Source organism: Cryobacterium algoricola, from assembly GCF_004402485.1.
In the GTDB taxonomy this organism is placed as follows: Bacteria; Actinomycetota; Actinomycetes; order Actinomycetales; family Microbacteriaceae; genus Cryobacterium; species Cryobacterium algoricola.
On sequence record NZ_SOFG01000012.1, the window covers coordinates 57,672 to 105,941 of the forward strand.

46 protein-coding genes (1 of these 46 cut by a window edge) are annotated in these 48,270 nt (G+C 70.5%); 18 read left to right on the plus strand and 28 right to left on the minus strand.

Features of this window, described 5'->3' with window-relative positions:
- The 7 genes from E3O44_RS11710 to E3O44_RS11740 form a co-directional block, all read left to right on the plus strand.
- Positions 1 to 351, plus strand: partial view of an Lrp/AsnC family transcriptional regulator gene (locus E3O44_RS11710; protein WP_134534957.1) — the 3' portion only. It extends 165 nt beyond the left edge of the window; only the last 351 of its 516 coding nucleotides appear in the window; its start codon lies beyond the left edge, outside the window; it ends in the stop codon at positions 349 to 351.
- Positions 352 to 488: 137 nt separating this feature from the next.
- Positions 489 to 974 carry an NADH-quinone oxidoreductase subunit B family protein gene (locus E3O44_RS11715; RefSeq protein WP_134534958.1) on the plus strand — a complete coding sequence of 162 codons (486 nt, stop codon included), beginning with the start codon at positions 489 to 491 and terminating at the stop codon, positions 972 to 974.
- Positions 971 to 2,989 (plus strand): proton-conducting transporter transmembrane domain-containing protein, encoded by a 2,019-nt coding sequence (locus tag E3O44_RS11720; RefSeq protein WP_134534959.1) that lies wholly within the window; start codon positions 971 to 973, stop codon positions 2,987 to 2,989. Before E3O44_RS11715 ends, E3O44_RS11720 begins: the two co-directional genes overlap by 4 nt.
- On the plus strand, positions 2,989 to 3,972 hold the full coding sequence (locus tag E3O44_RS11725; protein WP_134534960.1) for a respiratory chain complex I subunit 1 family protein: 984 nt from the start codon (positions 2,989 to 2,991) through the stop codon (positions 3,970 to 3,972). Before E3O44_RS11720 ends, E3O44_RS11725 begins: the two co-directional genes overlap by 1 nt.
- An 8-nt stretch (positions 3,973 to 3,980) precedes the next feature.
- Positions 3,981 to 4,637, plus strand: coding sequence for a hypothetical protein (locus E3O44_RS11730; RefSeq protein ID WP_134534961.1), 657 nt, complete (start codon positions 3,981 to 3,983; stop codon positions 4,635 to 4,637).
- A complete protein-coding gene (locus E3O44_RS11735) occupies positions 4,637 to 6,337 on the plus strand; it encodes a proton-conducting transporter transmembrane domain-containing protein (protein ID WP_198415907.1) in 1,701 nt (566 codons plus the stop codon). Before E3O44_RS11730 ends, E3O44_RS11735 begins: the two co-directional genes overlap by 1 nt.
- Positions 6,337 to 7,842 carry a hydrogenase large subunit gene (locus E3O44_RS11740; protein WP_134534962.1) on the plus strand — a complete coding sequence of 502 codons (1,506 nt, stop codon included), beginning with the start codon at positions 6,337 to 6,339 and terminating at the stop codon, positions 7,840 to 7,842. The genes E3O44_RS11735 and E3O44_RS11740 overlap by 1 nt, the downstream gene beginning before the upstream one ends.
- A 67-nt stretch (positions 7,843 to 7,909) precedes the next feature.
- Here the strand turns inward: E3O44_RS11740 and E3O44_RS11745 are convergent, their stop codons facing one another.
- The 4 genes from E3O44_RS11745 to E3O44_RS11760 form a co-directional block, all read right to left on the minus strand.
- A complete protein-coding gene (locus E3O44_RS11745) occupies positions 7,910 to 8,230 on the minus strand; it encodes an ArsR/SmtB family transcription factor (protein ID WP_241976292.1) in 321 nt (106 codons plus the stop codon).
- 251 nt (positions 8,231 to 8,481) lie between these two features.
- The gene (locus E3O44_RS11750; protein ID WP_134534964.1) at positions 8,482 to 10,764 is read right to left on the minus strand and encodes a polyribonucleotide nucleotidyltransferase; all 2,283 of its coding nucleotides are present in this window, start codon (positions 10,762 to 10,764) and stop codon (positions 8,482 to 8,484) included.
- A gap of 142 nt (positions 10,765 to 10,906) precedes the next feature.
- Positions 10,907 to 11,827, minus strand: coding sequence for an iron-sulfur cluster-binding protein (locus tag E3O44_RS11755; protein ID WP_198415908.1), 921 nt, complete (start codon positions 11,825 to 11,827; stop codon positions 10,907 to 10,909).
- Positions 11,824 to 12,798 (minus strand): dihydroorotate dehydrogenase, encoded by a 975-nt coding sequence (locus E3O44_RS11760; protein WP_134534965.1) that lies wholly within the window; start codon positions 12,796 to 12,798, stop codon positions 11,824 to 11,826. The genes E3O44_RS11755 and E3O44_RS11760 overlap by 4 nt, the downstream gene beginning before the upstream one ends.
- Before the next feature lie 174 nt (positions 12,799 to 12,972).
- Between E3O44_RS11760 and E3O44_RS11765 the strand changes: the two genes are divergently transcribed.
- Positions 12,973 to 14,694 (plus strand): glycoside hydrolase family 13 protein, encoded by a 1,722-nt coding sequence (locus E3O44_RS11765; protein ID WP_241976293.1) that lies wholly within the window; start codon positions 12,973 to 12,975, stop codon positions 14,692 to 14,694.
- A gap of 122 nt (positions 14,695 to 14,816) precedes the next feature.
- Here the strand turns inward: E3O44_RS11765 and E3O44_RS11770 are convergent, their stop codons facing one another.
- The 20 genes from E3O44_RS11770 to nirD all read right to left on the minus strand — a co-directional run bounded on the left by E3O44_RS11770 (position 14,817) and on the right by nirD (position 34,335).
- A complete protein-coding gene (locus E3O44_RS11770) occupies positions 14,817 to 16,349 on the minus strand; it encodes an amino acid permease (protein WP_134534966.1) in 1,533 nt (510 codons plus the stop codon).
- 60 nt (positions 16,350 to 16,409) lie between these two features.
- Complete coding sequence (locus E3O44_RS11775) at positions 16,410 to 17,387, minus strand: NAD(P)-dependent alcohol dehydrogenase (protein WP_134534967.1); 978 nt, start codon at positions 17,385 to 17,387, stop codon at positions 16,410 to 16,412.
- Positions 17,384 to 17,644: a helix-turn-helix transcriptional regulator gene (locus E3O44_RS11780; protein ID WP_134535003.1), complete on the minus strand. Its 261-nt coding sequence runs from the start codon at positions 17,642 to 17,644 to the stop codon at positions 17,384 to 17,386. Before E3O44_RS11780 ends, E3O44_RS11775 begins: the two co-directional genes overlap by 4 nt.
- A 59-nt stretch (positions 17,645 to 17,703) precedes the next feature.
- Positions 17,704 to 18,132: a hypothetical protein gene (locus E3O44_RS11785; protein ID WP_134534968.1), complete on the minus strand. Its 429-nt coding sequence runs from the start codon at positions 18,130 to 18,132 to the stop codon at positions 17,704 to 17,706.
- Between the two features lie 123 nt (positions 18,133 to 18,255).
- Positions 18,256 to 19,440, minus strand: coding sequence for a DUF4232 domain-containing protein (locus E3O44_RS11790; protein WP_134534969.1), 1,185 nt, complete (start codon positions 19,438 to 19,440; stop codon positions 18,256 to 18,258).
- Between the two features lie 90 nt (positions 19,441 to 19,530).
- On the minus strand, positions 19,531 to 19,782 hold the full coding sequence (locus E3O44_RS11795) for a ferredoxin (RefSeq protein ID WP_134534970.1): 252 nt from the start codon (positions 19,780 to 19,782) through the stop codon (positions 19,531 to 19,533).
- Entirely contained in the window at positions 19,779 to 21,020 is a 1,242-nt protein-coding gene (locus tag E3O44_RS11800) for an NADH-ubiquinone oxidoreductase-F iron-sulfur binding region domain-containing protein (protein WP_166792637.1), read from the minus strand. Before E3O44_RS11800 ends, E3O44_RS11795 begins: the two co-directional genes overlap by 4 nt.
- The gene (locus E3O44_RS11805; protein ID WP_134534972.1) at positions 21,017 to 21,574 is read right to left on the minus strand and encodes a ferric reductase-like transmembrane domain-containing protein; all 558 of its coding nucleotides are present in this window, start codon (positions 21,572 to 21,574) and stop codon (positions 21,017 to 21,019) included. Before E3O44_RS11805 ends, E3O44_RS11800 begins: the two co-directional genes overlap by 4 nt.
- Positions 21,571 to 22,554, minus strand: coding sequence for an FAD:protein FMN transferase (locus E3O44_RS11810; protein WP_134534973.1), 984 nt, complete (start codon positions 22,552 to 22,554; stop codon positions 21,571 to 21,573). Before E3O44_RS11810 ends, E3O44_RS11805 begins: the two co-directional genes overlap by 4 nt.
- Positions 22,554 to 22,862 carry a hypothetical protein gene (locus E3O44_RS11815; RefSeq protein ID WP_134534974.1) on the minus strand — a complete coding sequence of 103 codons (309 nt, stop codon included), beginning with the start codon at positions 22,860 to 22,862 and terminating at the stop codon, positions 22,554 to 22,556. Before E3O44_RS11815 ends, E3O44_RS11810 begins: the two co-directional genes overlap by 1 nt.
- 214 nt (positions 22,863 to 23,076) lie before the next feature.
- Entirely contained in the window at positions 23,077 to 23,346 is a 270-nt protein-coding gene (rpsO, locus tag E3O44_RS11820; protein ID WP_134449591.1) for a 30S ribosomal protein S15, read from the minus strand.
- 171 nt (positions 23,347 to 23,517) lie between these two features.
- Entirely contained in the window at positions 23,518 to 24,513 is a 996-nt protein-coding gene (gene dhaK, locus E3O44_RS11825) for a dihydroxyacetone kinase subunit DhaK (RefSeq protein ID WP_134534975.1), read from the minus strand.
- Between the two features lie 74 nt (positions 24,514 to 24,587).
- Entirely contained in the window at positions 24,588 to 25,235 is a 648-nt protein-coding gene (gene dhaL, locus E3O44_RS11830) for a dihydroxyacetone kinase subunit DhaL (protein WP_134534976.1), read from the minus strand.
- A complete protein-coding gene (locus E3O44_RS11835) occupies positions 25,232 to 26,065 on the minus strand; it encodes an HAD-IA family hydrolase (RefSeq protein ID WP_134534977.1) in 834 nt (277 codons plus the stop codon). The genes dhaL and E3O44_RS11835 overlap by 4 nt, the downstream gene beginning before the upstream one ends.
- Positions 26,066 to 26,068: 3 nt before the next feature.
- Positions 26,069 to 26,926 (minus strand): class II fructose-bisphosphate aldolase, encoded by an 858-nt coding sequence (locus E3O44_RS11840; RefSeq protein WP_134534978.1) that lies wholly within the window; start codon positions 26,924 to 26,926, stop codon positions 26,069 to 26,071.
- Positions 26,927 to 27,128: 202 nt separating this feature from the next.
- A complete protein-coding gene (locus tag E3O44_RS11845; RefSeq protein WP_241976294.1) occupies positions 27,129 to 28,211 on the minus strand; it encodes an AI-2E family transporter in 1,083 nt (360 codons plus the stop codon).
- Between the two features lie 244 nt (positions 28,212 to 28,455).
- Complete coding sequence (locus E3O44_RS11850) at positions 28,456 to 30,273, minus strand: NAD(P)/FAD-dependent oxidoreductase (RefSeq protein WP_134534980.1); 1,818 nt, start codon at positions 30,271 to 30,273, stop codon at positions 28,456 to 28,458.
- Complete coding sequence (locus E3O44_RS11855) at positions 30,266 to 32,413, minus strand: molybdopterin oxidoreductase family protein (RefSeq protein WP_134535004.1); 2,148 nt, start codon at positions 32,411 to 32,413, stop codon at positions 30,266 to 30,268. The genes E3O44_RS11850 and E3O44_RS11855 overlap by 8 nt, the downstream gene beginning before the upstream one ends.
- Positions 32,414 to 32,528: 115 nt before the next feature.
- A complete protein-coding gene (locus tag E3O44_RS11860) occupies positions 32,529 to 33,926 on the minus strand; it encodes an MFS transporter (RefSeq protein WP_134534981.1) in 1,398 nt (465 codons plus the stop codon).
- 58 nt (positions 33,927 to 33,984) lie between these two features.
- Entirely contained in the window at positions 33,985 to 34,335 is a 351-nt protein-coding gene (gene nirD, locus E3O44_RS11865) for a nitrite reductase small subunit NirD (protein ID WP_134534982.1), read from the minus strand.
- A 225-nt stretch (positions 34,336 to 34,560) separates the two neighbouring features.
- Between nirD and nirB the strand changes: the two genes are divergently transcribed.
- From nirB to E3O44_RS11880, 3 genes are read left to right on the plus strand one after another with little or no spacing between them, the layout of a single operon-like run.
- A complete protein-coding gene (gene nirB / locus E3O44_RS11870) occupies positions 34,561 to 37,251 on the plus strand; it encodes a nitrite reductase large subunit NirB (protein WP_134534983.1) in 2,691 nt (896 codons plus the stop codon).
- 3 nt (positions 37,252 to 37,254) lie between these two features.
- Positions 37,255 to 38,352, plus strand: a complete 1,098-nt coding sequence (gene cobA, locus E3O44_RS11875; protein ID WP_134534984.1) for a uroporphyrinogen-III C-methyltransferase — start codon at positions 37,255 to 37,257, stop codon at positions 38,350 to 38,352.
- Between the two features lie 47 nt (positions 38,353 to 38,399).
- A complete protein-coding gene (locus E3O44_RS11880; protein ID WP_134534985.1) occupies positions 38,400 to 39,578 on the plus strand; it encodes a uroporphyrinogen-III synthase in 1,179 nt (392 codons plus the stop codon).
- 116 nt (positions 39,579 to 39,694) lie between these two features.
- On the opposite strand, the gene E3O44_RS11885 is transcribed toward E3O44_RS11880, so the two are convergent.
- Entirely contained in the window at positions 39,695 to 40,588 is an 894-nt protein-coding gene (locus tag E3O44_RS11885) for an LLM class flavin-dependent oxidoreductase (protein WP_134534986.1), read from the minus strand.
- A gap of 212 nt (positions 40,589 to 40,800) precedes the next feature.
- On the opposite strand from E3O44_RS11885, the gene E3O44_RS11890 reads away from it, so the two are divergent.
- The 5 genes from E3O44_RS11890 (at position 40,801) to E3O44_RS11910 (ending at position 44,672) form a co-directional block, all read left to right on the plus strand.
- Entirely contained in the window at positions 40,801 to 41,805 is a 1,005-nt protein-coding gene (locus E3O44_RS11890; protein WP_134534987.1) for a hypothetical protein, read from the plus strand.
- A 68-nt stretch (positions 41,806 to 41,873) separates the two neighbouring features.
- On the plus strand, positions 41,874 to 42,974 hold the full coding sequence (locus tag E3O44_RS11895; RefSeq protein WP_134534988.1) for a M4 family metallopeptidase: 1,101 nt from the start codon (positions 41,874 to 41,876) through the stop codon (positions 42,972 to 42,974).
- Positions 42,971 to 43,240, plus strand: a complete 270-nt coding sequence (locus tag E3O44_RS11900; RefSeq protein ID WP_134534989.1) for a protealysin inhibitor emfourin — start codon at positions 42,971 to 42,973, stop codon at positions 43,238 to 43,240. The genes E3O44_RS11895 and E3O44_RS11900 overlap by 4 nt, the downstream gene beginning before the upstream one ends.
- 161 nt (positions 43,241 to 43,401) lie before the next feature.
- Entirely contained in the window at positions 43,402 to 43,827 is a 426-nt protein-coding gene (locus E3O44_RS11905; protein WP_134534990.1) for a pyridoxamine 5'-phosphate oxidase family protein, read from the plus strand.
- Positions 43,827 to 44,672 carry an SDR family oxidoreductase gene (locus tag E3O44_RS11910; RefSeq protein ID WP_134534991.1) on the plus strand — a complete coding sequence of 282 codons (846 nt, stop codon included), beginning with the start codon at positions 43,827 to 43,829 and terminating at the stop codon, positions 44,670 to 44,672. The genes E3O44_RS11905 and E3O44_RS11910 overlap by 1 nt, the downstream gene beginning before the upstream one ends.
- Before the next feature lie 22 nt (positions 44,673 to 44,694).
- Here E3O44_RS11910 and E3O44_RS11915 read toward each other — a convergent pair whose 3' ends face one another.
- A complete protein-coding gene (locus E3O44_RS11915; RefSeq protein WP_134534992.1) occupies positions 44,695 to 45,102 on the minus strand; it encodes a hypothetical protein in 408 nt (135 codons plus the stop codon).
- 68 nt (positions 45,103 to 45,170) lie between these two features.
- Here E3O44_RS11915 and E3O44_RS11920 point away from each other — a divergent pair, with 68 nt between their 5' ends.
- Complete coding sequence (locus tag E3O44_RS11920; protein WP_241976295.1) at positions 45,171 to 45,455, plus strand: DUF167 domain-containing protein; 285 nt, start codon at positions 45,171 to 45,173, stop codon at positions 45,453 to 45,455.
- A 35-nt stretch (positions 45,456 to 45,490) separates the two neighbouring features.
- Here E3O44_RS11920 and E3O44_RS11925 read toward each other — a convergent pair whose 3' ends face one another.
- Positions 45,491 to 45,862, minus strand: a complete 372-nt coding sequence (locus E3O44_RS11925; protein WP_134534993.1) for an FKBP-type peptidyl-prolyl cis-trans isomerase — start codon at positions 45,860 to 45,862, stop codon at positions 45,491 to 45,493.
- Positions 45,863 to 46,103: 241 nt separating this feature from the next.
- Positions 46,104 to 47,321, minus strand: coding sequence for a PrsW family intramembrane metalloprotease (locus E3O44_RS11930; protein ID WP_134534994.1), 1,218 nt, complete (start codon positions 47,319 to 47,321; stop codon positions 46,104 to 46,106).
- Between the two features lie 303 nt (positions 47,322 to 47,624).
- On the opposite strand from E3O44_RS11930, the gene E3O44_RS11935 reads away from it, so the two are divergent.
- The coding region (locus tag E3O44_RS11935) for a bifunctional transcriptional activator/DNA repair enzyme AdaA (RefSeq protein ID WP_174775077.1) at positions 47,625 to 48,270 on the plus strand (646 nt) is incomplete at its 3' end.

The window sequence follows — 48,270 nt, forward strand, 5'->3', positions numbered from 1 at the left end:
CGGATCAACCCGATCGCCCTCGGCCACCCGCTGACGGCGTTCATCCAGGTGCACCTCCAGCAGAAGAGACTCAGTCAGATCGTGGCCGAACTCACCCAGATCCCCGAGATCGTGCAGGCGCACGGCATGAGCGGGTCGACTGACCTGCTCGTCCTCGTGGTGTGCACGGATGCCGACGACCTGTTCCGCATCGACGGCACGATCCTCGCCTGCGAGGGCGTCGACCGCACGGAGACCTCGCTCGCCATGGGCGAGCTGATCCCCTACCGGATCACCCCGTTGCTCGACCGGGTCACCCGGGAGCGCGGCCCGTCGAACCGCGCCGCCGGAGAGATCGACGACGAGGCCTGAGCCTCCGGCACCCCGTCACGCCGACCGCGCCGCACCTGCCGCACATTCCGCACATTCCGCACTGTCCACAATCTATTTGATAAATTCATCATATAGGTATATAAAGAAGTAATGATGTTTAGTGGTGTTAACCCCCGGTGAGCGTCACCAGACTGACCTCCCTCATCCGTCGCAGCGGGCGGATCGCCGAGCCGGCCCCGCCGGCCCCCGCCCTCTTCCCCGGCGCCGGAATCTTCGGTGGCAGCATCCAGGTGCGGTTCATCAACGCCGGCGGCTGCAACGACTGCGCCCAGGAAGTGTCGAGCGCCTTCGGCCCCGTCTACGACGTCGAACGCTACGGTGTGCGGCTCGTCGCCTCGCCCCGGCATGCGGACGTGCTGTTGATCTGCGGCTCGGTGACCCGGAACATGATCGAGCCCCTCCGGCGCACCGTCGTCGCGACCCCCACCCCCCGCTTCGTCATCGCCGTCGGCGACTGCGCGATCACCGGCGGCGTCTTCGCGGCCGGCTACGGCGTCGCCGGCCCCGTCTCCGACTTCGTACACGTCGACCTCGCTGTCCCCGGCACTCCGCCGGAACCGGCCGACATCGTCGCGACCCTCCGCCGGATGACCGGCCGATGAACGCCGTCCAGTCCGGCCTCGTCGTCCAGGCCCTGCTCGCGCTCGCCGCCGTCGCGACGGGTCTGCTCCTCCCCATCGCCTGGCGCTCGCGCGTGACCGGTGCGCTCTGCGCCCTGCTCGGTGTCGCGGGCATCGTCACGGGGGCTGCGGCGCTCGGTGGGACGACCGGCGCCCTGACGATCCCGCTCGCCCTCCCGATCGACCCCCTCGTGCTCTCCCCCGACCGGCTCGGCGGCCTCTTCATGATCGTCGTCTCCGCGGTCGGCGCCCTCGTCTCCCTCTTCGGGATCGGCTCGGCGCGCGGCGCAGAGGCCTCCCGCACCTCCTGGGCGGCCATGGCCGTCTTCCTCTGCGGCATGCAGCTCGTCCCTGCCGCGACCGACGTCGTGTCCTTCCTGCTGCTCTGGGAGATCATGACCCTCGGCTCCACCGTGCTCCTCCTCGCCGACCATGCGACCCGGAGCACCGTCTTCTCCGCCGCCATCTGGTACTCGGCGATGTCCCAGCTGAGCTTCTTCTTCGTGCTCGCCGGCTTCGGCGTGCTCGTCGCGGCCACCGGCGGCACCGGCTTCCAGACGCTCGCCACCGTGCCGGCCGATTCCTTGCCGGCGAATCTCGCATTCGTGCTCCTCCTCCTCGGCTTCGGCGGCAAGGCGGAGCTCGTCCCGCTGCACGTCTGGGTGCCCCGGGTGCTGCCGGAGGCGCCGAGCCACGTCGCCGCGGCGATGAGCGGTGCGATGGTCAAGATCGGCGTCTACGGGGCGCTCCTCGTCTGCGTGCGCCTGCTGCCGTCTGGCCCGCCGTGGTGGGGCGTGCTCATCCTCGTGCTCGGCGGCGTCTCCGCCGTGTACGGAATCCTGCAGGCCTCCGTCGCGAGCGACCTCAAGGTGCTGCTGGCCTACTCGACCACCGAGAACATGGGGCTCGTCTTCCTCGGCCTCGGGGCATCCGTGCTGCTGCGCAGCTACCACGCGACGGCCGCCGCCGACGCCGCGCTCGTCGCGGCCCTGCTGCTCATGGTGAGCCACGCCGCGTTTAAGACCACCCTCTTCCTCGGCGCCGGCGCCGTCCACCACGCCACCGGAGAGCTCAACCTCGATCGGCTCGGCGGCCTGGGCAAGCGGATGCCGTGGACGGCCGGCACGTTCGGCCTCGCCAGCCTCGGCGCGGCGTCGCTCCCGATCACGAGCGGCTTCGTCGCCGAGTGGATGCTGCTGCAATCGCTGATCCACGGCGCCCGGCTCGACGGGGAGGTCGTCTCCGTCGCCGCGTCGATCGCGATGCCGCTCGCCGTCGCCGTGCTCGCCCTCACCGCCGGCCTCGCCCTGCTCACCTTCGTCAAGGCATACGGCATCGCGTTCCTCGCGCGGCCGCGCTCCCGGAAGGCGAGCATCGCCCGCGAGGTGCCCTGGGTGATGCGCGTCCCGCTCGTGCTCGGCGCCCTCGCCGTCGTCGGCCTCGGGCTCGTTCCCGGACCGCTCGCCGCGGGAATCGCCGCGGTCGTCGGCCCCGGCATCGTTCCCGACGTGCACACCGTCGGCCTCGCCGGCGTGAGCTTCGCGGGCATCGACGCCGTGCTCGACCCGAGCACCCTCGTCATCCTCGCCGGACTCGTGCTCGTGCCGATCCTCGTGATCGTCGCCCTCGGCGCGCGGCGCCACCCCACCCGGGTCGACCCGCTGCCGTGGGCCGGCGGCGGCTCGAGGCTCCGGCCCCGGATGCAGTACACCGCGACCTCCTACGCCGAACCGCTCGTGCGGGTCTTCGACGACGTGCTGCGCCCGTCGCGGGACGTCGAGGTCACCCACGTCGGCGAGTCCCGGTACCTCGTCGAGAAGGTGCACGTCGAACAGACCGTCTCCGACGTGATCGAGACCCGGCTCTACCGCCCGGTCCTGAACGCCGCCCAGCGCTTCGGCCTCGTGGCCCGCCGCGCCCAGGACGGCAGCATCCATCGCTACCTCGGTTATTCGTTCGCCGCCCTGCTCATCGTGCTGATCGCGGTGTCGCTGTGATGCGCGTGGGCACGGCCGTCGAGCTGACCTGGGCGGGCATCGGCGCCCCCATCCTGATGGCCGTGCTGCAACTCGCGCTCTTCGTCTTCCTGGCCCCGCTGCTCATCGGCGTGATCCGCCAGGTGCGCGCCCGGCTCGAAGGCCGCGCGGGCGCCGGGATCTGGCAGCCCTGGCGGGACGTGCGGAAGCTCCTCGCCAAGGAGCCCGTGCACGCCGCCGACTCGAGCTGGATGCTCACGGTCGGCCCGATCGTGCTCCTCGTCTCGAGCCTGCTGCTCTGCGTGCTGCTCCCCCTCGTCGGCACCCTCGCGCTCCCGCTCATCCCGAGCGACCTCTTCGTCATCGTGTCGGTGATGCTGATCGGCGTCGTGGCGCTCGCCCTCGTCGGCCTCGACGGCGGCACCGCGTTCGGCGGGATGGGCTCGAGCAGGCACATGACGGTCGCGGCCCTCGTCGAGCCGACCCTGCTGCTCTCGATCTACGCGCTCTCGATCCCGGCGGGCAGCTCGACACTGTCCCTGATCGTGCAGACCCGGCTGCAGACCCCCGCCGTGATCATCTCCCCGGTGAGCCTGCTCGCGATGGTCGCCCTCGCGATCGCGATCATGGCCGAGACGAGCCGGCTGCCCATCGACAACCCGTCCACCCACCTCGAGCTCACCATGCTGCACGAGGCCATGGTGCTCGAAAGTTCCGGGCGCGACCTGGCCTGGCTCGAGCTCGGGTCCTGGCTCAAGCTCGCCGCCCTGCTCGGCCTACTCGGCAACCTCATCGTGCCGTGGGGCGTGCTCACCGACTTCACCGTGCCCGGCCTGCTCCTCGGCGCCGTCGCCGTCGCGGCCAAGGTGCTCGCCCTGGGCACCGCGCTGAGCGTCGGCGAGGTCTTCCTCGCCAAGGCGCGCCTGTTCAGCGTGCCCGAGCTGCTCGCGGGGTCGTTCGCCCTCGCCCTGCTCGCCGTCACCGCTTCCTACCTGGTCGCTTAGGAGCATCCGTGTTCGAAACCACCTACCCGCAACTGATCGGCCTCTGCACCGGAACCCTGCTGCTCACGAGCGCGCTGATGGTCTGGCGGCATTCGATGCTCGCCTCGATCCGCCTGCTCGCCGTGCAGGGCTTCGCCCTTGCGGCGCTCGTCGCCGTGATCGGCGTGCAGAAGGGCGAGGTCGAGGTCATCCTCGTCGCCGTGCTCGTCCTGCTCGTCAAGGGCCTCGGGCTGCCGTGGGTGCTCGCCCACGAGTCGAAGGCGACGACCCGAACGGATGAGGCCCCGCGGCTCAACCCGACGGCCTCCCTCCTCACGGTCGCCCTGCTCACGATCCTCGCGTACGTGGTCTCGAGCCGGGTGCTCGCCAGGGACACCAGCATCTCCGCGCACGCCGCCCCGATCGGGCTCGCCATGGTGCTGATCGGCTTCCTCCTGCTCGTCACCCGCCGGCAGGCACGCTCGCAGCTGATCGGCTTCCTCGTGCTCGACAACGGCATCGCGACCGTCGCCTTCCTCACCAGCGGGGGCGTCCCGCTCGTGCTCGAGCTCGGCATCTCCCTCGACGTGCTCCTCGTCGTGATGATCCTGTACGTCTTCGCAGGGCGGATGCACAACAAGTTCGGCAATACGGACATCGACCAGCTGAGAAAGTTGCACGACTGATGTCACAGTCCCTGTCCTTCGCCCTCTGGACCCCGCTCGCCCTCCCGGTGCTGTTCGCGCTCCTGAGCCTCACGGTGCCGTCTCCGCGGGTGCGCAGGCTCGGCCCGATCGCCTCGAGCCTGGCCGTGCTCGGTTCCGGCGTGATCCTCGACGTCGCCGTGCTGAACGACCAGGTGCCGACGTTCGGTGGCCTGCTCCGCGCCGACGCCCTCTCGGCGTACCTGCTCACGGTCGTCGGGGCCATCGGCCTCGTCGCGACCTGGGGCGGACTCGGCGGAAATGGACATTCCCAGACTCCCGCGCGGTGGGCCGGCTCCTACGACGGCCTCATCTCGGTGTTCCTCGCCGCCATGTCGCTCGCCGTCGTCGCGGACAATATCGGCCTGATGTGGGCATCGATCGAGGCGACGACGATCACGACCGCGTTCCTGGTCGGCGCGCACCGCACCGGCAAGTCGCTCGAGGCCTCCTGGAAGTACGTGATCCTCGGCTCCGTCGGCGTCGCGATCGCGCTGCTCGGCATCCTGCTGATCTACGCCGCCTCCCGGGCCACCGGCGAGGCGACGCTGTCCTGGCTCGTACTCAGCCAGCCCGGCCTGCCGCTCGACCCCGCCCTCGTCCGCGCGGGCGGCGCCCTCGCGGTGCTCGGCTTCGCCACCAAGGCCGGCCTCGCACCGATGCACAGCTGGCTGCCGGACGCCCACAGCCAGGCCCCCGCGCCGGTCTCCGGCCTGATGAGCGGCGTGCTGCTCGCGGTGGCCCTCTACGCGATCCTGCGGGTGCAGGCCATCACCGACGCCGTGATCGGCCCGGACTTCCTCCGGGCGATGCTCAGCGTGGCTGGCCTGCTGTCGCTGTTCGTCGCCGCCGCCCTGCTGATCCGCCAGCGCGACTTCAAGCGGATGCTCGCATACTCGAGCATCGAGCACATGGGCCTGATGGCGATCGGCGCGGCGGTCGGCGCCGCCGCCCTGCCGGCCGTGCTGCTCTACATGCTCGGCCACGGCCTCGTGAAGGCGACCCTGTTCGTCGTCTCCGGCCGGATCCTCGAGGTCGAGGGCACGCCGACGATCGCGAACGTGCGGGCGCTGCTCGTGCGCCGCCCGGGCCTCGCGATCCCGTGGCTCGTCGCGATGGCGGCCCTCGTCGGATTCCCCCCGTTCAGCATCTTCTTCTCCGAGGTCGGCATCATCCTCGCCGGGTGGTCCGCCGGCATGGGCGTCGTCGTCGGCATCGCCCTCGTCCTCCTGCTGGTGATCTTCGCGAGCCTCACCCGGCTCACCGTCGCACTCACCATCGGGTCCCCGCACGACGCGCTCGACCACACGCCGCCGACGCTGCCGGAGCACGCGACCGGGGAGGCGACTGCCCGGACCGGGCACCCGACCGCACCGGGCGACGAGTCGGAGGCGGACCGCGCGGCCACGAATCTGTCCCGGCTCGAGGTGGAGGCCGGAATCGACGGCGCCGGCGCACCGGAGCCGTTCCCCATGACCTCCAACATCCGCGTGGCCGCCCCGTTCCCCGACACCGTCGCCGTCCCGGTCGTCGACGTCGTGATCGCGCCGGACCGGTCGACCCACGGCCCGTTGCTCCCCCTCGTGCTCGCCCTCGCCACGTGCGCCGTCGTTCCCTTCATCGCGAACCCGGTCGGCGTGCTGCTCGTGCGTGCCGCCGCCGTACTGGGAGGAGCCCACTGATGACGAACCCGACCCCCGCCACCCCGACCCGCCCCGAGGTCCGCGTGCTCGTCCGCGACCGGCTGCGGCAGGAGGCATCCGCCCTGCTCGACAGCGGCAACCGACTCGCGATGATCGCCTGCCACGACGACGGCGACGCCCTGCGCGTCGTCTACTCGTTCGCGGGCGTCTTCCCCCGCCGGCAGGTCGACCTCGTCGTTCCGGTGCCGTACGACGACGCCTGGGTGCCGAGCATCGCCGACCTGTCCTACCCGGCCGGTAACTTCGAGCGCGGGATGCGCGACCTGTACGGCGTGCGCCCGGCCGACCACCCGCAGCCGTACCGGCTCGTGCGGCACGGGCACTGGCCGCGTGGCTGGTATCCGATGCGCCGCGGCGCCCGGGTCACCCCCCGGTTCGAGCCGGACGTCGAATCCTTCCCCTTCGTCGAGGTCGAGGGACCCGGCGTCTACGAGATCGCCGTCGGACCGATCCACGCCGGGATCATCGACCCCGGGCACTTCCGCTTCTCCGTCGTCGGCGAGACGATCGTGCGCATGGAGGCCCGCCAGTGGTACATGCACCGCGGCGTCGAGCGGCTCTTCGAAGGCCGGAAGCCGGCCGACGGTCTCGAGCTCGCCGAGCAGGTCACCGGGGACACCGTCGTCGGGCACTCGCTCGCATACTGCATGGCCGTCGAGGCCGCTGCGGGCATCGAGGTCCGCGAGACGGACAGGCAGTTGCGCGCGCTCCTGCTCGAACTCGAGCGGATCTACAACCACGTCTCCGACCTCGGCTCGCTCGCGAACGACGTCGGTTTCGGGATCGTGCACTCGCACACCCAGCGGCTGCGTGAGACCCTGCTGCGCCTGAACAAGACCGTCACCGGCCAGCGCTTCCTGCGCGGCGGCGTGCGGATCGGCGGCGCCCGGGTGCTCGGCCTGCCCGACCCCGAGGTGCTCCGCGGCGTGGCCGCCGACATGCAGGAGATCATCGCGATCACCCTCGGTCACGCGATCGTGCGCGACCGGTTCACCGGAACGGCGCCGCTCTCCAGCGGCCAGGCCCGCGCGATCGGCACCCTCGGGTACGTCGCGAGGGCCTCCGGGATCGACGCGGACGCCCGCAGGGACCACCCGTTCGTCGACCTCGGCCCGGCGTTCCACGTCGTCACCGAGACCGGCGGGGACGTACTCGCCCGGTACCGGGTGCGCGCGCGCGAATTTGCGGTCTCGATCGCCGTCGTCCTGGACCTCATTGATCGGCTCGGCGACCACATCGGCAGCGGCACCGCCGTCGACCCGCTCGAGCCGGGGACCGGGCTGGCCTTCGTCGAAGGCTGGCGCGGCACCATCTGCTACCGCGTCGAACTCGGCGCCGGCGGCGTGGTCAGCCGGGTCAAGATCGTCGATCCCTCGTTCTTCAACTGGCCGGCACTGCCCGTCGCGCTCGCGGAGACGATCGTGCCCGACTTCCCGCTCGTCAACAAGAGCTTCAACCAGTCCTACGCGGGCAACGACCTCTGATCCCCGCCCGTGACGCGCGCCCGGACCCGCTGAGGTGAACGGCGTCGCGTGAGGTGGGCGGATGCCGCTAGCGCTCGTCCTGCTCGATCGTGCGGAGGAGCGCGTGGGAGTCTTCGAGTGTCGCGACCAGCATCCGCTTCGCGACGGCGAGCAGTTCGGCGACGCCGTCGTCACGGACCGCATAGAAGATGGTGTTGCCCTCACGGCGGGTGACGACTACCCCGGCCCTGCGGAGCACCCCGAGCTGCTGGGAGAGGTTGGAGAGCTCTGAGCCGAGCACCTCGGCGAGGCCGCCGACCGAGCGTTCGCCGCCGACGAGCTGTTCGAGTACTTGCACGCGCAGCGGATGCCCCAGCGACTTGAACAATTCGGCTTTCAGCTGGGCCATGGGCAATCCGGTCATCGGCACCGTTTGATTATATCGCCGATTGATAATGTTCTCAAATAGGTGCCTCCCCTGTTCCGAATTCAGGAGTTGAGCGGCGCAGCGCCGGTATTTTGGCGACATCGGCCGCTTTTCCGGCGCAACTCCTGAATTCGGAACACGCCGGGCACGGAAAAGGCCCGCCCTGCCGAAGCAGAACGGGCCTTCCGTCTAACCGACGAACCTGGCGAGAGGTTGTCGGCAGAACTCTAAGACTACGCCTCGGTGGACACCGATGCGACCTCGACGACGGATTCGGCGGACGCCGACTCGTCTTCGAGGACCGGGGCGAGCGACAGCTTGCCACGGTCGTCGATCTTGGTGATCTCGACGAGGACCTTCTGGCCGACTCCGAGCACGTCTTCGACGTTCTCGACGCGCTTGCCACCGGCGAGCTTGCGGACCTCGCTGATGTGCAGCAGGCCGTCCTTGCCGGGAAGAAGCGAGACGAAGGCGCCGAACGCGGCGATCTTCACGACGGTGCCGAGGAACTGCTCGCCGACCTCCGGGTTGGTCGGGTTCGCGATCGCGTTGACCTGGGCACGTGCGGCCTCGGCCGAGGGACCATCGACGGCGCCGATGTACACGGTGCCGTCTTCCTCGATCGAGATGTCCGCGCCGGTCTCGTCCTGGATCGCGTTGATCGTCTTGCCCTTCGGGCCGATCAGCTCGCCGATCTTGTCGACGGGGATCTGGACGCTGATCACGCGGGGCGCGGTCGGTGCCATCTCGTCGGGCTTGTCGATGGCGGCGTTCAGCACGGCGAGGATGGTCGTACGAGCATCCTTGGCCTGCGTGAGCGCACCGGCGAGCACCGAGGCGGGGATGCCGTCGAGCTTGGTGTCGAGCTGGATCGCGGTGACGAACTCGCTCGTGCCGGCGACCTTGAAGTCCATGTCGCCGAGGGCGTCTTCGGCACCGAGGATGTCGGTCAGGGCCGCGTAGCGGGTCTTCCCGTCCACGGTGTCGGAGATGAGGCCCATCGCGATGCCCGCGACCGGGGCGCGCAGCGGCACACCGGCGTTGAGCAGGGACAGTGTGGATGCACAGACGGAACCCATCGAGGTCGAGCCGTTGGAGCTGAGCGCCTCGGAGACCTGACGGATGGCGTACGGGAACTCCTCGCGCGACGGCAGCACGGGGACCAGGGCACGCTCAGCGAGCGCTCCGTGGCCGATCTCGCGACGCTTCGGCGTGCCGACCCGGCCGGTTTCACCGGTGGAGTACGGCGGGAAGTTGTAGTTGTGCATGTAGCGCTTCTTGGTGACCGGGCTCAGGGAGTCGATCGTCTGCTCGAGCTTGAGCATGTTCAGCGTGGTGACGCCCAGGATCTGGGTCTCACCGCGCTGGAAGATCGCCGAACCGTGCACGCGGGGAATGATCGCGACCTCGGCGTCGAGCGGGCGGATGTCCGCAAGCCCACGGCCGTCGATGCGGATGCCCTCGTTGAGCACACGGGAGCGCACGACGAGCTTGGTGACCGACTTGTACGCGGCGGAGACCTGGTTGGCGGCGCTCGCGTCGAGCTCGCCGGCTTCGATCTTCGCGGCGATGGCCGTCTTGACGCTCGCCTTGAGGGCGTCGTCGGCGTTCTGACGGTCGACCTTGTCGGCGATCTGGTAGACGTTCTTGAGCTCGTCATAGGCGAGCGCGGCAACGGCGTCGTAGGTGGCCGGCACGTACGGCGGGAACACCGGGTAGTTGCCGGTCGGCTTCGCGGCCGCGGCTGCGACCTTCTGCTGGGCTACGATGAGCTGCTTGATGAAGGGCTTCGAGGCTTCGATGCCCTCGGCGATGACCTCTTCGTTCGGCTTGATGGCGCCGCCCTGGATCAAGGTCCAGGCGTTGTCGGTGGCTTCGGCCTCGATCATCATGATCGCAACGTCTTCGCTGCCATCGGCATCCGTCACCACGCGGCCGGCGACGACCATGCTGAACACGGCCTCTTCAACCTGCGAGTGCTTCGGGAACGCGACCCACTGGCCGGAGCCGTTCTGGTCGGGGATGAGGGCGACGCGGACGCCACCGATCGGGCCGGAGAACGGCAGGCCGGCGATCTGAGTCGACATCGACGCGGCGTTGATCGCCAGCACGTCGTAGTACTCGTCCGGCGCGATGGCGAGGACGGTGACGACGACCTGGATCTCGTTGCGGAGTCCGTCGACGAACGACGGGCGCAGCGGCCGGTCGATCAGGCGGCAGGTGAGGATCGCCTCGGTCGACGGGCGACCTTCGCGACGGAAGAAGCTGCCCGGGATGCGGCCGGCAGCGTACATACGCTCCTCGACATCGATGGTCAGCGGGAAGAAGTCGAAGTTTTCCTTGGGCTGCTTGCTCGCGCTCGTGGCGGACAGCAGCATCGTCTCTTCGTCGATGTATGCGGCGGCAGAACCCTGCGCCTGCTGGGCGAGACGGCCGGTCTCGAAGCGGATCGTGCGAGTGCCGTACTTGCCGTTGTCAATAACGGTTTCGGCGAACGTGATTTCTGGACCCTCCATATGGGGGTTCTCTCCTTTTGTGTTTGCTTCTCGCCATTCCGGCGATGAAGACTTGCGCACCCGTATGGCGCGCAAGGCGTGCGGACAATCCATAGATTGGCCTCGCCAAGTCTAACAGAGCACTCCTCTGCTGGATCTGCGCTTAAACGGCGGCGTCGAAGACCGGGCCGTCGACACAGACGAGGGGGCCCTCGACCGCAGGGTCCGTCCGGACCGGCGCCGCGCATCCGTGGCAGTAGCCGAGCCCGCACGCCATGTGCGCCTCGAGGGACGCCTGCACGGGCACGCCCCACTCAGCGCCGAGTTCGGCGGCGAGCCGGGTGAGCACGCCGGCGCCGCAGACGAAGACGACGTCGGGCGGACCGGCGGCGAACTCGCTGCGCAGCAGGGCCCCGAGCGCGGGAAGGTCGGCGGAACCCTCCTCGTCGGTGACCGGAATGAAGCGCGCACCGAGTTCGGCGCATTCTGCGGCGCCGATGAGGCTCCCCCGGGTGCGTCCGCTCGCGACGAGCGTGGCACGGATGCCGCGGGCCTCCGCGTCCTCGACCGAACCCATCACCGCGCACACGCCGACGCCGCGGCCGATCATCAGGGCTCTGCGGGTTCCGGCGGGGAACTCGAAGCCGCGGCCGAGCGGCCCGGTCACGAGGAGGCGCTGGCCGGGAGTGACCGCGGCGAGCGCGGTGGTGCCCCGGCCGGCGACACCGTAGATGACCTCGATCGTGCCTCGAAGCGGGTTCCGGCGGTGGATCGCCATCGGGCGCGGCAGCAGGATCCGCTCTCCGCCGTGCGGCGGGACCGTGATCATCAGGAACTGCCCGGCGAGCGCGGTCGCCGCGATCGTGCCGCAGGACAGGGTGAGCCGGCGGTAGCGCTCGCGCACGACCTCGTGGCTGACGACGGTCGCCTCGTCCCAGACCGGCTCGGGGCGGGGCCCGGCCTCCGGGGGGCGCACGGACAGCAGACCGTCGAGCGCGGCGGCATCCGCTGCGGCGAAGGCGGCCTGCCTGGCGAGGGCCGCCCGGGTCTCCGCTGCGGTCGGCGGGGTCTTCATCGGGCTCATTGGGCTCTCCAGAGGTCGATGAGATCGCGGATGCCGGCGACCCGGTCGTCCGTGCAGCGCTGCTGCAGGGTGCGCACGATCTCGACCATTGCGAACGGGCGGGCGAAGCTCGCGGTGCCGACCTGCACGGCGGAGGCGCCGACCGAGAAGTAGTCGAGGGCGTCGTCGGCGGTCTCGATGCCGCCGCAGGCGATCACGGGGATGTCGACGGAGCGCGCGGCGAGCCAGACCAGCCTGAGCACGATCGGCCGGATCGAGGGGCCGGACAGGCCGCCGATGACGTTGCCGATCGCGGGGGCGCGGGTGTACGCCTCGAGCGGCAGCGCGGGGATCGAGTTGGCGACGCAGACGGCGTCCGCGCCGGCGGCCTGGGCGGCCTGGGCGCACTCGGCGATCGAGGAGGCGAGCACCGGGAGCTTGACGATGATCGGCTTGTCGGTCTCGAGCCGTACCGCGGCCACGGCGCTCTCGATGGCGTCGGGGTCAGAGCCGATGTCGGTGCCGTCGCGGTCGAGGTTGGGGCAGGAGACGTTGAGTTCGTAGGCGTCGCCGGCCGCGCCGAGGTCGCGCACGACGGGGGCGTACCCGTTCGGGCGGTGCGCGCCGACGCTGATGATCACGGGCGGGCCGAGCGCCCTGTAGTGCGGATGCAGCTCGGCGAGGTAGCCGGCGGCACCGCGGCTCGGGATGCCGACGCTGTTGACCATGCCGGCCCGGATCTCGGTGAGCCGGTGTGCCGGGTTGCCGCCGCGCGGCACGCCGAAGACGGTCTTGGTCACGACGGCCCCGAGCTCGTCGACGGGGATGAGCCGGCCGAGGGCTGGTCCGAAACACCCGGAGGCGGGCATGACCGGGTTCAGGAGGCGCAGGCCGCCGATGCTGACGCCGAGGTCGACGGTGGCGCCTGCGGTCGGGCGGGCGGCGAAGAAGGTGCGGCGGGCATCCGTCGTCGGCCGCGGGGTCTCGCTCAACTGGCCTGCCTTCGGGTCGACGGGAGGGAATATCGTCCCGTTCCGCGGTCCAATTATCGCGCGCGGCCCAACTGATGTTCAAATCACCCGCCGCGGCCACCCCGTCGCCACCGACCCTCCCGGTCTAGGCTCGACCCCAACGCCGGTCACCCGGCACGAGGAGAGGATCCAGTCGTGACGAGTTCCACACCCGTGACCGATTCCGTCCAGGACGCGACGCGAGGGGCCCCGTGGTGGACCTCGGCCGTCGTGTACCAGGTCTATCCGCGCAGCTTCGCGGATGCCGACGGTGACGGAATCGGCGACCTCGCCGGCATCCGCGGCAAGCTCGACTACCTCGCAGAACTCGGGGTGGATGCGCTCTGGCTGTCCCCGGTGTATCCGTCGCCCCAGCATGACAACGGCTACGACATCAAAGACTACGAGGACATCGACCCCGTCTTCGGCGACCTCGCCCAGTTCGACCTGCTCCTTGCCGAGGCCCAGGAGCGGGGGATCAGGATCGTGATGGACCTCGTGGTCAACCACACGAGCGACGAACACCCGTGGTTCCTCGAGTCGAAGAGCAGCCTGACCAACCCGAAGCGGGACTGGTACTGGTGGCGCACGCCGAACGCCTCGAACGGCCCGCTGAACGGGCTGCCGAACGCCTGGGGCAGCTTCTTCAGCGGCCCGGCCTGGACCCTCGACGAGACGACCGGCGAGTACTACCTGCACCTGTTCGCGGTGCAGCAGCCCGACCTCAACTGGGAGAACCCCGAGGTGCGCCAGGCCGTCTACGCCATGATGAACCGGTGGCTCGACCGCGGCGTCGACGGCTTCCGGATGGACGTGATCAACTTCATCGCCAAGCGGGTCGAGCTCGTCGACGGGCCGTCCCCGTCGCTCGACGCCTCCTGCCCGATGGGCCCGCAGATCCACGACTACCTGCAGGAGATGCACGCGGCCGTGTTCGCCGGACGCCCCGGCGAACACCTCACCGTCGGCGAGATGCCCGGGGTGACCACGGCGGATGCCGTGCTGTTCACCGACCCGGCCAGGCACGAGGTCGACATGATCTTCCAGTTCGAACATGTCTCCCTCGACCAGGGCGCGAACAAGTTCGACGCCCTCCCCCTCAACCTGCCCGCGCTCAAGCAGAACCTCGCACACTGGCAGCGGGATCTCGCGGACACCGGCTGGAACAGCCTCTACCTCAACAACCACGACCAGCCCCGCCTGGTCTCCCGCTTCGGCAACGACGCCGAGTACCGCTACGAATCCGCGACGCTCTGGGCGCTCGTGCTGCACCTGCAGCGCGGCACCCCGTACATCTACCAGGGTGAGGAGATCGGGATGACGAACGTACGGTTCGACTCGATCGCCGACTACCGCGACATCGAATCGCTCAACCACTACCGGGAGGCCGTCGAGGAGTTCGACCGCTCACCGGCATCCGTTCTCGCGGGGGTGCACGCCATGGGCCGCGACAACGCCCGCACCCCGATGCAGTGGGACGCCTCGCCGAACGCGGGCTTCAGCACGGGAACGCCGTGGCTCGCGGTCAACCCGAACCACACCGGGATCAACGTCGCCGCCGACCGGGCGGGCGAGCGGAGCGTGTTCCGGTTCTACCAGGAGCTGATCCGGCTGCGGCACGAGAACCCCGTTGTCGCCCTCGGCGACTTCGGCCTGCTCGAGCCCGACCACGAGCAGCTCTACGCCTTCACCCGCTCGCTGGCCGGTGAGACCCTCCTCGTCGTGGCCAACGCGGCGGATGCCCCGCTCGCCGCGCCGCTGCCCGCGGCGGTCGCCGCCGTGCTCACCAACGCCGAGCGAGTCCTCGGCAACCACCCGCCCCAGTCCCCCGTCGCGTCCCTCCGCCCCTGGGAGGCCACCCTCTACCGTCTCCCCTAGGCATCTCCGCCCTGCCCCAGCCCGCGAGAGTACGAATATGGCCCCTTCGGCCGCACGGAGAGGGCCGAATTCGTACTCTCGCGGGAGGGAGTGGCGGAGGAAGGACTCGTCGCTGGAGGGGATCAGTCGCGGAGGGAGCGCTCCTCGCGGGCGGCCTCGGTGCGGACGGTCTCGTCGAAGACGCGCTTGGCCTCGAGGCCGACCACGGAGTGGCGGCGCCCGTAGGCGAAGTACACGGCGAGGCCGATCGCCAGCCAGACCGCGAACCGCACCCAGGTCAGGGTGGTGAGGTTCAGCATCAGCCAGAAGCACAGCACGGCGGAGAGGATCGGCAGGTACGGGGAGAGCGGCACCTTGAAGGCGCGCTTGAGGTCCGGTCGCTTCTTCCGCAGCACGACCACGGCGATGCTCACGAGCACGAACGCCGAGAGGGTGCCGATGTTGATCATCTCTTCGAGGACGCCCACGTTGGTGAGGCCGGCGATCAGGGCGACCGCCGTGCCCGCGATGATCTGCACCCGCGCCGGCGTGCCGCGCTTCGCCGAGGTGACGCTGAGGCCGCGGGGCAGCAGGCCGTCCCGGCTCATCGCGAAGAGCACCCGGGAGAGCCCGAGCAGCAGCACCATGATCACGGTCGTCAGACCGATCAGGATGCCGACCGAGATGACCTCGGCGGCCCAGCCGGCGCCGACGGCGACGAAGGCCGTTGCGAGGGAGGCGTTCGGGTCCTGCGCGAGAACGGTGTACGGCACCATCCCGGTGAGCACGAGGCTGACGCCGAGGTAGAGCACGGTCACGATCGCGAGCCCGGCGAAGATTCCGCGCGGCAGGGTCTTCTGCGGGTTCTTGACCTCTTCGGCGCTCGTGGCGACGACGTCGAACCCGATGAAGGCGAAGAAGACCAGGGAGGCGCCCGCGAGCAGGCCGAAGAGGCCGTACTGGGCCGGCTGCGCACCGGTCATGAAGGAGAAGAGGGACTGCATCCAGACGTCGCCGTCTCCGCCGGCCGTGGGAATCGCGGCAGGGATGAACGGTGAGTAGTTCGCCGGGTTGATGAAGAAGGCTCCCGCGACGATGACGAAGAGCACGATCGCGACCTTGAGGATCGTGAAGACGCTCGCGACCCGGGCGGAGAGTTTCGTGCCGAGCACGAGGAGGGTCGTGAAGATCGCGACGATGACGAAGGCGCCCCAGCTCACGTCGAGCCCGAGGATGTTGATGGTCGCCGGGACGTTCCAGTGCAGCAGGTCGAAGACGCTCGAGAGGTAGATGCCCCAGTACTTGGCGATCACGGCGGCCGCGGTGAGCATCTCGAGGATCAGGTCCCAGCCGATGATCCAGGCGAGGAGCTCGCCGAGGGTCGCGTAGGTGAAGGTGTACGCCGAACCGGCGACCGGGACGGCCGACGCGAACTCCGCGTAACACATGATCGCGAGGGCGCAGGTGAGGGCGGCGAGCAGGAACGCGAGCGTCACCGACGGGCCGGCGTAGCTGCCGGCCGCCTTCGCCCCGACCGAGAAGATTCCGGCGCCGACGGCCACGGCGACACCCATGACCATGAGGTCCCAGGTGCCGAGGGTGCGCTTGAGGTTGTGGCCCTTTTCGAGGGAGTCGGCCATCGAGGCCTCAATGCTTTTGGTGCGCCAAATGCTCATAACAGGGGGATATCCATTCGTTGGGTGCCCGCCCAGCCTACGGCTCCCCCTGTCCGGGTCTCACGGAACGGTGACGACGACCTTCCCGCGGGCCTGTCCGGCGTGCTGGTAGCGGATGCCGTCCGCCGCCTCCCCGAGGGAGAAGGTCCGGTCGATCGCGGGCCGGATCGTGCCGGCCTCGAGCAGTCTTCCGAGGGTCTCGAGGTCGTCTGCGCCCTCTGCGGAGACGACCCCGCGCAGGGTCTGCCTGACGACGGCAGACAGGAGGAGGGCACGGAGCTGGCGGTCGATCCCGCCGAGCACGGCGCCGCCGCCCTCGCCGCCGACGATGACGAGGGTGCCGGTCGGGGTGAGCGCCCGGCGGAGCCGGGACAGGGTGGAGTTTCCGGCGATGTCGAGGATCAGGTCCCAGGTGTTCCGGCCGTCGGCGAAGTCCTCGCGGGTGTAGTCGATCACTTCCGCGGCGCCGAGTGACCGGACGAGGTCGACCTTGCCGGTGCTGCACACCCCGGTCGCCGTCGCGCCGAACGCCGTGGCGAGCTGGACGGCGAAGGTGCCGACGCCGCCGCCCGCGCCGATCACGAGGACGCGCTGGCCGGCCTCGAGCTTCCCGGCGTCGCGGAGGGCGTGCAGGGCGGCGCAGGCCGAGACGGGCACGGCGGCGGCCTCCACGAACCCGACGTTCGCGGGCTTCGGGACGAGTCGGTCGGCCGGGACCCGGGTGTACTCGGCGAACGATCCGGTGAGGGACGTGCCGAACACCTCGTCGCCGACCCGGAACTTCGTCACGCGGGCCCCGACGGCGGCGACCGTTCCGGCGACATCCCGTCCGCGCACGCGGAGCCGCGGGGCCCGAAGTCCGAAGCCGAACAGCCGGAGCAGGTAGGGACGCCCGGCCATCAGGTGCCAGACGCCGGCGTCGATCCCGGCGGCCTGGACCCGGACAAGCACGTCGTCGGCTCCGACCTCCGGCTCGTCGATGTCCTCGAGGTGGAGCACGTCTGCGGAACCGTATCGATTCTGGACGAGGGCCTTCATGATTCTTCTCCTGACGGGGTGCGGGGCGAGATGACGGGTGGGATGACGGGCGGGGTGACGGATGCCGCCGGCTGGGCCGGGTACTGGAACACCGCGTCGAGCGGCACGCCGAAGGCATGGGCGATCAGGAAGGCCAGCTCGAGCGACGGCGAGTAGCGGCCCTGCTCGATGGCGATGATGGTCTGGCGGGTCACTCCGGTGCGGTCCGCGAGGTCGGCCTGGGTCATCTCGCTGTTGGCGAAGCGGAGTCGCCGCATGTCGTTGGTGACCCGGGTCGGCTTCGCGGAGGTCGCGGAGGCCGCCGACTTCGCCGGCCTCACCACTGCGGCAGGCCTCTCCGGTAGGCGACGAGCCGCGCGATTCCGCCGAGGACGGCCGAGAGCACGAACGCAAGATACACCGCGTTGGCGATCCAGAAGTACGGCAGTTCCAGCAGGGCCATCAGGAGGGCGGCGACGCCGCCGATCACGACGAACGACTGGCCGACCGTGCCGCCGAACCGGGCGATCTCGCGGTCGCGCTGGTCGGCTCGTCCGGTCTCCCTCGGCGAGGCGATCGAGACCAGGATGTCGAGCACGATCGACGCGACGATGGCGCCGCCGATCGTCCAGAGCAGCGCGGGAACGTACGACACCTCGGCGAGCTGCCCGCCGTCATCCCGGATCAGGATGAGGGCGAGATAGGTCGCGTACGCGGCGATCGCGGTGCCGAGCCTGATCCAGGCGCGTTTTTCCAGGGCTGACATTCGGGCTCCTCGAGGGACGTGACGGTGACTGAAGTAAAGCTGACCTGACTAAATGTAAAGAAAAACATACTTCGTGTCAAGGAATAGCTACATCTTCGGTGCCGGTGCCCGGTTCGCGCCGGCTCAGTCCGTGGCCCCGGAGAGGGACCAGGCCGTGACGGAGACCTTCCCACCCGCGACGATGTCGAGGGTGATCGGCCAGGAACCCCGATCGAGCCCGGGGTACAGGGCCGAGAACAGCGTGTATGTCGCGGGCACGTCCGCGGTCGCCATGGCATCCCAGCCGAGCCGGGTGACGGCGAATCCACCGGCCGGGACCTCGATGGGCTGGGCGCCGTCGTCGGTGGTCATGAAGGAGCCGCCGTGCACGAGCGTGACGGCGATGGCGGACCCGGCCTGGTCCGCGAAGGCGAGATCGGGGTAGCCGTTGAGCGTGCACGGCAGGTCGCTGAAGTTCATGGCCTGGATCGATACGGTGCGGTGTCCGGTCGCGGCATCGGGATCGCCGAGCAGCACCGCCGTGTCCTCCGGCGTGCACCATCCGGCGGGAGCCGCCGCCGCGTCAGGAGCGACGGTCGGCGGCGGCGTGACAGGGACGTCCGGATCGGGGACGGCGCCGAGGGTGTTGCCGTCGGCGAGCGCGTTCTCCGCCGCGGAGACGAGTCGCTCGGCCCGGCTGCCCAATCCCACGACGAGGCCGGAGGCGACCAGGACGACGACGGCGACGGTGCTGAGAACGGCGAGCGGATACCTGCGGAACGGGCCGGTCGCGACGGTCGCCGGGACGGCATCCGTGCCCTGTTCGAGTGCGGCGGCGGGCTCCCGCACCCTGCGCAGCGCGAGCAGGGCCGGCAGCCAGCCCCAGGCGATCCCCCAGTAGCCGCTGAGGAGCATGGCGTCGCCGGCCGGGTCGAGCACGAACGCCGCGCGGGACGGCGGGAATGCGGAGATGATGGCGCTGATCACCCACGGGAGGGTGGCGAGGAAGCCGGTCAGCACGGCCACGAACCAGAGGGCGAGGAACCGGGCGACGCGCGATCCGTCTGTCCGGTCCACGATCAGGCGAGCCAGGACCAGGTAGACCACGAACACCACCGCAGCAGAGGCGAGCGGCACAAGAACGATCCACGGCGCGGGCCAGAACCAGACGCTGCGGGGAATGGTCTCCGGCAGGAGGTGCTTCACGAAGGCGGTCGGGACGGGGCCGAACCAGGTCAGGTAACCGAATGCGCCGGCGCAGACGACCCACCACGCGGCGGCGATGAGGGCGGAGATCCAGAAAAATGGGCTGTGGCCGGGCCTTGTCATGCCCCGAGCCTACGTCACGGCTTCCGCGCGACCCGGGTCAGCGGCGGCAGCAGCAGCCACTGACGCCGCCGTTCCCACCGCCGCCGCGCGCTACCGGTCGATGAGCGTGAGCGCCTGGCGGGGGCACAGCGACACGGCGTCGGTGGCCGCGTCGAGCAGCCGGTCCGGGACCGGAACGTTCGAGCCGTAACCGTAGGAGAGCGGGTAGCCCCACTCGTCGCGGGCGAGGAGCTCCGGCAGGATCTCGGTGCAGAGACCCCGGCCGTCGCACTTCGTCCAGTCGATGTGCAGCAGCACGGTAGGGTCGGCGGCACTGCGGGGGTCGGGGGCGCGCAGGTTCATCGGTGGTCCTTTCGGCAGTGCCCGGCGAGGTGCGCGGCGACGTCGTCGGCGAACACCGTGAGCGTGCTGAGTACGAAGCGGGCGGTTCCGTCCGGGTGGTTGCAGGAGCCACGGCCGGTGACGATGGCCGCGAGGCGACGCACCTCGCCGGGAAGACCCGGATCGCGGTCGCCGCGGGCGAGTCGCCTGAGCACGGCGGCCATCGCCGGCAGCCCGTTGACGCAGGGTCCGCACTGGCCGGCGGTCTCGCCGGCGAGATAGGTGGCGACCGCGGCGGCGACCGTGATCGGGCAGCGCCGTTCGCCGAGCCCCATCAGGATGCCCGCACCCGGGTTCGCGCCGAATCCGGCGAGGTCGGCGCGATCGAGGCGGGCCTCCAGGGCGTACGCCGGCAGCCAGGCGCCGTGGTACCCGCCGACGAGCACGGCCGACAGCGTCCCGGTGTCGACACCGGTGAACCGGAGCACGTCACCGATGCGGGATCCGCCGGCGACCTCGAGCACGGTCGACGGATGCCCGTCGCTGCCGACCGTGACGAGTCGCGTCCCCGGGTCCCCCTTCGTGCCCACCGAGCGGAACCAGGCGGCCCCGAACCGGGCGATCAGGGCGATGTGGGCGAGGGTCTCGACATTGTGCAGCAGGGTGGGGCGGCCACCGAGGCCGGACTCGGTGAGCCGCACGGTGCGGTCCTGCGGAACCGGCTCGCGGCCGGCGAGGGCGTTGACGACGGCGGATGCCTCACCCGAGATGAAAGACTCCGCGGCTTCCCGCAGTTCGATGCCGGCGGCATCCGCTCGCTCGGCGAGGGCACGTCCGACGGCCTCGAGCACGGAGGCCTGGGCGTAGAGGTAGACGGAGTGGGCGCCGAGGGCGCCGGCCACGGTGAGGAGCCCATCGATGACGAGGTGCGGCGACCGGAGCAGCAGTGTCGCGTCCTTCTGGCTGAGGGGTTCGCCCTCCGCGGCGTTGCCGATCACGACGACGCGGCGGCGGCGGGCGCGTTCGCGGGCGGGCACGGCGGCGAGCTTGCGCCACGCCGGGAAGCCCGCGCCGCCGCGGCCCTCGAGGCCGGAGTCACGGAGGGCGGCGAGGAGCGCGGCCGAGTCGGTGTGGGCGGGCAGGGGCCCGAACGTCGTCTGGTGGGTGCCGTAGTCGGCGGCGCGGGCGGCGGTGAGCCGGGTGGTCCCTGCCGGAGCCTGGACCGGCGGAAACAGCGTGGTGTCCGGTGCGCGGCTCACGATGCCTTCCCGATTCGGACGTTCTGGTATTCGACGAAGCCGCGGCTGAGGCGCCAGCCGAGAGCGGAGAGCACGGCGATCGAACAGGTGGCCGCGAAGGCGATGAACCAGGCCTGGCCGGCATCCGTTCCGTTGCCGATGGAGTGCAGCAGTGCGACGGGCCACATCAGGTAGGTCAGCCAGTGCACGGCTTTGAACACCCGCACGCCGATGACGCCGCGGAGGAGGGCCGTGACAACGATCGCGAGCATCAGGTCGACGGCGAGGGTGCCGAGGCCGAGCCAGAAGGGCTTGGCCGCGCCGAGGAAGGGCACGACGAAGTCGACGAGCCGGAGCTGGGCGTAGGAGTCGCCGAACAGCGTGACCAGGTGGATGGCGAGGAAGGCGGTCGCGAGCAGTGCCACATTGCGGTGCACGAGGGCGACCGAGAACCGGGGCAGCGCGAAGAGGGGCCGTCCGGACCGGTTCAGGATGCCGAGCAGGACCGAGACGGTGAAGAGGGCGAGGGAGACGACCCCGGTTCCGCGGCCGAGCGCCCAGAGCGCTTCGTTCACAGCAGGGTCCTTTCGGCGTCGGAGTCGGAGTCGGAGTCGGCGCCGGAATCGGTGCCCGCGCCGGACGGGTCGTCGTCCGGCCAGCCGCCGAGGGCGACGACCACTCCGTCGGCGTCGACGAGACGGGCGGGAACCCCGAGCTCGCGCAGCCAGGCGACGGCCTTGTGGCCGCGCACGATCGACGCGGTGCTGAGCGTGTTGGCGCGGTGGCAGCTCTCCGCCGCGACCGTGACGCTGCGCCAGACCGGCTCGGCGGGCACCCCGGAGCCGGGGTCCAGGATGTGGTGCTGGGGGCGGCCGGCCTTGGTCCAGCGCCGCTTCTGCGTGCTCGAGGTCGCGAGGGCGAGGCCCTCCGCGAGGGTCACGCGGGCGCTCGGATCGAGCGGGGCATCCTGGACCAGGACCTGCCACCCGCCTGCGGGCGCGGGACCGGCGGTCGCGATGTCACCGCCGAGGCTCACGAGCACGCCGCAGCCGAGTTCCGTGGCGATGCGGGCGGCGACCCGGTCGGCGGCGGCGGCCTTCGCGGTCGCGCCGAGGTCGATGCTGAGGTGGGCGGGCACGGTCAGCCGGTTGCCGACGAGTCGCACGCTCGCCCAGCCTGGCCGGGGCGACGCGATCGCGCGCACCGGGACGCCGTCGTCGAGGATCAGGCGGATGTCGTGGTCGTAGCCGATCGCGTCGAGGGCGTTGCCCAGGGTCGGGTCCACGTCGCCGTCCGTCGCCGCGGCGGAGGCGAGGGCGAGGCGCATCAGGTCGGCGAGGGTGTCGCTGACGAGCGCCCCGACCGGGAAGAGCGGGGCTTTGACCATGACCTCGGAGTCGTCGCGGAACCGGCTGCAGGCGAGGTCGATGTCGTCGAGCACGGCGTCGGCGATGCGGCGGGCCTCGGGGAGGAGCGCGGGGTCGGTCACGACGAGGCGGGCGCTCGTGCTCCAGAGGGACCAGTCTTCGGTCGCGACGCTCGCGGTGGCCGTCATCAGGACCCGCTCGTCGCGGCGTGGGCCTTGGTGCCGTTACCCGAGGACACACTCGGTGCGGCTGGTGCGGCTGGTGCGGCCGGTGCGGTGGTCGCCTGGGTCGTGGTACTTCCGGACGTCGTGCCCGAGTTGCCCGACGTGGTCGTGGTCGTCGTCGCCGAGGCATCCTGCGTGGCGAGGGAGTCTGCCCAGTCGTGCAGGCCGAGGGCAGAGGCGGCGACGATCGCGAGCAGTCCGATCGTGCCGGTGACGATCTTGCTGAGCTTCTTACCGCGTTCGTGAGCGTTCATCGCAGTGCCACCCTTCATTCGTTGACACTACCGAGAGTGACAGCGGACTCTATGGGTTTCCTATGCGGTCACCCTGAGCGAACAGGGTGTTAGGGAGGGGCACCCTGCGGAGGCTCACAGAACCGCACGCAGGCAGACAAAACGGGCCGCCACCCGAAGGTGACGGCCCGTTTCGTTGAAGTTCAGCTTCAGAAGTGCGCGATATCGACGCGGCTTCCGGTTTCGTGCCTGACTAGCGACGCAGTCCGAGACGCTCGATGAGCGAGCGGTAGCGGGCGATGTCGATGTCGGACAGGTAGCCGAGCAGACGGCGACGCTGACCAACCATGAGAAGCAGGCCACGACGGGAGTGGTGGTCGTGCTTGTGCTCTTTCAGGTGCTCCGTGAGGTCGAGGATGCGCTGCGTGAGCATGGCAATCTGGACTTCGGGGGACCCGGTGTCGCCTGGGTGGGTAGCGTACTTTTCGATGATCGCCTTCTTAGCATTAGCTTCGAGTGCCATAGATGGGATCCCCTTTCTCTCACTGCGCGGTGCCCGTGGGCCGAATGCCTGGGCTCTCTTGTTCCGCGGCCGTTGGACGGCAACCTAGAGAGCTTAGCAGAAATCGGCAGCGCGCTCCACGCTCTGCGGTCGTCACAGCACACTGAACCCGGTCGGCAGCGGCAGCATCCGCTAGAACACGTGGGCGGCGATCTCGGCGGGCGCGGCGAGCAGGCCCTCGATCTCGTCGTCGAGACGCACGAGGGTCAGGGACGCGCCTGCCATGTCGAGCGAGGTGCAGTACTCCCCCACGTAGCTGCGCCCGACCGTGATGCCGCGGCGGGTCAGCTCGTCGTGCGCGTGGCCGTAGAGGATGTAGAGCTCGCTGATCGGGGTGCCGCCGAGGCCGTTGATCATGAGCGCGACCCGGTCTCCCGCGACGAAGGGCAGGTCGTTCACGACGGCGTCGAGCATCTCGTCGGTCATCTCGTCCGCAGTGGTGAGCTTGGCGCGCCGGCGGCCGGGTTCGCCGTGGATGCCCACGCCCACCTCGATCTCGTCCTCGCCGAGGTCGAAGAGCGGGGATCCCTTCGCGGGCGGGGTGCAGGAGGTAAGGGCGATGCCCATCGTGCGGGTGACGCTGTCGACCTTCTCGCCGATCCGGACGAGCTCGTCGAGGGAGGCGCCGGCCTCGGAGGCCGCGCCGACGGCCTTCATCACGAAGAAGTTGCCCGCGACGCCGCGGCGCCCGACCGTCCAGGTCGAGTCCTGCACGGCGACGTCGTCGTCGATGAACAGGGTCTTGACGGTGATGCCGTCGCTCTCGGCCATCTCCTGGGCCATTTCGAAGGCCATCCGGTCGCCGGTGTAGTTGTTCACGAGCAGTAGCACGCCCTTCGGGGAGGCCATCAGCTTGGTGGTCTCATAGACGTAGTCCATCGGCGGCGCGGCGAACACGTCGCCGGGGCAGGCCGCGTCGAGCATTCCCTTGCCGACGGTCATCACGTGGGCGGGTTCGTGACCGGACCCTGAGCCCTGGATGATCGACACCTTGTTCGGGTTGGGACCGCCGGCGCGCATGATCAGGTTGTACTTCGGCACATAGCGGAGGGTGTCCGGGTTGGCGAGGGCAAGGCCCTTGAGCATGTCCGGCACATACATCTTCGGGTCGTTGACAAACTTCTTCATGTGTCCATCTCCTTTGTGGGTGGTCCGAAACGTGCAGAAAGGCGTACCGACGTTGGTGCGGATGTTCCTGGGGTTCAGAGGTCGTCGCGCGCGGCCCATTCGCGGCTGAGGCGTTCGAGGATCACGGCGACGGCGACGGCACCCGGATCGGGCGACCCGATGCTGCGCTCCCCCGTGTAGCTGGCCCGGCCGCGGCGCGCCTGCAGGAAGCTCGTCGCGTCGGCGCGTTCCCGCGCGACGACGGCGGCGCGGGCGAGCGCGGCCAGGCCGTCACTCCCGGCGCGGAGTTCGGCTTCGAAGGCATCCGTTGCCGGGACGAGGGCGTCGAGGAGCGTCTTGTCGCCGAGGTTCGACTTGCCCCTGGCCTTGATGCCCTCCGCGGCGGCCCGGAGCATGGCGACGACGTCGTCGCCGTCGAGGTCCGCCTTGCCGGCGACGGCGGCCGAGGCGCGCAGGAATGCGGTGCCCCAGAGCGGGCCGGAGGTTCCGCCGATGCGGCCGGAGATGACGAGGGCGATCTTCTTCAGGAAGTCGGCCGGGGAGCTGCGGTCGAAGTCGGGCCAGTCGGCGAGGACGATCTCGAAGCCCCTGGCGAGGGAGAACCCGAAGTCGCCGTCCCCGACGACGGCGTCGAGGTCGCCGAACTCGCGTTCGTTGTCGACCGCGGTCTGGGCGATGCTGTGCACCACGAATTCGGTGTCGGCGAGGCTGCTGCGGGTCATGGGGTCTCCGGTTCCGGGCTCGTCATTCCTGGGCTGCGCGGTCCTGGGCTGGTCGGTCCTGGTGCGGCCAGGATGGCGGTGAGATCGGTCAGTTCCACGGTGCGGCCGACGTCGAGGTGCAGCGGGTCCTTCAGGGTGATCGCGGAGGGGCCGCCGGGGTCGCCGAGCGAGGAGACGACGAGGGAGGCGCCGGTGAAGTCCTCACCCGCCGTGTAGCCGCTCACCGTGATGAGAGTGCGGAGGCCGGCGGCGAGCGCGGCCTGGAGGCCGTTGGCGCTGTCCTCGATGACGAGGGCCTCTGCGGCAGGGACGCCGAGTTCGCGGAGGGCGAGGAGGTAGATATCCGGCGCCGGTTTCTTGGCAGCGACCACGTCTCCGGCGAAGACCCGGAAGTGCGCGGCGAGGTCCGGCCCGACCGCCTCGGTCAGCACGGCGAGGACGGATTGCTCCGCCGATGTGGATGCGACGGCGAGGGTCCAGCCGGCGGCTGCCGCATCCGCAGTGATCCGTTTGATGCCCGGGCGTCCCGGCAGTGCGCCGCGTGCGACGGCGTCGGTGTAGATGGCGGTCTTACGCCGGTGCCAGCGCGCGACGGCCTCGTCCAGGGCGCCGGGGTCGTCCGGGAGGCCGAGGACGGCGGCGACCGCCGGCGTCAGGGCGCTCCGCATCCGCTCCTTGCCGCCGCCGATCTTGACCTTGACCGCGTAGTCGGAGTCGCTCCACCGCACCGGAACGGCGAATTCGCGGAAGGTCTCATTGAACGCAGGCAGGTGGCCGTCGCGCTCGGTGTCGGCGAGGACGCCGTCGCAGTCGAAGATGAGTGCCGGCATCCGTCACGCCTTCCCTGCGCTGCCGAATTGCTCGGCGAGTCCGCGGGTCAGCGCGACGATATCCGTTCGGACGTGCCCGAACAACGACGGCGGGTCCCACTTGTCCCGTGCCTCCGCGTCCTTCAGGTAGGCGAGGCTCGACTGCATGAAGGTGATCTTGAGCGCCGTGGAGATGTTGACCTTGGCGCAGCCGAGCGCGATGAGCTCGGAGAACTGGCCGGGGCTCAGGCCGCTCCCGCCGTGCAGGGCGATCGGGATCGGGTGCGCGCTGACGATGTCGCTGACCCGCCGGAAGTCGAGGACGGGTTCACGGGTGTAGACGCCGTGGGCGTTGCCGATCGCGGGTGCGAACACGTCGACGCCGGTCTCCTCGATGAAGCGCAGCGAGATCTCGAGCGACTGCCTGGCGGATGCCGTGTCCGAGCCGATCCCGTCTTCGACCCCGGTGATCGACTCGATCTCGCCCTCGACGTGTGCGCCGAAGGTGCGGGCCTCCGCGACGACTTCGACGGTCTGCCGCTGGTTCTCCGCGACCGGGAGCCGGGAGGCGTCGAAGAGCACGGAGTTCCAGCCGCGCTCGAGGCATTCGGTGATGACCGCCCGCTCGGGGCAATGGTCGAGATGCAGCACCACCGGCACGTCGATGCCCGCCGTCATCGATTCCCACATGCTGAAGAGCACGCGCGACCCGATCGACTTCACGGTCTTGACCGAGGTCTGCACGATCACCGGCGACCGGGCTTCGACGGCCCCCGCGAGGACGGCCTCCATGGTGAGGTCGTTCACGACGTTGATCGCCGGCACGCCGTAGCGCTCGGCGAACGCGCGATCTACGACCGCTTTAAGGGTAGACACCGACATTCCAGGCCTCCTCGCCGGAGTGGGGCCGGTGTCCGGGCCCGGGTGTCACCGGGTCGCCGTCAGCCGGTTGCCGACATCGTAGGCTGCAACCCCGGCCCCGACAATGGGTGACCGGCCCCAACCAATTCGACGGAGTTTTTGAGTTCTTGGCACGTGGGAGCGAGTTCTCAGCGCTTTCCGGGCACAATCTCCGTCGAATCGGTTAGCGGCGGCGGCGGAAGAATCGACGCCGCGGCGGGCTCGGGGCGGCCTCGGCAGGGTGGTCCCAGACGCGCACGATCGACCACGCGACAGCCACGAGCGGCACGGCGAGCACGGCGCCGGCGATGCCGCCGAGCACGGTTCCCGCGGTGAGGGCGACGAGGATCACGAGTGGGTGCAGCTTGAGTGCGCCGGCCATCACGATCGGGTTCAGCAGGTCGCCTTCGAGCTGGTTGACCACGACGACGATGGCCACGACGATGAGGGCCACGATCGGCCCGTTGAAGACGAGGGCGACGAGCGCGGCCAGGATCCCGGCGATCGTCGCGCCGATCAGCGGGATGAACGCGGTGAGGAAGACGATCGCCGCGAGCGGAAGGGCGAGCGGAACCTGCAGGATGGCGAGGCTCGCACCGATGACGACGCCGTCGAAGAGGGCGATGGTCGCGGTCCCGCGCACGTACTGTCCGAGGACAGCCGGAGCGGTCTGGCCGATGCGGCGGGCTCGCGCGAGGGCGGATCCGCGCAACGGCGTCAGGAAGAAGGCCCAGATCGACGCGGCATCCTTGAGGAAGAAGAACAGGATGACGACGACGAGGGCGGCTCCGGTGAGCACCTCGGCCGCGGCGGACACCCCGGCGAGCGCACCGCTGCCGAACTCGGCACTCGTCACGAAGTCGATCACGGCGTTTCTGGCGGCCTCGAACTGGGTGGCATCGAGCGACAGCGGGCCGTTCGTCAGGTAGCCCTGCAGCTGGTCGAGGCCGTCGGAGGCCGCGGTGACGAGTTCGGACCACTGGTTGCGCACGGCGAACACGATCAGGGTCACGATGCCCCCGAGCACGACGACCCCGCCGAGCAGGGTGAGCCAGGTCGCCAGCATCCCCGGCACTCCCCTCGCGCGCAGCCAGCGCACGAGCGGGCTGAGCGCCGCCGCCAGGATGAGCGCGACCAGGGTGGGAATGACGACGAGCTTGAGCTGCACGAGGGCGAACACCACGCCGATTCCCAGCACGATCACGACGATCAGCTGGGCGCTGCGGATGCTCAGCCACCCCAGTCGGTCGACGAGCAGGGACCTCACGGTACGGTCCCGTGGGGTGCTCTCACCCGCGGTCCCGCCTGAGGCTGAGGCTGAGGTGCCGACTGAGGTCTGAGTCTTTCGCTCCGGCTTCGCTCGCATGCCTCCCATGCTAAGCACACCCCGCGGCGCGGCCGGCGAAAATGCTGCCGAACCACAGATTCCTCAAGTCTCGTGACCGCCCCGGCCGAACCAATTCGACGGAGATTTTGGGTTTTCGATGCGTGGGAGGCGGGTCTTCCGGCCTTTAACCTAAAATCTCCGTCGAATTCGTCAGGGCGAAACGCTCGAGGACCTCACCGATGCGGCCTCTGCAGCCGCCGCAGCCGGTTCCGGCGCGGGTGGCCGAGCCGATGCAGGCGACGTCGGTGTTGCCGGCCTCCGCGGACGCCGTGATCGCACCGACCGTGACCCCGTTGCACCAGCAGACCGTCGCGTCTGGGGCGAAGGCGTCGCCGCCGCCCGCCGGGTCTACGTCGGGGCCGTCGTAGCGCAGCAGCAGCGAACGGTCGGCGGGCAGTTCGCTGCCGCGCTCGAAGAGGAGGGTGAGTTCGGCGCCGGTGCGCGGCATCCCGACGCAGATGAAGCCGGTGAGGATGCCCCCGCGCGTGACCATCTTCACGTACCGGCCGTGCTCGGGGTCCGCCCATTGCGACACGCCCAGGCGCGGCGGCGCAGGGACCGGTGCGCCCGCGCAGTCCCTGCCGCGGACGGGCTCCGCAGCCCCGTGCCCGTCGTCGGGATGGGCGGGGTCGAGGTCCCAGGGGTCCGCGCTCGTGTCGCCGGCGGCCACGACGTCGATTCCCTCGGCCTTGAGCATGACGACGCCGTGCGTGTGCGCGGCGAGCGCCGGCCCGAAGTCGACGGGAGCGGCGGGGACGGGAGCGGCTGCGACCGGAGCTGGGGCGACAGGGGCGACGGTCAGGGCGTCCGCGGGCCTGGCGTCGTGCTCGATTTCCGCGGTGAAGCGGGCGGCGAGCCAGTCGGCCTGGCGCCAGCCGGGTCCGATCAGGCCGGTGGGGCCTCCGGCGGGTGCAGCCTGGGAGGCACCGGGGGCCGGCCGGGGGGCGACGTGCGCGCAGTCGCCGATCGCGAAGATGGCGGGGTCGGTCCAGCTCCGCAGGGACTCGTCGACGAGGATGCCCGTCGACACGCTCAGGCCGGCGAGGCCGGCGAGCTCGGTGCGGGCGCCGATGCCGCAGCTGAGCACGAGCAGGTCTCCGGGGATCTGCTTGCCGTCGGCGCAGATCAGCGCGTCGAAGCGGTCGTGGCCGTCGGTGTCTGCGGTGAAGAGAATGCTCTCGGCCCTGGCGTGGCTGACCATGGTGACGCCGGCCCGGCGCGCGCTGCGGGCGAGCACCGTTCCGCCGCCGCGATCGAGATTGCGGTTCAGCGGAATGTCGGCGTGGTAGACAACGCAGACATCGCTCCCGGCCTGGGCCGCGGCGAGCGCGAACTCCATGCCGAGCACCCCCGCGCCGAGCACGACGATCCGGCCTCCCGAGCGCACGGTCGCGAGCACGGTCTCCGCGTCGTCGAGGTCACGGAGAGCGGTGACCCCGCGGGGCAGCGGGGCATCCGCGGTGTCGAGCGAGGCCGCATCCGACGGCGGGCACATCAGGGAGCGGCGCACCCGGGTCACCCCGTCGAGAGTCGGGACGTTGGCGCGGGCGCCGGTCGCGAGCACGATCCGGTCGTAGCCGAGGTGGGTGCCGTCGCCGAGGGTCACCGTGCGTCGCACCCGGTTGATCCGGGTGACGATCTCTCCGGTGCGGATGTCGACGCCCGCCGCCCTGGCCGCGTCGGTGTCCGTCAGGTCGAGCGCGCCACGGTCGGAGCGGCCAACGGCATAGTCGGCAATGAGCACCCGGTTGTAGGCGTCCGCGGCCTCCGCGCCGACAACGGTCAGGGTGGCTAGGCCCGCACGCACGACCGGGAGAAGTTCCTCGACGAGGCGGGCCCCGACCGGGCCGTAGCCGACGAGGACGATCCGGGTCGGTGCGGCGGCAGCGGGCACAGCACCGATCGTGCCCGCGCCGGGCACTGCGACGATCGACTCAGGCATGGGCATCCGTTCGGGTCGACCTGGCGGAAACGGCATCCGCAAGATCGGCCCCCGGCGTCCGCGTCAACGCGCGTACCCGCACGGTCGTGCGCTTGAACTCGGGCATGCCGGAGACGGGGTCGGTGACCCCGAGGGTGAGCAGGTTCGCCCGCTGGGCGCCGGGGAAGTGGAAGGGCAGGAACACGGTGTCCGGGCGGATGCCGCCGGTCACCTCGGCGACACAGCTGACGACTCCCTGGGCATTACCGACCTCGACCTCGCCACCGTCGACGAGACCCAGGCGGGCGGCGGTCGCCGGGTGCACCTGGAGCCTGGCCTGCGGCTGGGCCTGCTGCAGCTCGGGCACCCGGCGGGTCTGGGCCCCCGACTGGTAGTGCTCGAGAAGCCGGCCGGTGATGAGGGTGACCGTGCCATCCCGCTGGGCGGGCGCATCCGTCACCCTGGCCTGCACGGCGACGATGCGCGCGCGGCCGTTTGCGTGCGCGAAGCCGTCGAGGAAGAGCCGAGGGGTGCCGGCCGACCCGGCCGGGTACGGCCAGTACGCGGCCTCCCCCGTGTCGAGCAGCCCGTAGCTCAGGCCGGAGTAGTCGGCGAGCCCGCCCGCGCTCGCGCGGCAGAGCTCGTCGAACACCTCGGCCGGGTCGGCGCTGAACGTGCCGGCGGAGTCGAGCCGGCGCGCGAGTTCCTGGAAGATCCAGAGTTCGCTGCGCACCCCGTCCGGCGCGCCGATCGCCGTGCGGCGGCGGATGACCCTGCCCTCGAGCGAGGTCATCGTGCCCTCCTCCTCTGCCCACTGGGTGACCGGCAGCACGACGTCGGCGAAGCGCGCGGTCTCGGAGAAGAAGAAGTCGCAGACCACGAGGAAGTCGAGGGCCTCGAGGCCGGCGCGCACCCGGTTGGAGTCCGGGGCGGACACGACGACGTTCGAGCCGTGCACGAGCAGGCAGCGGATGCCGCCGGGCGCGCCGAGCGAGTCGAGCAGCTCGATCGCGGGCACGCCGGCCCCCGGCAGGCTCTCCGGGGACACGCCCCAGACGCCGGCGACGTGGGCACGCGCGGCCGGGTCGGTGATCTTGCGGTACCCGGGGAGCTGGTCGCACTTCTGGCCGTGCTCGCGGCCGCCCTGGCCGTTACCCTGCCCGGTGAGGGTGCCGTAGCCGGAGCGGCGGGTGCCGACGAGGCCGAGCACGAGGCTCAGGTTGATCGCGGCGGTCGCGGTGTCCGTGCCGTCGACGTGCTGCTCGACTCCGCGGCCGGTGAGGATATAGGTGCCCGTCCCGGCCGAGAGGCGGCGGGCGAGGCCGCGGAGCTGCGGCACCGGGACGCCGGTGAGCTGTTGCACCCGTTCCGGCCACCACCGGGAAACGCTGCGGCGGAGGGCTTCGAAGCCGGTCGTGCGCCGGGCCAGGTAGTCGGTGTCGATGAGGCCCTCCGCGATCACGATGTGCGTGAGACCGAGCAGGAGCACGAGGTCGCTGCCGGGCGTCGGCTGCACGTGCAGGCCGCCGCCGTCCTCGGTGAGGCGTGCGGTCGCCGAGCGGCGCGGGTCGACGACGATCAGGCCGCCGGCGCGGCGGGCGCCCTCGAGGTGCCCGATGAACGGCGGCATGGTCTGGGCCACGTTGGAGCCGAGGATCAGGATCGTGTCCGCCGAGTCGAGGTCCTCGACCGGGAACGGCAGTCCTCGGTCGAGGCCGAAGGCGCGGTTGCCCGCCGCTGCGGCCGAGGACATGCAGAACCGACCGTTGTAGTCGATCCGGGAGGAGCCGAGCGCGACCCTGGTGAACTTGCCGAGCTGGTAGGCCTTCTCGTTGGTCAGGCCACCGCCGCCGAAGACCCCGACCGAGTCCGCGCCGTGCTGCGCGCGGGTGTCGGCGAGCCGGGCGGCCACGAGGTCGAGCGCCTCGTCCCAGCTCGCCGGTTCGAAGCTCCCGTCCGGCTGCCGGAGCATCGGCGTCAGGATCCGCTCCGGCGACACGAGCAGTTCGGCGGCCGTCCAGCCCTTCTTGCACAGGCCGCCCCGGTTGGTGGGGAATGCCCGGCCGGCCACGGTCACGCCCGGGCGAGCCGCAGCATCCGTGCCCGCAGCATCCGTGCCCGCGGCGCCCATGCCCGCGGCCTCCGTGCCCGTCAGCGTCATCGCGCACTGCAGCGCACAGTACGGGCAGTGCGTGTCGACGCTCGGGCGGGCGACGGATGCGCGGGGTGCGGTCACGGGGACTCCTCCTGGTGGGTGGGTGCTGGGCGGATGCCGGCTAAATGCGCTGCCCGGCCACGGACGAGCCGCGGCGGAGGTAGCAGAACGCGGTGACGATCATCATCACGACATAGGCGCCGATGAAGGCGTAGATCGCGGCGGTATAGCTGCCGGTCGCGACCTTGGAGTTTCCGAGCACCTGCGGAATGATGAACCCGCCGTATGCGCCGATCGCGGAGATAAGGCCGAGCGCGGCCGCGGTCTTGCGCTGGGTGCTGACGTCGCCGGAATTCGTGTGGGCGTCGGTCACGCCGCTGCGGGCGGCGAAGACGCTCGGGATCATCCGGTAGGTCGAGCCGTTTCCGACGCCGGTCGCGACGAAGATGAGTAGGAAGCTCGCCAGGAACAGCCAGAAGTTGCCGAGAGACAGCACCGCGATCACGAGCAGCGCGCCGAGGGCCATCACGCCGAAGGCGGCGATCGTGACGCGGGCCCCGCCGAAGCGGTCGGCGAGCTTGCCGCCGGCCGGCCGGGCGAGGGAGCCGACGAGGGCACCGAGGAAGGCGAGCGAGATCGACGCGGCCATGATGTGGAAGGTGGAGTACTCCGGGAACTGGTCGGCGATGAGCTTCGGGAAGACGCTCGCGAAGCCGATGAAGGAACCGAAGGTGCCGATGTAAAGCAGGGAGAGGATCCAGAGGTGCGGTTCGCGGAGCGCCGCGAGCGAGCCGGCGAAGTCGGCCTTGGCACTGGACAGGTTGTCCATGTGCTTCCAGGCTCCCCACATCGCGACGAGGATGAACGGCACCCAGAACCAGCCGGCGAGCGAGAGGTTCAGGGTTCCGGCGGCGCCGATCGTGATCACGATCGGGACGACGAGCTGGGCGACGGCGGCACCGAGGTTTCCGCCGGCGGCGTTGAGCCCGAGGGCCCAGCCCTTCTGCTTCTGCGGGTAGAAGTAGGTGATGTTGGACATCGAGCTCGCGAAGTTGCCGCCGCCGAGGCCGGCAAGGCCCGCGACGACGAGCATCACCGGGAACGGGGTGGCCGGGTTGCCGACGCAGAAGCCGAGGGCGATCGACGGGATCAGCAGCAGCCCGGCCGAGATGATGGTCCAGTTGCGGCCGCCGAAGCGGGCGACCATGAACGTGTACGGGAAGCGCAGCGTCGCGCCGACGAGGCTCGGCATCGAGATGAGCCAGAAGATCTGACCGGTGTCGAAGGTGAAGCCGGCCTTGGGCAGCTGCACGACGACGATGCTCCAGAGTTGCCAGATCACGAAGCCGAGGAATTCGGCGAAGATCGACCACTTGAGGTTGCGGGAGGCGATGGCTTTGCCGCCGTCGTTCCACTGTTCGGCGTCTTCGGCGTTCCAGTTGTCGATCCACCGGCCGGGGCGGTGGACCAGGCTCGGGCCGGTGCGGAGGCCGGTTGTGGGGGTATCGACTGCAGTCATGGTGTTCTCCTCGGGATGGGTGTGCGGGGGGAAGTGCAGGGGAAGGACGGTGGGAAGGTCAGGCGGCTTCGGGCAGGGGCAGGTGCACGTGCACCTCGCCGTCTTCGACCCTGACCGGGTAGGTGCGCAGCGAGTACTCGGCGGAGGTGAAGCATTCGCCGGTCTCGAGGTCGTAGACCTGCTTATGCAGGGGGGAGGCGATGGTGAACCGGTCACCGCGCGATCCGACGATGCCGCGGCTCATCACGAATGACCCGGTTGCGGGGTCGCGGTTGTCGACGGCGTACAGACCGCCGTCCGGAAGCAGCAGGATGGCGAGCTGCTCATCGCCGATCAGGGCGGCTTCGCCCCAGAGCGGCTCGAGTTCATCGAGGGAACAAACGCGGATCCAGGTGCCGGGGTGGTTCACGAGTGATCCCGCTTTCTGTGAGGTCTGCCACGCCGGGTGGGCGATTCCCTCACGCTAAATCGGCCACGTTTCGCGGGTCCGCGCCGGGCGCGTCGAATGCGTAAAGAAGTCCTCACCCTTCCCCGGCGGGCCGGTGAGGTCCCGGTCACACCTTGTTACATGGGCGCAACCGAGGGGAAACGCGGCCCTTTTAGGCTGGCAGCACCACCTACGGAAGGCTCCGCCATGGACAACGTCACGTTCGACGCCGCTGGGGCAGCCCCCCGGCCTTCCGGCGTCCCCCGACGCATCGTCGTCATCGGCGGCGGCCCCGCCGCGCACCGGTTCGCCGAGGCCATGCAGGCGAGGTCGACGCCCGGTGAGGACAGCGAACTCCTCGTCCTCGGCGACGAGCGCCACCTGCCGTACGACCGGGTCGCCCTCTCCCGCCGTCTCGTCGACTCCGAGGACCTCACCCTCGGCGACCGGGCGCTCTGGGAGGCCCCCGGCATCGCTTACCGCGGCGGCAGCCGGGTGGACAGCATCGACCCGGCCGGCCGCACCGTCACCCTCGCCGACGGCGAGACCCTCTCCTACGACGAGCTCGTCTTCGCGACGGGATCGTCCGCCACCGTCCCTCCCATCCCCGGTTCCGAAGCCGGCCACGTCTACCGCACCATCGAGGACGTCGACTTCCTCGTCGCCGAAGTCGCCCGTCTCCGCGAGCGGCTCGGCCGGCCGGCGAACGTCGTGGTCGTCGGCGGCGGACTCCTCGGCCTCGAGGCCGCCGGGGGCCTGCAGCGTCTCGGAGGCTCGGCCACGATCGTGCACTCCGGCCGCTGGCTGATGAGCGCGCAGCTCGACGAGGGGGCCGGGCAGGCGCTCGGCCGGCTGATCCAGGCCCAGGGCATCACCCTCGCCCTCGGCAACCGTCCCACCGAGGTGCTCACTTCCCCGACCGGCCGCGTGCTCGGCGTCACGCTCACCGACGGCACCCAGCTGCACGCCGACCTCGTCGTCTTCTCGATCGGCATCACCCCGCGCGACGAACTCGCCCGCGTGGCCGGCCTCGACCTCGGCCCGCGCGGCGGCATCGAGATCACGGATGCCTGCAGCACGTCGATCCCCGGCATCTGGGCCATCGGCGAGGTCGCGAGCGTGAACGGCAGCTGTGTCGGTCTCGTCGCCCCCGCGAACGCGATGGCCGAGGTCGTCGCCGATCGGCTGCACGGCGGCGCCGCCGTCTTCCCCGGCGTCGATGACGCCACCAAGCTCAAGCTCTCCGGGGTCGAGGTCGCGAGCTTCGGCGACGCCCTCGGGGCGACAGAGCACTCCCTCGAGGTCGTCTATGCGGACCCGGCCAGGGGTTTGTACCAGAAGATCGTCGTGACGAACGATGCGAAGACCCTCCTCGGCGGCATCTTCGTCGGCGACGCCTCGCCGTACACGGCGCTGCGGCCCTTGCTCGGTCGCGAGCTCGGAGCCGAGCCGAGCGCCTACCTCTCCGCGGCCGGCGCCGAACCGCCGGCAAGCAGTGACCTGCCGGATGACGTGCAACTCTGCTCCTGCAACAACGTGTCGGTCGGCGCCGTGCGCGCCGGCATCCGCGGCGATGAGCACACCGAGGCGTGCACGGAACTCGGCCAGCTCAAGGCGTGCACCCGGGCCGGCACCCAGTGCGGTTCCTGTGTGCCTCTGGTCAAGAAGATCCTCGAAACCGAACTGACGAGGGCGGGCGTCACCGTTTCCCACGCCCTCTGCGAGCACATCGCGCTCAGCCGGAGCGAACTCTTCGAATCCGTCCGCATCCTGCAGCTGACCGACTTCGACGAGATCATGGGCCGGTTCGGCAGTGGACTCGGCTGCGACATCTGCAAGCCCGTGATCGCCTCGATCCTCGCGACGCAGACCTCGGGCTACATCCTCGACGGCGGCCGCGGCGCCCTGCAGGACACCAACGACCGCGCCCTCGCCAACATGCAGAAGGACGGCACGTACTCGGTCGTGCCCCGGATCCCGGGCGGCGAGATCACGCCGGCCAAGCTCATGGTCATCGCCGAGGTCGCCGCCGACTTCAACCTCTATACCAAGATCACCGGCGGCCAGCGCATCGACCTGTTCGGCGCCCGTCTCGAACAGCTTCCCGACATCTGGAAGATCCTCGTCGAGGCCGGGTTCGAGTCCGGCCAGGCCTATGGAAAGTCCCTCCGCACGGTGAAGAGCTGCGTCGGGTCGACCTGGTGCCGCTTCGGCGTGCAGGACTCAGTCGCGATGGCGATCAACCTCGAACTGCGCTACCGGGGGCTCCGCGCACCGCACAAGTTCAAGCTCGGTGTCTCCGGGTGCGCCCGCGAGTGCGCGGAGGCGCGCAGCAAGGACGTCGGCATCATCGCGACCGACCAGGGCTGGAACCTCTACGTCGGCGGCAACGGCGGCTTCCAGCCCGCCCACGCCCAGCTCCTCGCCCAGGACCTCGACGACGAGACCCTGATCCGCTACATCGACCGCTACCTGATGTACTACATCCGCACCGGCGACCGCCTGCAGCGCACCGCGCGCTGGCAGGAAGACCTCGAGGGCGGGCTCGACCACGTGCGCGACGTCGTCTGCAACGACTCTCTCGGCATCGCCGACGAACTCGAGGCCGCCATGCTCGTCCACGTCGGCAACTACGAGGACGAATGGGCCGCCACCCTCAAGGATCCGGAGCGCCTGCGTCGGTTCCGGTCCTTCGTCAACGCCCCCGGCACCGCGGACCCCGCTCTCCTGCAGGTCATCGAACGCGATCAGCCCCGCCCGGCGCGCCCGGCGGAGCGGGAGGCCGTGCTGGTCTCCGGCCTGAGCATCCCGGTCAGACCCCGCGACGCGACCGCGAACTCCGGCGCGACCACCACCACCACCAGCGAACGCACCATCGAACTGCGACAGGGAGTGTGAACCATGGACATCAGCCTCGACCTGGCCGGCCGCCGGGTCCTCGTCTTCGGAGGTGCCCTCGCGGCCAGACGGGTACTCGCCCGGTTCCTGGCCGCTGAAGCGATCGTCTACCTGGCCTCTGTTCCCGTCGACGGGCATCCGCCGGAGAGACCGCACCCGCAGGTGCGCCCCGTCGAATACCCGCATTTCCCGCACGGCTGGCGCGACCTCGTCTCCGCGGTCGACCTCGTCGTGCTCGTCGAAGTGTCCGCGGCCACCGAGCGCATCATCGTCGATGCCTGCGCCTCGCAGCGGGTCTGGCTGAGTCGCGAACCAGCGGCATCCGTTGCCCCGCTCGGACGGGTGACCCTCGTCGGCGGTGGCCCCGGCGACGACGGCCTGCTCACGATGGCCGCCGTCCAGGCCCTCCGCGACGCCGACATCGTCTTCTACGACAAGCTCAGCCCGCACGACCGGCTCGACGAGTGGTGCCCCGGCGCCGAGCACGTCGACGTCGGCAAGACACCGGGGCACCACGCCACCCCGCAGGCCGAGATCGAGCGGATGCTCGTCGACAGCGCCCTCGCCGGCCTCACCGTCGTCCGGCTCAAGGGCGGCGACCCGTTCGTGTTCGGGCGCGGCGGCGAGGAAGTGGTCGCGTGCCGCGAGGCCGGGGTTCCGGTCACGGTCATCTCCGGAGTGACGAGCGCGATCTCGGTGCCGGCCGCAGCGGGCATCCCGGTCACCCACCGGGACCTCAGCCGGGTCTTCACCGTGCTCTCCGGCCACGCGCCGCTGAGCGAGAACGAACTCGCGCACCTCGCCGGGCTCGGCGGCACGATCGTGGTCCTGATGGGCATCGGAACGCTGCCACACCTCACCGCCGGGCTCGCCCGCCACGGGATGCGCACCGACATGCCCGTTGCGATCGTCGAGCAGGGCTTCTCCGCGCAGCAGCGCACCACGAAGGCCCGGCTCGACACGATCACCCCGCTCGCCGCGAAGCTCGGCGCCCGCTCCCCCGCCGTCCTCGTGATCGGCGAGGTCGTACGATTGTCCGAGCACGACGACGCCGCCAGTGATGAACTGTTGCAGGCCATCGCGAGCAACGCCGAGCACTGACTGAACGCCCGACACCGACCGGGGACATCCGCCCCGCACGCCGGTCCGTGTCGCCACAGCCCACCGACACCACCCGACGAGCCGGAGACACCGTCAACGACACGAGCGCCGAAGCCAGCCAGCCCGGGTTCCGCGCTGACCAGCTCGAGGGATTCCGCATCGCCGTCACGAGCGACCGGCGCTCGGAGGACCTCATCGCCGCGTTCGAGCGCCGGGGAGCCGAGGTCGTCCACGCGCCCGCCATCCGGATCGCGGCGGCCGCCGACGACGCCCGGATCACGAGCGACACCGAGGCGATCATCGCCGGCCGACCCGACATCCTCCTCGCGACGACCTCGTACGGCATCCGGCGCTGGTTCGAGGCGGCGGATGCCGCGGGTATCGGCCACGAGCTCACCGGGACCCTCGAGCACTCCAGCATCCTCGTGCGCGGTCCGAAGGCGCGCGGCGCCGTCCGGGCGGCCGGCCTCGACGACGACGGGATGAGCGACGAGGAAACCACCAAGTCCCTCGTCGACTACGTGCTGCGGGACGGCGCAGCCGGCAAGACGATCGCGGTGCAACTGCACGGCTTCACCGACCAGCCCCAGCTCGAACGCCTCGTCGCGGCCGGCGCGACGGTGCTGACCGTCGCGCCCTATCGCTGGCTGCTGCCGGAGGACTCCGCACGCGTGCTCCGCCTCGTCGACCTGATCTGCGCGGGCGGCGTCGATGCCGTCACCTTCACGAGCGCCCCGGCGGTGATGGCGCTGTTCGGAGTCGCCGACTCGATCGGCCGGCTCGACGAATTGCAGGACGCCTTCAGCGAGACCGTCGTCGCCGCGGCCGTCGGCCCGGTCACGGCCGGGCCCCTGATCGCCGCAGGACTCGCACCGATCGTGCCTGAGCGGTTCCGGATGGGCGCACTGATCAAGCTCGTCTGCGACCACCTCGAGCAACAGCGGGTGCTGCGCCTCGACACCCGGTTCGGGCCCGTCGAGCTCCGCGGCCGGCTGTTCTCCGTCGCCGGCGCCCGAACCACCCTGCCGCCGAGCTCACTGACGCTGCTGCGGGTGCTGCTCGCTGCGGGGGGCACGGTCACCTCCCGGGCGAGCCTGACCGCGACGCTGCCGGAGATGCAGGACGACCACGCGGTCGACGTCGCGATCAGCAGGCTGCGCCAGGCGCTCCCCGAACCGGGCCTCGTCGCGACGGTGATCAAGCGCGGCTACCGGATCGACGTCTGACCCGCCACCCGCGTTCCGAATTCAGGAGTTGAGCATGTTCCGGGCTTGAATCAGGCCGGAACGGCGCCGAAAGCGGTGCGACTCCTGAATTCGGAACGGGCCGGACGGACGTGCGGCTAGGCGCGGGGCGGCATCCGCGCGGCAGCGACGGCCTCGAGCACCTCTTCTGAACCGGCGTAAATGCCGATGCGGCGCGGCCAATGGCTGATCACGTCGGTGAAGCCGAGTTCCGCGGCCCGGCCGACGGCGTCATCGAACGCTCCGACGCTCTGCAGGGAGTAGCTGCCACCGCTGTCCAGGTTGAGGTATCTGTCGATCGAGGCCGGCTCGCGACCGAGCGCGTGCGCGGCATCGTCGAGGCGCCCGGCCAGGGTGGCGACCGCGGCCCACCAGGCGTCGCCGGTCGCGCCGTCCGGTCCCGTCGTCACCCAGCCTTCTCCGTGGGTCGCAGCGAGGCGAAGCCCCTTCGGCCCGTTCGCCGCGATCACGAAGGGCAGCCGCGGCGCCTGCACGGGCGCGCCGACCATGCGCGCACCGACGGCCGTGAACCAGTCGCCGCTGAAGTCGATCCCGGCCGTGCTGCCCTCCGCTTCCCCGCGGAGCAGCAAGTCGAGCAGGGTGACGAATTCGGTGAACCGCGCGTGCCGTTCCGGCCCGGTGTACGCGCGCTGCCCGAGCACGGTCGCGTCGAAACCGGTGCCGCCCGACCCCACGCCGAGCAGGAACCGCCCGCCCGACAGCTCATCGAGTGTCGCGAGCTCCTTGGCGAAGGGCACCGGATGCCGGAAGTTCGGATTCGAGACGAAGGTGCCGAGCCGCAGCTCGCGGGTCACGAGCGCGGCCGCCGTGAGCGTGGGAATCGTGGCGTGCCACGGCTCGTCGGCGAGGCTGCGCCAGGACAGGTGGTCGTAGGTCCAGCCGTGGTCGAAGCCGAGCCGTTCGGCTCCCCGCCACTTGCGGGCGGCTTCCGGCCAGGGGTCCTGGGGCAGGATGACGATTCCATAGCGCATGCTGTGAGTTTACGACCGCGCCTCCGGCGGCCCCTGCACTCACGACCGATGGCCCGCCCGTCGCCCAGGCATGCTTAATGCACGCTCAATCTGACTCCAGCAGTGCAATATGAATAGTTCTTTAGGTATATTAATAGCAGATTGGTAGACTGTACCCCATAAGGGGGCCTCCCATTCCGAGTCATCAGGCTTTTCGCTCATTCGTTCCCACCGTGCTCCGTCGATGTCTGCTTCTCGCGGCCGCGCTCGTCCTCGCCGCCGTCACCGTGGCGGTCCTTCCCGTTCCCGCAGCCTCGGCCGCTCCGCTCGGCAGCAGCGTCACCCAGTGCAACGGCGTTGCCGGGATCGGCGGCGGCACCGGTGCGGTCGAATGCTCCGTCGTCGTCGAGAACAACCTCAACCTCGCCACCGGCGCGACGAGCTCGACCGTCAGCACGATCGTCTGCGTCCACGCGGCCAACACCCTCGTCGACTGCGGCGCCCCCACCGTCGTCGCGGGCACGACGCTCGTCACGACCGTCTCCCAGTGCAACGGCTCGATCAACGTCGGCGGCGGCAACACCCTGTGCTCCGTCAGCGTGGTCAACACACTGACCGGATCCACCACGCCGAAGCCCGCGACCGTCAACCAGTGCGTCGGCTCCGGCGTGTCGACGACCCTCGACTGTGCGCCCGTGAGCAACACGAGCGGCGCAGCGGTGACGCAGTGCAACGGTTCGGGCAACGGCGGCGGCGGCGATGTCTATTGCCGCGTCGACACCGCATCGACGACAACGGCGCAGCTCCCCGTGACGGTCAACCAGTGCAACGCCTCGAGCAACGGCGGCGGTTCGACCGTCCGGTGCACGACCTCCCTCCTCACCCGGGTTCTCTCCGTGAACCGAGCAACTGCGGTGACCCACGCGGCGGCGACTCCCGTCGAGGCCACGACGACCACGACAGGAACCACCCCTGCTGTCACCGCGGTCGCTCCCCCGGTCGCCTCCGGCACCCCCTCCACCGGGACGGCCTCGCAGAACCCGGTGACCATCACCTCCGCCGCACGGGCCGGCGTGCTGCCGCCCGTCGACTTCTCCCGGCTCGCGCACACCGGAGTCGACGTCGAACCGGTCCTGACCACCGGGATCGCTCTCGTCGTCTCCGGGCTGCTGCTCGTCGGGTTCGCGACCCGGCGTCGCACCCGCGCCTGGATTCTCCGCCTGACCGGGACCCCCTAAGTCCCGTCACCCCGGACGATCCATCGCGGGGCCGTGCGTTTGTCGGCGCGCAGTGACACACTCGAGCCATGAGCAGCCGAGAGTACGTGACCCGATGCGCCATCGTTCCGCCGTATCTCCTGGTGCGGCTCGCCAGGCTCGACGACCCGCACTACGCGGGCGCAGCCGAGGCGGCACGGCATTCGCTCCTGCGGGACGCGCCGCTGCGCGAGCGACGCAGCGCGGCGCATCCGCCGCCCCTGCGCCCGACGACCCGCGGTACGGCCGCCACTCCCGGTGAGCTCGACCGGGCCGTTTCGGATGCCGGTGGCCTCGAACGCCTGCCCGGTCGCCTGGTGCGGTCGAAGGCCCAGGTCCCCGTCGGCGACGTCACGGTGAACGAGGCCTGGGACGGCCTCGGCCACACCCACGCCCTGTTCTGGACCCGGTTCGGGCACGACTCGATCGACGGGCACGGGATGCCCATCGAGGCGAGTGTGCACTACGGCCGCGACTACGACAACGCCTTCTGGGACGGGGAGCGGATGGTCTTCGGCGACGGCGACGGGCAGGTGTTCACCCGGTTCACCGCGTCCCTGACGGTGATCGGCCACGAGCTCACCCACGGGGTCACCCAGTTCAGCGCCAACCTGACCTACGAAGGGCAGTCGGGGGCTCTCAACGAATCCGTGTCCGACGTGTTCGGCGCGCTCGTCGAGCAGTTCGCCCTCGGGCAGTCCGTCGCCGAGGCGAGCTGGCTGATCGGTGCGGGGCTCTTCACCGACCAGGTCCAGGGCGCGGCGCTGCGCTCGCTCAAGGCCCCGGGAACGGCATACAACGACGACGTGCTCGGCATGGACCCGCAGCCGTCGGACATGGCCGGCTACGTCGACGGAGAAGACGACAACGGCGGCGTGCACCTCAACTCGGGCATCCCGAACCGGGCGTTCTACCTCGTGGCCGCCGAGCTGGGCGGCAACGCCTGGGAGAGCGCCGGCCAGATCTGGTTCGACACCCTCACGAGCGGAACGCTGCGGCCCCGCGTCGACTTCGCCGGGTTCGCGCGCGCAACCGTCACGGCGGCGACCAGGCGGTTCGGCCCCGGCTCCCGCGAGCACGCCGCCGTCGTCGCCGGCTGGAGTGGCGTCGGGCTCGGGAAAGGACTCGGCGGAGTAACATCGCGGGCATGAAGGTCATCGTTTCGCGAAGCGGTGGCATCGCCGGAGTGCGGGTCACCTGGGAGGTCCAGGTCGATGATCAGGCCGACCCGGCGGCGTGGGCCGATTTCCTCGCGTCCCTGCCCTGGGACGACGTCGTCGAGAGGGCGCCGGAACCGGACCGCTACGTGTACCGCATCCGGTGCGCCCCGCACGAGGTCGTGCTCGCGGAACCGGACTTGTCCGGCCCCTGGCGGCAGCTCGTCGACCGGGTGCGCACCGCACACGACCACGGCTGACGCCCCGGCTACCGCCACCGCCGCGCTCGGGGTGCGCTCGGGGTGCGCGTCGCCCTGGTCACCGGGCCGTGCTGCGCGACCGGGACATTCGGGTCTGCCCTGAGTTCGCCACGACCGCGCAGGGTGGTGGCGGAGTACCCGGTTGCGTGGGAATATGAACCATGGAAACCAACGACCTGTATCCGGTGCATGTCCTCGACGAAGAGGAATGCTGGGACCTCCTGATCTCCTCGAGCTTCGGCCGCCTCGCCCTCAGCATCGCGGGCGAGCCGGACATCTACCCGGTCAACTTCGTGGCGGCCGACCGGCGCCTGGTCTTCCGCACCGCGGAGGGCACCAAGCTCCTCGAACTCACCGTGAACAACAAGGTCGCCTTCGAAACGGACGGCATCGGACGCGACGAGGCCTGGAGCGTCGTCGCCAGGGGCCGGGCGCGGGTACTCGAGCACCAGACCGACATCGATGCCGCAGACCAGCTGCCACTGCGCCCTCTCGTGCCGACCCTCAAGTACATCTACGTGGAGATCGTCCCGGAGACGGTCAGCGGTCGTCGGTTCACGCTCGGGCCAGAGCCCGAACGGTACTGATGAGCGGTACGGCCGTTCCCGGCACCGTCCTGATCACCGGAACTTCCTCGGGGATCGGGCTGCAGGCCGCGGTTGCGGCCGCCCGCTCCGGGCACACGGTCGTCGCGACCATGCGCACCCTCGAGGGAGCGCGCGCCCTGCGCGACGCGAGCGCAACCGCCGGCGTCACCCTCGACATCCGGCGCCTCGACGTGACGGAACCCGGGTCGATCGCCGAGGTCATCACGCACATGCTCGACCGGTACGGCCGGATCGACGCCGTGGTGAACAACGCAGGGGCCGGCCACGTCGGCACGATCGAGAACGAGAGCCTCGACGTCGTGCGCGCGGTCATGGAGGTCAACTTCTTCGGTGTCGTGAGCGTCACCCGGGCGGCGCTGCCGCACCTGAGACAGGGCCGCGGCCGACTGATCACCGTCACGAGCGTCGGCGGCGTCGTCGGCCAGCCCTTCAACGAGGCGTATTGCGCCGCGAAGTTCGCGGTCGAGGGGTTCATGGAGAGTCTCGCCCCCGTCGCAGCGACCGCGGGAGTCGCGGTCACGGTCGTCGAACCCGGCGCGGTCGCGTCGTCCTTCGTCGACAACGTCGGCCTCGACCCGCGCGCCAGCCCGCCGAACGATCCATACGCATCCGCCCTCGCGGGCTACCTCGCCAGGGCCGCACAGTCGTTCAGCGCCGCGCAATCGGCGGAGAGCGCCGGGGCCTCCGTCGCGGCACTGCTCGACGGCGAGCGGCCGCCGTTCCGGGTGCAGACCTCCGACGCGGCGCGCGCGTTCGTCGGCGTCAAACTCGCCGATGCCGACGGCTCGGCCGTGCAGCGGATGACCGCCGGCTGGCTCGACTAGCGGCCTCGACCAGCGGCCTCGACTACCGGCTGAGGCGCAGGAAGCGGAGCACGGCCAGCCCGTAGGCATCCGCCACGTCGGCCGCCTCGACGGCCTCGAGCGTTCCCGCGAGCAGCGCGGTGACCCGGTAGGCGTCGTCGCCGAGCCGTTCGAGGGAGTGGAAGGCCGCTCCGAGCATCTCCCGGAGCTGGTCCTCCCTCGGGAGCCAGAGCGCATCTTCGAGGGCGAGCGAGTCGAGTGCCCATTCGGTCGTTCCGTTGAACCCGAGAATGGTGCCGGTGTCGAATTCGTGCGGCTCGATGGTCATCTCGCTGACCGTGAACACCTCGACGTCGAAGCCGGCCCGTTCGATCCGGAACGCGTCGCCGGAGGACGGCCGCCAGGCGAGCCCGGCGGCTTCGAGGGCGCGGGCGCAGTCAATTGAGATCATGGGACATTCTCATCCGGACGAACGCAGACCACTAGCGTTGAAGGGAAGAGTTTTCAGGAGGCAGTACCGTGACCCGAACCGTGAACCTGACGGTGCACGTCAAGCCCGGCAGTCGCAAGGGTCCCCTCGTCGCTGTCGACGACCCGGCCGCGCTCGGCACCCCTGCGACGACGAGCGCTCCGGCGGATGCCTCGCTCACGGTCTACCTGCAGCAGCGGGCCGTCGAGGGCGCCGCCAACGACGCCCTCGTCAAGCTGCTCGCGAAGCACTTCGCCGTCTCGAAGAGCGCCGTCACGATCGTGCGCGGACACACCTCGCGGGTTAAACACGTGCGCATCGACCACGAGTCGTGATCGATGCGCACGGGAACCGCCGGTAGCGGTGCGGCCTAGCTGACGCCGCGCAGGTCGATCACGAAGATGAGGGTCTGACCGGAGAGGCGGTGTCCTCCGCCGGCGGGACCGTACGCCAGGTGCGGCGGCACGACGAGCTTGCGACGCCCGCCGACCTTCATGCCGGGGATGCCCTGCTGCCAGCCCGCGATGAGCGAGCGCAAGGGGAAGTTGATCGACTGGCCACGGCTCCACGAGGAGTCGAATTCGTCGCCGGTGTCGTATTCGACACCGAGGTAGTGCACGTCGACGGTCGCGCCGGGAGTCGCCTCGGCGCCCTCGCCAACCACGATGTCGGTAATGGAGAGCTCCGTGGGCGCTGGGCCCTCCGGTGCGTCGAGTTCGGGCTTGGTGTTCAGATCAGTCATGCACCCATCCAATCGGATATCCCGGCAGCATGCACGCTGAAAATTACCCCTTGCGCGAACGCCCCTCGAAGGCGCACGATATCAGCAAGAACTCGTCATCCGGGAGAGTTGTCGGCAGTGCCACACCACCGGATGACGAGTTCACTCGTTAACCGGCAGCCCGTTAACCGGCCGCCCGTTAACCGGCCGCTCGTCGACCTGCCGCGCGCGGCATCCGTCGTCGGGCAGCGGATGCCTGCCCTCAGCCGATGACGACCGCCCGGTGCGCCTGGACGAGGGCGAGAAGTGCGGCCTCGTCGGCGCGGGCGACCCGGTCGGCGGTGCCGTTCAGCATCCGCTGCCTGGCGAAGGCGAGCCGGGTCGCGTCGGCGATGAACCGGCGCATCGCGAGGCGACGTTGCCGCGGCTGCCCGGCGGCCCAGGCGCGCGCCTGCCGCCGCCCTGGACCCGTCGCGAGCATCGAGACCTCGCGGGGCGTGAACCAGCCGGCCGCGGCGTACTCGCCGAGCCGGGCGACGGTGATCCGCTCCTCCTGGCGCCGGAGCAGCACGACGGCGACGATGTAGCCGATGAAGAGCGGGAGTTGCACGAGCACGTAGTAGAAGAGCAGGGCGGAGTCGCTCGTGAGCAGGTAGGCCGCGCCGTTCCAGAGTGCGTGCAGGGCGACCGCGAGCGCGAATCCGGCGAGGACGATCAGCACCCGGCCAAGCGCTCCGCCGGCCCTGCTGCGGCTCGCGATGCCGAACGCGATCCCGGTACACGCGGTGAAGGTGACATGGGCGAACGGGGAGAAGACCCCGCGCACGAGGAACGTGAAGCCGAGACTCTCCGTCCCGCCGTCGAGCATGGCCACCCCGAAGTACTGGATGTTCTCGGAGAACGCGAAGCCGGCCGCGATCGTCGCCGCGTAGACGATGCCGTCGACGGGTCCGTCGAACTGACGCCGGAGCACGAGGAACAGCAGCAGGATCCCGACGCCCTTCGCGCCCTCCTCGACGAGGGGCGCCTGCAGCACGGCGGCGAACGCGTCTGTGCCTGCTCCGGCCTCGGAGCCGGGGCGGGAACTCCCCGCCGCGGCGAGCGCGAGCTGCACGCCGAGGTCGAAGACGAGGGCGGTGACGATGGAGATACCGGCTCCCCAGAGGAAGGCGAACCAGAGCGCCGGACGGGGTTCCGGCTCCCAGCGGTCGATCCAGCGCACCACGAGCAGGATGCCGGTGAGCGGCACGAGGGCGAGCAGCAGGCACAGCCCGAGGGCGGATGCGCCGAGGAACGTGGACAGGTAGACGAAGACGAGCAGCAGGGCCAGGCCCCCGAGCACGAGCCCGATCACCGTCAGGGCGATCAGGCCGCCGGGGGTGCGGCGCACGGGTGCGGTCCACACCGGGGACACCGGTGTCGTGGGAGCGCCGAGAGTCGGGGCGGCGGCACCGGGTGCGGGAGCTGGCTCAAGGGTCATGACCCACAGGATAGCGGCCAGGCCGGTTGCGGCTCCCACCGCGTTCGGGGGTCGCATGCAGCACGCGCGGCTCGTGCAGGGCTCGTACAGGGCTCGTGCGGCGGGGTCGGCGATGTCCGAATTCCGCTACCGTCGCCGGGCCGGGGATGGCAGGCTGGATGCGTGACCCCTCCCGACGCCATCAGACACTCGCCCGGCCGGTCCGGCACGACCGGCCGGTCCAGCATCACCGCCCGGTCCGGCACCGCGGAACGCGGCGACGACCGCCTGGCCGACCCGGTCTTCGCCGAACGGTACCGCGCGATGAGCTCCCGAGACGGGCGCTTCGACGGCCAGTTCATCACGGGCGTGCACACGACCGGGATCTACTGCCGGCCGAGCTGCCCGGCGGCGACCCCCCGGCCGGGCAATGTCACCTTCTACCTGACGAGCGCCGCGGCGCACGAGGCCGGCCTGCGCGCCTGCAAGCGATGCCTGCCCGATGCGGTGCCCGGCTCCCCCGACTGGAACACGAGGGACGACCTCGCTGCCCGCGCGATGCGGCTGATCGACGACGGCACAGTCGAACGCGACGGCGTGCCCGGCCTCGCCCGCCGCCTCGGCTACACCCCGCGCCACCTCACCCGGGTGCTCGTCGCCGAGCTCGGCGCCGGTCCCCTCGCCCTCGCCCGGGCGCACCGCGCCCAGACCGCGCGCCTGCTCCTGCTCGGCACCGCCCTCCCGATCAGCGAGGTTGCCTTCGCCGCCGGATTCGGCAGCGTGCGCCAGTTCAACGACACGATCGCCGCGGTCTACGAGCGCACTCCCGGCGAGTTGCGCCGCTCGGCGCGCGCGACACGTGCCGGCGGGCCCACGGGCGACACCAGGGCGGCCTCTCGAGGCGCGACCGACGCAGGAAGATCGGCCACCGCGCGCACGGCGCCGGCCGCGCGCGACCGGCGCCCGCAGC

Excerpts from the sequence above, each read along its gene's own strand:
- E3O44_RS11720 (WP_134534959.1), top strand. The coding sequence starts at position 971 with ATGAACGCCGTCCAGTCCGGCCTCGTCGTCCAGGCCCTGCTCGCGCTC.
- E3O44_RS11725 (WP_134534960.1), top strand. The coding sequence starts at position 2,989 with ATGCGCGTGGGCACGGCCGTCGAGCTGACCTGGGCGGGCATCGGCGCC.
- E3O44_RS11735 (WP_198415907.1), top strand. The coding sequence starts at position 4,637 with ATGTCACAGTCCCTGTCCTTCGCCCTCTGGACCCCGCTCGCCCTCCCG.
- E3O44_RS11740 (WP_134534962.1), top strand. The coding sequence starts at position 6,337 with ATGACGAACCCGACCCCCGCCACCCCGACCCGCCCCGAGGTCCGCGTG.
- E3O44_RS11745 (WP_241976292.1), bottom strand. The coding sequence starts at position 8,230 with ATGGCCCAGCTGAAAGCCGAATTGTTCAAGTCGCTGGGGCATCCGCTG.
- E3O44_RS11750 (WP_134534964.1), bottom strand. The coding sequence starts at position 10,764 with ATGGAGGGTCCAGAAATCACGTTCGCCGAAACCGTTATTGACAACGGC.
- E3O44_RS11755 (WP_198415908.1), bottom strand. The coding sequence starts at position 11,827 with ATGAGCCCGATGAAGACCCCGCCGACCGCAGCGGAGACCCGGGCGGCC.
- E3O44_RS11770 (WP_134534966.1), bottom strand. The coding sequence starts at position 16,349 with ATGAGCATTTGGCGCACCAAAAGCATTGAGGCCTCGATGGCCGACTCC.
- E3O44_RS11775 (WP_134534967.1), bottom strand. The coding sequence starts at position 17,387 with ATGAAGGCCCTCGTCCAGAATCGATACGGTTCCGCAGACGTGCTCCAC.
- E3O44_RS11780 (WP_134535003.1), bottom strand. The coding sequence starts at position 17,644 with ATGCGGCGACTCCGCTTCGCCAACAGCGAGATGACCCAGGCCGACCTC.
- E3O44_RS11785 (WP_134534968.1), bottom strand. The coding sequence starts at position 18,132 with ATGTCAGCCCTGGAAAAACGCGCCTGGATCAGGCTCGGCACCGCGATC.
- E3O44_RS11790 (WP_134534969.1), bottom strand. The coding sequence starts at position 19,440 with ATGACAAGGCCCGGCCACAGCCCATTTTTCTGGATCTCCGCCCTCATC.
- E3O44_RS11795 (WP_134534970.1), bottom strand. The coding sequence starts at position 19,782 with ATGAACCTGCGCGCCCCCGACCCCCGCAGTGCCGCCGACCCTACCGTG.
- E3O44_RS11810 (WP_134534973.1), bottom strand. The coding sequence starts at position 22,554 with ATGACGGCCACCGCGAGCGTCGCGACCGAAGACTGGTCCCTCTGGAGC.
- E3O44_RS11815 (WP_134534974.1), bottom strand. The coding sequence starts at position 22,862 with ATGAAGGGTGGCACTGCGATGAACGCTCACGAACGCGGTAAGAAGCTC.
- rpsO (WP_134449591.1), bottom strand. The coding sequence starts at position 23,346 with ATGGCACTCGAAGCTAATGCTAAGAAGGCGATCATCGAAAAGTACGCT.
- dhaK (WP_134534975.1), bottom strand. The coding sequence starts at position 24,513 with ATGAAGAAGTTTGTCAACGACCCGAAGATGTATGTGCCGGACATGCTC.
- dhaL (WP_134534976.1), bottom strand. The coding sequence starts at position 25,235 with ATGACCCGCAGCAGCCTCGCCGACACCGAATTCGTGGTGCACAGCATC.
- E3O44_RS11835 (WP_134534977.1), bottom strand. The coding sequence starts at position 26,065 with ATGCCGGCACTCATCTTCGACTGCGACGGCGTCCTCGCCGACACCGAG.
- E3O44_RS11840 (WP_134534978.1), bottom strand. The coding sequence starts at position 26,926 with ATGTCGGTGTCTACCCTTAAAGCGGTCGTAGATCGCGCGTTCGCCGAG.
- E3O44_RS11850 (WP_134534980.1), bottom strand. The coding sequence starts at position 30,273 with ATGCCTGAGTCGATCGTCGCAGTGCCCGGCGCGGGCACGATCGGTGCT.
- E3O44_RS11855 (WP_134535004.1), bottom strand. The coding sequence starts at position 32,413 with ATGACGCTGACGGGCACGGAGGCCGCGGGCATGGGCGCCGCGGGCACG.
- E3O44_RS11860 (WP_134534981.1), bottom strand. The coding sequence starts at position 33,926 with ATGACTGCAGTCGATACCCCCACAACCGGCCTCCGCACCGGCCCGAGC.
- nirB (WP_134534983.1), top strand. The coding sequence starts at position 34,561 with ATGGACAACGTCACGTTCGACGCCGCTGGGGCAGCCCCCCGGCCTTCC.
- cobA (WP_134534984.1), top strand. The coding sequence starts at position 37,255 with ATGGACATCAGCCTCGACCTGGCCGGCCGCCGGGTCCTCGTCTTCGGA.
- E3O44_RS11885 (WP_134534986.1), bottom strand. The coding sequence starts at position 40,588 with ATGCGCTATGGAATCGTCATCCTGCCCCAGGACCCCTGGCCGGAAGCC.
- E3O44_RS11895 (WP_134534988.1), top strand. The coding sequence starts at position 41,874 with ATGAGCAGCCGAGAGTACGTGACCCGATGCGCCATCGTTCCGCCGTAT.
- E3O44_RS11900 (WP_134534989.1), top strand. The coding sequence starts at position 42,971 with ATGAAGGTCATCGTTTCGCGAAGCGGTGGCATCGCCGGAGTGCGGGTC.
- E3O44_RS11905 (WP_134534990.1), top strand. The coding sequence starts at position 43,402 with ATGGAAACCAACGACCTGTATCCGGTGCATGTCCTCGACGAAGAGGAA.
- E3O44_RS11910 (WP_134534991.1), top strand. The coding sequence starts at position 43,827 with ATGAGCGGTACGGCCGTTCCCGGCACCGTCCTGATCACCGGAACTTCC.
- E3O44_RS11915 (WP_134534992.1), bottom strand. The coding sequence starts at position 45,102 with ATGATCTCAATTGACTGCGCCCGCGCCCTCGAAGCCGCCGGGCTCGCC.
- E3O44_RS11925 (WP_134534993.1), bottom strand. The coding sequence starts at position 45,862 with ATGACTGATCTGAACACCAAGCCCGAACTCGACGCACCGGAGGGCCCA.
- E3O44_RS11930 (WP_134534994.1), bottom strand. The coding sequence starts at position 47,321 with ATGACCCTTGAGCCAGCTCCCGCACCCGGTGCCGCCGCCCCGACTCTC.